The sequence below is a fragment of the Pseudomonas sp. MWU318 genome (assembly GCF_016756945.1).
GTDB classification, from domain to species: Bacteria; Pseudomonadota; Gammaproteobacteria; order Pseudomonadales; family Pseudomonadaceae; genus Aquipseudomonas; species Aquipseudomonas putida_A.
Genome location: NZ_JAESJL010000004.1, coordinates 225,664 through 282,128 on the forward strand (window position 1 = coordinate 225,664; position 56,465 = coordinate 282,128).

53 protein-coding genes (2 of these 53 only partly in view) are annotated in these 56,465 nt (G+C 60.7%); 27 read left to right on the plus strand and 26 right to left on the minus strand.

Going from position 1 to position 56,465, the window contains the following annotated elements:
• The 5 genes from pcaF to pcaR all read right to left on the minus strand — a co-directional run.
• Positions 1–182 carry the start of a 3-oxoadipyl-CoA thiolase gene (gene pcaF, locus JN524_RS12050; protein WP_202369478.1) on the minus strand. The gene continues 1,024 nt to the left of window position 1, outside the view, so only the first 182 of its 1,206 coding nucleotides appear in the window; its start codon is at positions 180–182; the stop codon falls past the left edge of the window.
• A complete protein-coding gene (locus JN524_RS12055; RefSeq protein WP_027614392.1) occupies positions 179–958 on the minus strand; it encodes a CoA-transferase subunit beta in 780 nt (259 codons plus the stop codon). Before JN524_RS12055 ends, pcaF begins: the two co-directional genes overlap by 4 nt.
• The gene (locus JN524_RS12060) at positions 958–1,815 is read right to left on the minus strand and encodes a CoA transferase subunit A (protein WP_003222404.1); all 858 of its coding nucleotides are present in this window, start codon (positions 1,813–1,815) and stop codon (positions 958–960) included. Before JN524_RS12060 ends, JN524_RS12055 begins: the two co-directional genes overlap by 1 nt.
• A gap of 262 nt (positions 1,816–2,077) precedes the next feature.
• Entirely contained in the window at positions 2,078–3,424 is a 1,347-nt protein-coding gene (locus JN524_RS12065) for an MFS transporter (protein ID WP_202369479.1), read from the minus strand.
• A 294-nt stretch (positions 3,425–3,718) separates the two neighbouring features.
• Positions 3,719–4,561, minus strand: coding sequence for a pca regulon transcriptional regulator PcaR (gene pcaR / locus JN524_RS12070; protein ID WP_098967581.1), 843 nt, complete (start codon positions 4,559–4,561; stop codon positions 3,719–3,721).
• Between the two features lie 654 nt (positions 4,562–5,215).
• Between pcaR and JN524_RS12075 the strand changes: the two genes are divergently transcribed.
• Together JN524_RS12075 and JN524_RS12080 are read left to right on the plus strand one after the other, a co-directional pair.
• Complete coding sequence (locus JN524_RS12075) at positions 5,216–5,416, plus strand: hypothetical protein (RefSeq protein ID WP_003222398.1); 201 nt, start codon at positions 5,216–5,218, stop codon at positions 5,414–5,416.
• Between the two features lie 376 nt (positions 5,417–5,792).
• Positions 5,793–7,268: an inorganic phosphate transporter gene (locus JN524_RS12080; protein WP_003222397.1), complete on the plus strand. Its 1,476-nt coding sequence runs from the start codon at positions 5,793–5,795 to the stop codon at positions 7,266–7,268.
• Between the two features lie 1,035 nt (positions 7,269–8,303).
• Here JN524_RS12080 and ccoM read toward each other — a convergent pair.
• The 3 genes from ccoM to JN524_RS12090 form a co-directional block, all read right to left on the minus strand.
• Positions 8,304–8,417 (minus strand): cytochrome c oxidase subunit CcoM, encoded by a 114-nt coding sequence (gene ccoM, locus JN524_RS27380; protein ID WP_003222396.1) that lies wholly within the window; start codon positions 8,415–8,417, stop codon positions 8,304–8,306.
• 148 nt (positions 8,418–8,565) lie between these two features.
• Positions 8,566–8,727, minus strand: coding sequence for a hypothetical protein (locus JN524_RS12085; RefSeq protein WP_096797040.1), 162 nt, complete (start codon positions 8,725–8,727; stop codon positions 8,566–8,568).
• Positions 8,728–8,839: 112 nt separating this feature from the next.
• The gene (locus JN524_RS12090) at positions 8,840–9,181 is read right to left on the minus strand and encodes a hypothetical protein (RefSeq protein ID WP_003222394.1); all 342 of its coding nucleotides are present in this window, start codon (positions 9,179–9,181) and stop codon (positions 8,840–8,842) included.
• Between the two features lie 254 nt (positions 9,182–9,435).
• Between JN524_RS12090 and rapA the strand changes: the two genes are divergently transcribed.
• The gene (rapA, locus tag JN524_RS12095; protein WP_202369480.1) at positions 9,436–12,282 is read left to right on the plus strand and encodes an RNA polymerase-associated protein RapA; all 2,847 of its coding nucleotides are present in this window, start codon (positions 9,436–9,438) and stop codon (positions 12,280–12,282) included.
• Positions 12,283–12,433: 151 nt separating this feature from the next.
• On the opposite strand, the gene JN524_RS12100 is transcribed toward rapA, so the two are convergent.
• Positions 12,434–13,783 (minus strand): spinster family MFS transporter, encoded by a 1,350-nt coding sequence (locus tag JN524_RS12100; RefSeq protein ID WP_202369481.1) that lies wholly within the window; start codon positions 13,781–13,783, stop codon positions 12,434–12,436.
• Between the two features lie 301 nt (positions 13,784–14,084).
• Here JN524_RS12100 and JN524_RS12105 point away from each other — a divergent pair, with 301 nt between their 5' ends.
• Complete coding sequence (locus JN524_RS12105; protein WP_202369482.1) at positions 14,085–14,453, plus strand: YkgJ family cysteine cluster protein; 369 nt, start codon at positions 14,085–14,087, stop codon at positions 14,451–14,453.
• A 147-nt stretch (positions 14,454–14,600) separates the two neighbouring features.
• Complete coding sequence (locus JN524_RS12110) at positions 14,601–16,883, plus strand: putative bifunctional diguanylate cyclase/phosphodiesterase (protein WP_202369483.1); 2,283 nt, start codon at positions 14,601–14,603, stop codon at positions 16,881–16,883.
• Here JN524_RS12110 and JN524_RS12115 read toward each other — a convergent pair.
• A complete protein-coding gene (locus JN524_RS12115) occupies positions 16,774–17,670 on the minus strand; it encodes an NAD(P)-dependent oxidoreductase (RefSeq protein WP_202369484.1) in 897 nt (298 codons plus the stop codon). The two genes, JN524_RS12110 and JN524_RS12115, sit on opposite strands and share 110 nt — an antisense overlap.
• Before the next feature lie 196 nt (positions 17,671–17,866).
• Between JN524_RS12115 and JN524_RS12120 the strand changes: the two genes are divergently transcribed.
• Entirely contained in the window at positions 17,867–20,065 is a 2,199-nt protein-coding gene (locus tag JN524_RS12120; RefSeq protein WP_202369485.1) for a hypothetical protein, read from the plus strand.
• Between the two features lie 279 nt (positions 20,066–20,344).
• On the opposite strand, the gene JN524_RS12125 is transcribed toward JN524_RS12120, so the two are convergent.
• Positions 20,345–20,665, minus strand: coding sequence for a DUF2288 domain-containing protein (locus JN524_RS12125; protein WP_202369486.1), 321 nt, complete (start codon positions 20,663–20,665; stop codon positions 20,345–20,347).
• Between the two features lie 351 nt (positions 20,666–21,016).
• On the opposite strand from JN524_RS12125, the gene JN524_RS12130 reads away from it, so the two are divergent.
• From JN524_RS12130 to JN524_RS12150, 5 genes are all read left to right on the plus strand, one after another.
• Positions 21,017–22,144, plus strand: coding sequence for a branched-chain amino acid ABC transporter substrate-binding protein (locus tag JN524_RS12130; protein WP_202369487.1), 1,128 nt, complete (start codon positions 21,017–21,019; stop codon positions 22,142–22,144).
• 230 nt (positions 22,145–22,374) lie between these two features.
• Positions 22,375–23,298 carry a high-affinity branched-chain amino acid ABC transporter permease LivH gene (livH, locus tag JN524_RS12135; protein WP_027614381.1) on the plus strand — a complete coding sequence of 308 codons (924 nt, stop codon included), beginning with the start codon at positions 22,375–22,377 and terminating at the stop codon, positions 23,296–23,298.
• Positions 23,295–24,551 carry a high-affinity branched-chain amino acid ABC transporter permease LivM gene (locus JN524_RS12140; RefSeq protein WP_096797533.1) on the plus strand — a complete coding sequence of 419 codons (1,257 nt, stop codon included), beginning with the start codon at positions 23,295–23,297 and terminating at the stop codon, positions 24,549–24,551. The genes livH and JN524_RS12140 overlap by 4 nt, the downstream gene beginning before the upstream one ends.
• Positions 24,548–25,315 (plus strand): high-affinity branched-chain amino acid ABC transporter ATP-binding protein LivG, encoded by a 768-nt coding sequence (gene livG, locus JN524_RS12145; RefSeq protein ID WP_007969480.1) that lies wholly within the window; start codon positions 24,548–24,550, stop codon positions 25,313–25,315. Before JN524_RS12140 ends, livG begins: the two co-directional genes overlap by 4 nt.
• Positions 25,316–26,017 carry an ABC transporter ATP-binding protein gene (locus tag JN524_RS12150; RefSeq protein ID WP_003222380.1) on the plus strand — a complete coding sequence of 234 codons (702 nt, stop codon included), beginning with the start codon at positions 25,316–25,318 and terminating at the stop codon, positions 26,015–26,017.
• Positions 26,018–26,204: 187 nt separating this feature from the next.
• Here JN524_RS12150 and JN524_RS12155 read toward each other — a convergent pair whose 3' ends face one another.
• Together JN524_RS12155 and JN524_RS12160 are read right to left on the minus strand one after the other, a co-directional pair.
• The gene (locus tag JN524_RS12155; protein ID WP_202369488.1) at positions 26,205–27,443 is read right to left on the minus strand and encodes a DUF2599 domain-containing protein; all 1,239 of its coding nucleotides are present in this window, start codon (positions 27,441–27,443) and stop codon (positions 26,205–26,207) included.
• 30 nt (positions 27,444–27,473) lie between these two features.
• Positions 27,474–28,847, minus strand: a complete 1,374-nt coding sequence (locus tag JN524_RS12160; RefSeq protein ID WP_202369489.1) for a DUF2599 domain-containing protein — start codon at positions 28,845–28,847, stop codon at positions 27,474–27,476.
• A gap of 290 nt (positions 28,848–29,137) precedes the next feature.
• Between JN524_RS12160 and JN524_RS12165 the strand changes: the two genes are divergently transcribed.
• From JN524_RS12165 to JN524_RS12180, 4 genes are read left to right on the plus strand one after another with little or no spacing between them, the layout of a single operon-like run.
• Entirely contained in the window at positions 29,138–29,446 is a 309-nt protein-coding gene (locus JN524_RS12165; RefSeq protein ID WP_027614378.1) for a BufA1 family periplasmic bufferin-type metallophore, read from the plus strand.
• Between the two features lie 25 nt (positions 29,447–29,471).
• Positions 29,472–30,359, plus strand: coding sequence for an MNIO family bufferin maturase (gene bufB, locus JN524_RS12170; protein WP_202369490.1), 888 nt, complete (start codon positions 29,472–29,474; stop codon positions 30,357–30,359).
• Positions 30,356–31,114: an HvfC/BufC N-terminal domain-containing protein gene (locus JN524_RS12175; protein WP_202369491.1), complete on the plus strand. Its 759-nt coding sequence runs from the start codon at positions 30,356–30,358 to the stop codon at positions 31,112–31,114. Before bufB ends, JN524_RS12175 begins: the two co-directional genes overlap by 4 nt.
• The gene (locus JN524_RS12180) at positions 31,111–31,587 is read left to right on the plus strand and encodes a DoxX family protein (protein ID WP_202369492.1); all 477 of its coding nucleotides are present in this window, start codon (positions 31,111–31,113) and stop codon (positions 31,585–31,587) included. Before JN524_RS12175 ends, JN524_RS12180 begins: the two co-directional genes overlap by 4 nt.
• A 208-nt stretch (positions 31,588–31,795) precedes the next feature.
• Here the strand turns inward: JN524_RS12180 and JN524_RS12185 are convergent, their stop codons facing one another.
• On the minus strand, positions 31,796–32,710 hold the full coding sequence (locus JN524_RS12185; protein ID WP_202369493.1) for a LysR family transcriptional regulator: 915 nt from the start codon (positions 32,708–32,710) through the stop codon (positions 31,796–31,798).
• 103 nt (positions 32,711–32,813) lie between these two features.
• On the opposite strand from JN524_RS12185, the gene JN524_RS12190 reads away from it, so the two are divergent.
• From JN524_RS12190 to JN524_RS12200, 3 genes are all read left to right on the plus strand, one after another.
• On the plus strand, positions 32,814–33,413 hold the full coding sequence (locus JN524_RS12190; RefSeq protein ID WP_202369494.1) for a short chain dehydrogenase: 600 nt from the start codon (positions 32,814–32,816) through the stop codon (positions 33,411–33,413).
• A gap of 136 nt (positions 33,414–33,549) precedes the next feature.
• Positions 33,550–34,203: a COG3650 family protein gene (locus JN524_RS12195; RefSeq protein ID WP_202369495.1), complete on the plus strand. Its 654-nt coding sequence runs from the start codon at positions 33,550–33,552 to the stop codon at positions 34,201–34,203.
• Between the two features lie 97 nt (positions 34,204–34,300).
• Positions 34,301–35,914 (plus strand): NAD(P)/FAD-dependent oxidoreductase, encoded by a 1,614-nt coding sequence (locus JN524_RS12200; protein WP_202369496.1) that lies wholly within the window; start codon positions 34,301–34,303, stop codon positions 35,912–35,914.
• A 90-nt stretch (positions 35,915–36,004) separates the two neighbouring features.
• On the opposite strand, the gene JN524_RS12205 is transcribed toward JN524_RS12200, so the two are convergent.
• On the minus strand, positions 36,005–37,099 hold the full coding sequence (locus tag JN524_RS12205; RefSeq protein WP_414889350.1) for a PLP-dependent cysteine synthase family protein: 1,095 nt from the start codon (positions 37,097–37,099) through the stop codon (positions 36,005–36,007).
• A 336-nt stretch (positions 37,100–37,435) separates the two neighbouring features.
• On the opposite strand from JN524_RS12205, the gene JN524_RS12210 reads away from it, so the two are divergent.
• Both JN524_RS12210 and JN524_RS12215 read left to right on the plus strand, forming a co-directional pair.
• On the plus strand, positions 37,436–38,620 hold the full coding sequence (locus JN524_RS12210; protein ID WP_202369498.1) for a colicin E3/pyocin S6 family cytotoxin: 1,185 nt from the start codon (positions 37,436–37,438) through the stop codon (positions 38,618–38,620).
• 13 nt (positions 38,621–38,633) lie between these two features.
• Positions 38,634–38,873 carry a pyocin S6 family toxin immunity protein gene (locus JN524_RS12215; RefSeq protein WP_202369499.1) on the plus strand — a complete coding sequence of 80 codons (240 nt, stop codon included), beginning with the start codon at positions 38,634–38,636 and terminating at the stop codon, positions 38,871–38,873.
• A gap of 75 nt (positions 38,874–38,948) precedes the next feature.
• Here JN524_RS12215 and JN524_RS12220 read toward each other — a convergent pair whose 3' ends face one another.
• The gene (locus JN524_RS12220) at positions 38,949–39,413 is read right to left on the minus strand and encodes a glycine zipper 2TM domain-containing protein (RefSeq protein ID WP_007969461.1); all 465 of its coding nucleotides are present in this window, start codon (positions 39,411–39,413) and stop codon (positions 38,949–38,951) included.
• Positions 39,414–39,580: 167 nt separating this feature from the next.
• On the opposite strand from JN524_RS12220, the gene JN524_RS12225 reads away from it, so the two are divergent.
• Positions 39,581–39,817, plus strand: coding sequence for a hypothetical protein (locus JN524_RS12225; RefSeq protein ID WP_202369500.1), 237 nt, complete (start codon positions 39,581–39,583; stop codon positions 39,815–39,817).
• 5 nt (positions 39,818–39,822) lie between these two features.
• On the opposite strand, the gene pdxH is transcribed toward JN524_RS12225, so the two are convergent.
• From pdxH to dinG, 5 genes are all read right to left on the minus strand, one after another.
• Positions 39,823–40,470, minus strand: coding sequence for a pyridoxamine 5'-phosphate oxidase (pdxH, locus tag JN524_RS12230; RefSeq protein WP_202369501.1), 648 nt, complete (start codon positions 40,468–40,470; stop codon positions 39,823–39,825).
• A 24-nt stretch (positions 40,471–40,494) separates the two neighbouring features.
• A complete protein-coding gene (locus tag JN524_RS12235) occupies positions 40,495–41,631 on the minus strand; it encodes an OmpA family protein (protein ID WP_202369502.1) in 1,137 nt (378 codons plus the stop codon).
• Between the two features lie 113 nt (positions 41,632–41,744).
• Positions 41,745–42,890 (minus strand): serine hydrolase, encoded by a 1,146-nt coding sequence (locus JN524_RS12240; protein ID WP_202369503.1) that lies wholly within the window; start codon positions 42,888–42,890, stop codon positions 41,745–41,747.
• Between the two features lie 192 nt (positions 42,891–43,082).
• The gene (locus tag JN524_RS12245) at positions 43,083–45,422 is read right to left on the minus strand and encodes a beta-galactosidase (RefSeq protein ID WP_202369504.1); all 2,340 of its coding nucleotides are present in this window, start codon (positions 45,420–45,422) and stop codon (positions 43,083–43,085) included.
• Positions 45,423–45,515: 93 nt separating this feature from the next.
• Positions 45,516–47,660 carry an ATP-dependent DNA helicase DinG gene (dinG, locus tag JN524_RS12250; RefSeq protein ID WP_007968875.1) on the minus strand — a complete coding sequence of 715 codons (2,145 nt, stop codon included), beginning with the start codon at positions 47,658–47,660 and terminating at the stop codon, positions 45,516–45,518.
• A gap of 98 nt (positions 47,661–47,758) precedes the next feature.
• On the opposite strand from dinG, the gene JN524_RS12255 reads away from it, so the two are divergent.
• Positions 47,759–48,223: a DUF2269 family protein gene (locus JN524_RS12255; RefSeq protein ID WP_095138445.1), complete on the plus strand. Its 465-nt coding sequence runs from the start codon at positions 47,759–47,761 to the stop codon at positions 48,221–48,223.
• A 179-nt stretch (positions 48,224–48,402) separates the two neighbouring features.
• On the opposite strand, the gene JN524_RS12260 is transcribed toward JN524_RS12255, so the two are convergent.
• The 4 genes from JN524_RS12260 to JN524_RS12275 all read right to left on the minus strand — a co-directional run bounded on the left by JN524_RS12260 (position 48,403) and on the right by JN524_RS12275 (position 51,100).
• A complete protein-coding gene (locus JN524_RS12260; protein WP_202369505.1) occupies positions 48,403–49,161 on the minus strand; it encodes a collagen-like protein in 759 nt (252 codons plus the stop codon).
• Entirely contained in the window at positions 49,154–49,429 is a 276-nt protein-coding gene (locus JN524_RS12265) for a DUF1145 domain-containing protein (protein WP_202369506.1), read from the minus strand. Before JN524_RS12265 ends, JN524_RS12260 begins: the two co-directional genes overlap by 8 nt.
• 162 nt (positions 49,430–49,591) lie before the next feature.
• Complete coding sequence (locus JN524_RS12270; RefSeq protein ID WP_108590261.1) at positions 49,592–50,314, minus strand: OmpA family protein; 723 nt, start codon at positions 50,312–50,314, stop codon at positions 49,592–49,594.
• 90 nt (positions 50,315–50,404) lie between these two features.
• On the minus strand, positions 50,405–51,100 hold the full coding sequence (locus JN524_RS12275; protein WP_041070618.1) for an OmpA family protein: 696 nt from the start codon (positions 51,098–51,100) through the stop codon (positions 50,405–50,407).
• A gap of 197 nt (positions 51,101–51,297) precedes the next feature.
• On the opposite strand from JN524_RS12275, the gene JN524_RS12280 reads away from it, so the two are divergent.
• The 4 genes from JN524_RS12280 (at position 51,298) to JN524_RS12295 (ending at position 53,083) form a co-directional block, all read left to right on the plus strand.
• Positions 51,298–51,795: a DUF6231 family protein gene (locus JN524_RS12280; RefSeq protein WP_183781495.1), complete on the plus strand. Its 498-nt coding sequence runs from the start codon at positions 51,298–51,300 to the stop codon at positions 51,793–51,795.
• A gap of 4 nt (positions 51,796–51,799) precedes the next feature.
• On the plus strand, positions 51,800–52,276 hold the full coding sequence (locus JN524_RS12285) for a YchJ family protein (RefSeq protein WP_202369507.1): 477 nt from the start codon (positions 51,800–51,802) through the stop codon (positions 52,274–52,276).
• Positions 52,277–52,388: 112 nt separating this feature from the next.
• Positions 52,389–52,883, plus strand: coding sequence for an LEA type 2 family protein (locus JN524_RS12290; RefSeq protein WP_202369508.1), 495 nt, complete (start codon positions 52,389–52,391; stop codon positions 52,881–52,883).
• Positions 52,880–53,083, plus strand: coding sequence for an SEC-C metal-binding domain-containing protein (locus JN524_RS12295; protein WP_003198420.1), 204 nt, complete (start codon positions 52,880–52,882; stop codon positions 53,081–53,083). The genes JN524_RS12290 and JN524_RS12295 overlap by 4 nt, the downstream gene beginning before the upstream one ends.
• Before the next feature lie 192 nt (positions 53,084–53,275).
• Here the strand turns inward: JN524_RS12295 and JN524_RS12300 are convergent, their stop codons facing one another.
• Complete coding sequence (locus JN524_RS12300; protein WP_202369509.1) at positions 53,276–53,833, minus strand: cysteine hydrolase family protein; 558 nt, start codon at positions 53,831–53,833, stop codon at positions 53,276–53,278.
• Between the two features lie 344 nt (positions 53,834–54,177).
• On the opposite strand from JN524_RS12300, the gene JN524_RS12305 reads away from it, so the two are divergent.
• On the plus strand, positions 54,178–56,465 hold the 5' portion of the coding sequence (locus tag JN524_RS12305; RefSeq protein WP_202369510.1) for a penicillin acylase family protein. 160 nt of this gene lie beyond the right edge of the window; 2,288 of the gene's 2,448 nt are visible here — the first part of the coding sequence; it begins with the start codon at positions 54,178–54,180; its stop codon lies off the right edge, out of view.

The following is a 56,465-nucleotide window of genomic DNA, read 5'->3' on the forward strand; positions in this document are numbered from 1 at the left end:
GCCTGGTTGGCGCAGCCGAGGAACACTTCGTCGATCGCGTTCCAGTCCACTGAGGGATTGCGTTCCATCAGCGCCTTGATCGGCACGGCGGCCAGATCGTCGGCGCGCACGGCGGACAAACCGCCGCCAAAACGGCCGATGGGGGTGCGAATCGCGTCGCAGATATACACGTCACGCATCATGCTTCTCCCGGTGCCTGGCCGTGGGCGGCGGCGGTGCGCGCTTCGAGATCGCGCAGTGCAGTGAGTTCCACCTCGGTCGGCGCCGCCGTGGTTTCAACGTTGTCGGCAAAGCGAATCGCCCAACCGGTGGCGGCGACCACTTGCTCGCGGGTCACGCCCGGATGCAGTGCGGTGACCACAAATTCGTGGGTGCCCTGCTCCGGTTCCATGATGCACAGGTCGGTGATGATCCCGACCGGGCCGGCACCCGGCAGGCCCAGACGCTTGCGCGAATCGCCGCCCTCGCCGTGACCGACCGAGGTAATGAAGTCGAGCTTGTCGACGAACGAACGCGCCGACTGCTTGAGGATGATCAACACGCTCTTCGCCGAACCGGCGATTTCCGGCGCGCCACCGGCACCCGGCAGGCGCACTTTCGGCGCGTGATAGTCGCCGACCACAGTGGTGTTGATGTTGCCGAAACGGTCGACCTGCGCGGCGCCGAGAAAACCGACGTCGATGCGCCCGCCTTGCAGCCAGTAGCGAAAAATCTCACCGGTCGGCACGACAGTGTCGGCGGTCTCCGCCAATTCGCCGTCACCGATCGACAGCGGCAGCACGCTTGGTTTGGCGCCAATCGGACCCGATTCGTAGATCAGCACCACGTCCGGCGACGAAGTCAGGCGCGCGAGGTTGGCGGCTTTCGACGGCAGGCCGATGCCGACGAAGCACACCGAGCCGTTCTTCAGCCGACGGGCCGCAGCGACGGTCATCATTTCATTGGTGGTGTAAGTCATTACTTGGCCTCCGAAGCAGCGGCCAACTTGGCCTGGAACTCGCTGAAGTCAGCGCAGCCATGGATGTATTCGTTGATCCACGCGGTAAACGTCTCACGGTCGCGGGCGATCGGATCCCACGCCTGATAGAAACGATTGTCACGCTCGGTGTAACCGTGGGCGTAGGACGGATGCGCGCCGCCGGGTACGTGGCAAACCGCGCTCAAGGCCCAGGTCGGCAGCACGCAAGCGTTCATCGGGGCGTTGAGGTTGTCGACGATTTCCTCGACGGTGACGATGCAGCGCTTGGCCGCCAGTGCCGCTTCTTTCTGCACCCCGAGAATGCCCCACAGCAGCACGTTGCCCTGACGGTCGGCTTTCTGCGCGTGGATCACGGTGACGTCCGGACGCACCGAAGGCACGGCCGCCAACACTTCACCGGTGAACGGGCAGGTCACGGACTTGATCAGCGGGTTGACCTTCGGCAGGTCGGAACCGGCGTAGGCTCGCAGCACGGCGAACGGCAGGCCGGAAGCGCCGGCGACGTAGGCGTTGGCCAGGTCGGCGTGGCTGTGCTCTTCGATTTCCAGGGCATGCGGCCATTGCTTCTCGACCGCATCGCGCAGACGGTGCAGCGAACCCACACCCGGATTGCCGCCCCAGGAAAAGATCAGCTTGCGTGCACAACCGGCACCGATCAGTTGGTCGTAGATCAGGTCAGGCGTCATCCGCACCAGGGTCAGATCTTTTTTGCCCTGGCGAATGATTTCATGACCTGCCGCCGTAGGGATCAGGTGAGTGAAGCCTTCGAGCGCGACGGTGTCGCCGTCGTTGACGAATTGCTTCACCGCGTCGTGCAGCGAAAGGATCTCAGCCATGGAGCAGGCTCCCGTTTTTGTAGTGAATCGCCAGTGATAAAAAGGCGCGAGGTTCAGCGCCGGAGTCACTGCAGATTAAGCCGCTGAAAATCGCCAAACAATCCGATAATCGACTGAGTGTTCGTTTATCGAACGGATTGTTATCACCCTATCGTTCTGTGTTGTCGGCAAAAGATCGCAGCCTGCGGCAGCTCCTACAGAGGTACGCATTCCAATGTAGGAGCTGCCGAAGGCTGCGATCTTTTCGGCTTACACCGCGATATCAGGTCGCATCCGCATGACTGACCATGCCTTTGATCAGCACCGCCGTCGTCGCCAACGCCGCCGGAATCACCAACGCCGTCAGCACCTGCTCGAAGTTCCAGCCCAACCCCAGCAACGTCGCGCCCATCCACGCCCCGAGAATCGCGCCAAAGCGGCCAATCCCGAGCATCCACGAGACCCCGGTCGCGCGCCCCTGGGTCGGATAAAACCGCGCCGCCAATGAAGGCATCGCCGATTGCGCACCGTTGACGCACATCCCCGCCACCAGCACCAAGGTCGCGAGCAATGTGATATTGCCCAGGCTCTGCCCTACCGCGTAGGCAAACACCCCGGCCAGCAGGTAGAAAGTGCCGATGACCTTGTGCGGATTGAAGCGATCCATCGCCCAGCCTACAGCCACCGCGCTCAATACCCCGCCGAACTGGAACAGCGCGCCGATGAACGCCGCCTGCTCCATGCTCGCGCCGCTGTCACGCATCAGGGTCGGCAGCCAACTGGTCAGCAGATAAACGATGACCAGGCCCATGAAGTAGGTCAGCCACAGCAACAACGTGCCGACGCTGTAGGTGCCGGAGAAAATCACCGCGAACACGTTGCGCGCCTTGACGGTTTTCTGTTCCGGCACGCTAAAACTCGAGGCCTGCGCGACGGCGACCGGATCGATCGGCGACAGGGTCTTGCGTACCTTGTCGGTGCCGCGATTGCGCACCACCAGAAAACGCGCCGACTCCGGCAGCCAGAACAGCAGCACCACCGCGAGGATCAGCGGCAGAATCCCGCCGATCAGCAGCAGGCTGTGCCAGCCGAACGCCGGAATCAGCTTCGCCGAAATGAATCCGCCACCGGCCATGCCGAGGTTGAAGCCGCAGAACATGCTGGTCACCAGCAAGGATTTCTTGCGCTCCGGGGTGTATTCCGAGAGCAGCGTGGTGGCGTTGGGCATGCCGGCGCCCAGCCCGAGACCGGTGAGGAAGCGCAATACCAGCAGTTGTTCGACATTGGTGCTGTACGCCGAGGCCAGGCTGAAAGCGCCGAACAGCAGCACCGCACCAACCAGCACCACTTTGCGCCCGAAGCGGTCAGCCAGCGGGCCTGAACCCAGTGCGCCGAAGACCATGCCGATCAACGCGGCGCTCATTACCGGGCCCAGGCTGGCGCGGTCGATGCCCCAGTCCTGGGACAGTGCCGGCGCGATAAAACCCATCGCTGCGGTGTCGAGGCCATCGAGAAATACAATCAGGAAACACAGGATCACCACCCGCCACTGATAGCGCGAGATCGGTTGGGCATTGATGAAGGTCTGCACGTCGAGGCAGTTACCTACAGCGGACTGAGGCTGGTTCATTATTTTTATTCCACGCAAAAAACGCAGTCGAACGGCGGCCGGCCAGAGAGCGGCACGGTCACAAGAATAGAAGATCGGGATCAGGCGTTGCGGTGAATCCGGCAACAGGGAACGGAGCTGAGACAGTCGGGGAGCATGCGCATGGTGAGTTGCCTCTTGTCATTATTATGGGAGTCGACAATCCGGCAGGCTCATTCACATCTGCGCCGGATGACGCTGCCGCGACATTAATGATCCGGGGCTTTTAGCGTCAATTCGATAAACGCAACACTGTGCGTTTATCGAACAGCTTCCTCAGGCGAACAGCTGCGCGCTGAGGTCGCGGCTGGCGCTGAGCAGGCCTGGCAGAAAGCGTTGTTCCAGTTCAGTGCGACTGACGCGGCCGGCGTGGGTACTGACGTTGAGCGCCGCCACCACCTGACCCGACGCGTCGTAGACCGGCACGGCAATCGAACGCAGGCCTTGTTCGAGTTCCTGATCGACGATGCACCAGCCCTGCTGCCGTACTTCCTGCAGGCATTCGAGCAGACTTTCCGGGGTATGCAGCGTACGGCTGGTCTTGGCCACCAGTTCGGCATGGTCGAGGTATTCGCGCAGCGAGGTGTCGTCCAGCGCCGCCAGCAGGATCCGGCCCATCGATGTGCAATAGGCCGGCAGACGCCCACCCACCGACAGATCCACCGAGATCAGCCGTTGCGTGGTCGCCGAGCGGGCGATGTACAAAATGTCGTCACCTTCGAGCGTGGCCATGTTGCAGGCTTCGTGCAGTTGCTCGCTCATGCGGTCGAGGTACGGCTGGGCCGACACCGCCAGCGGCGTCGACGACAGATACGCGTGCCCGAGGGTCAGCACTTTGGGCAACAACGAGTACGTGCGGCCATCGGTGGTGGCGTAACCCAGTTTGATCAGAGTGTGCAGGCAACGGCGCACGGCAGCGCGGGGAATTTCCGTGCGATGGCTGATCTGGGCGATGGTCAGGTGCCGCTTGCGCTCCTGAAATGCCTGCACCACCGCCAGGCCACGGGCCAGCGAGGTCATGAAATCCGGATCGCCGGTCAGCGCCTGTATGCGTTTGGCCGGCGAAGCGACGATCGGCGGCGCCACGGAGCTGAAGGAGTTGCGCATTTGATCGTTCATTTCTTGTCCTTGTTTCCGGCACGGATCAGTGGCTATACAAGCGACTCGCCAGCGGATACACAAGAGTCGAGTCGCCAACATCGGGCGATTATCGAACCGCCGACCGATTATCGCAATCCATCAGCCTCTGTCCTTCTTGGCTTCTTCATTCATTCACCTGCCTGTTCATCCAACTTCGCATGCCTCATTAGTTGATCGACTTAATGGCGCCAGAAACTGAACGCGAGTGCTTAAAAGGTTTCGGCGAATTTCAACTAGCGATAAAACTTGTCAGTAACAAAGCGATCACACATCCCGAACCGTTTTTAACTTGGCAAAGATAGTCATTCCCGAATCGACCGCTATAATGCACCTCAGTGGCGCCGTGTTTTCATTGGCCGAGGGTGCCGCCTGCTGACCCGATGCCTATTGCCGTCAGCCCCGGCCAGCGCCTGACGCTCATTATTCATGCACCGCCAGCGCGCTTGCTGAAACAGGAAACTGATGCTGCGTCAGTTTTAATCTGGTGCCGTAGCCGCCTGCAACATGGAAGTCTTGATCGCCCTGCCGATAACGCCAATGCCGGAACCGGCATGGTCCTTCGGTGGACGTGTTCAATCGACTCGTTGCCGAGCGTTTCACCAGATATTTATCTCAACTCAAACAGGTAGCACTGTGACGAAAGACGAACTGCGCGCGGAACTTGAGCGCCAGGAACAACGTTACAAGGAAGTTTACGGCGGGGAAGTCACCACCTACGCCGCGCAACCCGAACCGGAACGCAAGGCATGGCGTAAACGCCCCACCGTTCAGGATCAGGTTTTCCAGCAAGAACTGAAAAAGATGGAAGAAGAACTCAAAACCGAAGAGCCATGAACGGGCGATCCTGAGATTTTCGAGAGTCTGCGTCGCCACCGGCTAAAAGCACGGTGATCCGACCACGCCTTGCGCGCCCGCTACCCGCGGGCAGCGGCCCACCTCCCCTGTCCTGCACGGGAAAGGAGCGTGTCTGACTCGTTTCAGAGATATTTCACACAAGCGTTTGAGGCCCTCGCGCGCTCGACAAATTGCCTGCTGCCCTAAGGTTTTTTCAAGCTAATCAACGACTTGAAAAACCCTGCGTCAGGCTAGGGCTTTGCACCTTGCAACAATTTAATTCGACATTGATTGCTACCGATGAGCAGGTAGGGGATCGATTTCCAGTCTTTTCTGGCATAATCGCGCCCCCTTATGACCGGGTCAGAAAACCTTCATGATCGATTTATTCAGCGGACTGGATGCTTGGGTGCTTGTGAGCCTCTTGCTCGCCCTGACGTTTGTCCTCGCCTTCGAGTTCATCAATGGATTTCATGACACCGCTAACGCGGTAGCCACTGTTATCTACACCAAAGCCATGCCGCCTCACCTGGCGGTGTTCTTCTCCGGTGTGTTCAACTTCCTCGGCGTGTTGCTGGGCGGCGTTGGCGTGGCGTATGCCATTGTTCACCTGCTGCCGGTGGAACTGCTGATCAATGTGAACACCGGCCATGGCCTGGCGATGGTGTTCTCGTTGCTCGCCGCGGCGATCACCTGGAACCTGGGCACCTGGTACTTCGGTATCCCGGCCTCCAGTTCCCACACCCTGATCGGCTCGATCCTCGGCGTCGGCCTGGCCAATGCCCTGATCAACAACATCCCGTTGGCCGACGGCGTGAACTGGCAGAAAGCGATCGACATCGGCGCCTCGCTGGTGTTCTCGCCAATGGCCGGTTTCCTGATCGCCGCGCTGATCCTGATCGGCCTGAAGTGGTGGCGCCCGCTGTCGAAGATGCACAAGACCCCGGAACAGCGCCGCAAAATCGACGACAAGAAACACCCGCCGTTCTGGAACCGCCTGGTCCTGGTGATCTCGGCCATGGCCGTGAGCTTCGTGCACGGTTCCAACGATGGTCAGAAAGGCATCGGCCTGATCATGCTGGTATTGATCGGTATCGTGCCTGCGCAGTTCGTCCTCGACCTGAGCAGCACCACCTACCAGATCGAGCGCACCCGCGACGCGACCCTGCACCTGAGCCAGTTCTACAAGCGCAATGCCGATTCTCTGGGCGAATTCCTGGCCCTGGGCAAAAGCGTTGAAGGCGACCTGCCGGAGAAATTCCGTTGCAACCCGCAGCAGACCGAACCGACCATCAACGCCCTGCTTGGCACCCTTAAAGGTGTAGCGGACTACCATTCGCTGTCCTCGGAAAGCCGCATCGAAGTCCGTCGCTACTTGCTCTGCCTGGACGACACCGCGAAGAAAGTCGGCAAGCTGCCAGGCCTCGAAGCGCGTGAGAAGGCTGACCTGGACAAACTGCGCAAAGACCTGACCACCACCACTGAATACGCCCCGTTCTGGGTGATTCTCGCGGTGGCTCTGGCCCTTGGCCTGGGTACCATGGTCGGCTGGAAACGCGTGGTACTGACCATCGGCGAGAAGATCGGCAAGCAGGGCATGACCTACTCTCAAGGCATGTCGGCGCAGATCACTACCGCCAGTTTGATCGGCATGGCCAACATCTTCAGCCTGCCAGTGTCCACCACTCACGTTCTGTCCTCGGGCGTGGCCGGTACCATGGTCGCCAACAAGAGCGGCCTGCAGGGTGGGACTGTTCGCACTATCCTGCTGGCGTGGGTTCTGACCTTGCCGGCGACTGTGGCGCTGTCGGCTGGGTTGTTCTGGTTGGCGTCCAAAGCGTTGGGTAGCTGATAGACCGCTGCACATGAGAAAGGCGTGATTCGTGAGGATCGCGCCTTTTTTTTGGGGTTGGTTTTGTGGGCATATCCGTTGCTGCGGGGGTTGCTGATTACGGTTCCGCCCTTACGGCGGGTCACTTTTTCCAAACGCCGGAGTGCCGGCCCAGCGAAAAAATAACCAAAAAGGCTTCCCCCGGCGTACGGCACTTCGCTGAGGCTCAGTGTTCCCTCGCTACGGTGTCCATCAGGGGGCATCGCCTACGGTTTGCTTCGCTGCACCTCCTCTCGATGTATGCGGCTCCGCCGCATGGCGCTGCACGCCTAACCCCCTGATGGACACCTTCGCTCGGCCTGCCGATGGGGCTTGAAGATCAAAAGCCACATCAAGAGCCAGAGCCAGAGCCAGGCCAGAGCCAAAGCAGATCAAAAGATCACAGCCTTCGGCAGTTCCTACAGGCGATTGGGTGTATTCAGTTTGGGATTTGGTCGGCTGTCAGGCAGCCTTCGCAAGCAAGCTCGCTCCCACAGGGGGATGGGGTGTGGTCTGTTAGAGACTGGTCGGCTCGCAGGCCGCCATCGCCGACAGGTACAGTTCAGATTTCGTGCACCCCATGCGGCGAAGCCGCCCCACTCAACACAATGAGCGTTAGCTCGAGTACCGCTTTTGATCTGAGGGCCCGTCGGCAGGCTGAGCGGAGGGATTTATCCGGGGGTGGGAGCGCAGCGACCGTTTGGCGCAGCCAAACACAGCGAGAGGAGGTGCAGCGAAGCAAACCGTAGGCGCTGCCCCCGGGATGAATCCCGCAGCGAAGGAACCCGAGCCTAAGCGAGGGCCGAACGTCAGGGTAAAGCCTTTTGGGTTACCTTTTCGGCGTTTGGAAAAGGTGACCCGCCGTAAGGGCGGAACCGTAATAAGCAACACCCGCAGCAACGGATATACACCCAAAACCCCAAGAACACGGTCGGCCCAGCGGCCGCCAAAAACACAAAAAAAAGGGCAACCGAAGTCGCCCAAAATGCCTTGCGTGCTCATCAAACCCGGAAAGACCTACTTCTTGCGCTTATTCGCATCCTTCCAGATAAAAAATCCAAACCCTGCAAAAAACAGAACCATGAGACCTACGGTCAGAACCCCGGCAAACACCACGTTATCGAAAAACATGACTGTGGCCTCCTGGCCCCTGCTTTGCTGCGATGGAGCTAAGTTAACCAATCGCGCAGGCGCAGAAATTGACCAGGATCAAGTCCGGTCAACACAGAAGGCAAAGGCGGGAAAATAACTGACCTGCATCAAAGGATGCAGGGGAAGATCAACGCTTTTTCGGTTTCTTTTTCGGCTTTTTCTGGGCTTTTCCCAACGGCATGGCTTGCTCGAAGGCCTTGCGCACTTCGTTCAGCCGCTTTTCGTTGAGATCATGCACACGCTTGGCGCGCTCGGTGCCGAGGTCGATCAGTTTTTCATCTTGGCTCATGACGTTCAGCGCATCACTTGAAGAAAACACAACTGCCGCATCAGAGGCAGGACTGCGCCAATCATGCAGCCTGAAGCCAGCGCTCGACAACAATTGATGTAAATAAGCAGACTCAGATCTCGATATCGACCCACAAGCCCTGACGCGGCTGATCTTCCATCAGCGGCACCACCGGTACGGTGTTGTCGGCATTCAGCTCGGTGCCCGGCACGGCCAGATGCTCTTCCGGGTCTTCGTCGGCTTCGCGACGGCGACGATCACGCTCCTGCTGACGGCGCTGTTCTTCGCGCGCCAGCAGGCGATCCTCTTCCGGGTCGCGTTTTTGCAGGTCGATCGTGCTTTCGTTGGAGCTTTCCTGCACCGGCACCACCGGAGGAATGTCCGGCCGCTGGCGAATCGGATCCTGCTGGGAAGTGATCGGCACAGCGCTCAGGGGGAGCATCGGTGGCAGCATATAAAGGGTCTCCTGTCAGCAGGCTATCGGCTGCGGCAAAGGCGCCTTGAGCCATCCGTCGCAAATCTGTGACGCACTTGGCACCTGTAGGAGCTGCCGCAGGCTGCGATCTTTAATGGAACACCGTAGAACGCAAGCGTTCCCGAAGATCAAAAGATCGCAGCCTTCGGCAGCTCCTACACTCGTAAACCTTTGGTCTGGAGGCCGGCATTCCGTTAAGATAGCCCGCTTTTTCAAGGTGGGAGTCAGGCAGCATGGCGCAGCAGTATCAACCGGGGCAACGCTGGATCAGTGACAGCGAAGCAGAGCTTGGTTTAGGCACCGTTCTGGCACAGGACGGCCGCTTGTTGACCGTGCTTTACCCGGCCACTGGCGAAACCCGCCAGTACGCGCTACGGAATGCGCCCCTCACCCGCGTACGGTTCTCGCCGGGTGACACCATTACTCACTTCGAAGGCTGGAAGATGACCGTGCGCGAAGTCGACGACGTCGACGGGCTGATGGTCTATCACGGTCTCAACGGGCAGAACGAAGCCGTCACCCTGCCGGAAACCCAGCTGTCGAACTTCATTCAGTTCCGTCTGGCCAGCGACCGTCTGTTCGCCGGGCAGATCGACCCGCTGTCGTGGTTCTCCCTGCGCTACAACACCCTGGAACACACCAGCCGCCAGTTGCAGTCCTCGCTCTGGGGCCTGGGCGGCGTGCGTGCGCAACCGATCGCGCACCAGCTGCACATTGCCCGTGAAGTCGCCGACCGTATCGCGCCGCGGGTTCTGCTGGCGGACGAAGTGGGTCTGGGGAAAACCATCGAAGCCGGTCTGGTGATCCATCGCCAACTGCTCTCGGGCCGCGCCAACCGAGTGCTGATCCTGGTGCCGGAAAACCTGCAGCACCAGTGGCTGGTGGAAATGCGCCGCCGCTTCAACCTGCAGGTGGCGCTGTTCGACGAAGAACGCTTCATCGAAAGCGATGCCACCAACCCGTTCGAAGACACCCAGCTGGCATTGGTTGCCCTGGAGTGGCTGGTCGAAGACGAGAAGGCGCAGGACGCCTTGTTCGCCGCCGGCTGGGATCTGATGGTGGTCGACGAAGCCCACCACCTGGTGTGGCACGAAGACAAGGCCAGCCCCGAGTACTCGCTGGTCGAACAATTGGCTGAAGTGATTCCCGGCGTGCTGCTGCTCACCGCGACCCCGGAACAACTCGGTCAGGACAGCCACTTCGCCCGTCTGCGCCTGCTCGACCCGAACCGTTTCCATGACCTGGCCGCGTTCCGCGCCGAGAGCGAGAACTATCGCCCGGTGGCCGAAGCCGTTCAGGAACTGCTCGACAAGGGGCGCCTGTCGCCGGAAGCGCACAAGACCATCCACGGTTTCCTCGGCAACGAAGGCGAAGCCTTGCTGACCGCGGTCAACGATGGCGATACCGAAGCCAGCGCCCGTCTGGTGCGCGAGTTGCTCGACCGCCACGGCACCGGCCGCGTGCTGTTCCGTAACACCCGCGCCGCCGTGCAGGGTTTCCCCGAGCGCAAACTGCACCCGTACCCGCTGCCATGCCCGGACGAATACCTCGAACTGCCGCTGGGCGATCACGCCGAGCTGTACCCGGAAGTCAGCTTCCAGGCCCAGCCGGACGCCAGCGAAGAAGAGCGCTGGTGGAAATTCGACCCGCGCGTCGAGTGGCTGATCGATCAGCTGAAAATGCTCAAGCGCACCAAAGTGCTGGTGATCTGCGCCCACGCCGAAACCGCGATGGACCTGGAAGACGCCCTGCGCGTGCGTTCCGGCATCCCGGCCACGGTGTTCCACGAAGGCATGAACATCCTTGAGCGTGACCGCGCCGCCGCCTACTTTGCCGACGAAGAGTTCGGCGCGCAGGTGCTGATCTGCTCGGAAATCGGCAGTGAAGGTCGCAACTTCCAGTTCGCCCATCACTTGGTGCTGTTCGATCTGCCGTCGCACCCGGACCTGCTTGAACAGCGTATCGGTCGTCTCGACCGGATCGGCCAGAAGCACATCATCGAACTGCACGTGCCGTACCTGGAAACCAGCCCGCAAGAGCGCCTGTTCCAGTGGTACCACGAAGCGCTGAACGCGTTCCTCAACACTTGCCCGACCGGCAACGCCTTGCAGCATCAGTTCGGCCCGCGCCTGCTGCCGCTGCTTGAAGAAGCCGACGACGGTGAGTGGCAAGCGCTGATCGACGAAGCGCGCACCGAGCGCGAGCGTCTGGAAGCCGAGCTGCACACCGGCCGCGACCGTCTGCTGGAACTCAACTCCGGCGGTTCGGGCGAAGGCGATCAGTTGGTCGAGGACATCCTTGAGCAAGACGATCAGTTCGCCCTGCCGATCTATATGGAAACCCTGTTCGACGCGTTCGGCATCGACAGCGAAGACCATTCGGAAAACGCCCTGATCCTCAAGCCGAGCGAGAAGATGCTCGACGCCAGCTTCCCGCTGGGCGATGACGAAGGCGTGACCATCACCTACGACCGCAACCAGGCGCTGTCGCGCGAAGACATGCAGTTCATCACCTGGGAACACCCGATGGTGCAGGGCGGCATGGACCTGGTGCTGTCCGGTTCGATGGGCAACACCGCCGTCGCGCTGATCAAGAACAAGGCACTGAAACCGGGCACGGTGTTGCTGGAACTGCTCTACGTCAGCGAAGTGGTTGCACCGCGCTCGCTGCAACTGGGCCGCTACCTGCCGCCGGCCGCCCTGCGCTGCCTGCTCGACGCCAACGGCAACGATCTGTCGGCCCGCGTCTCGTTCGAAACCTTGAACGATCAACTGGAAAGCGTGCCACGCGCCAGCGCCAACAAGTTCATCCAGGCCCAGCGCGATCAGCTGACGCCACGGATCAACGCCGGTGAAGACAAAATCACCCCGCGTCACGCCGAGCGCGTGGCCGAGGCCCGTCGTCGCCTGGCGGCGGACACCGAGGAAGAACTGGCGCGCCTGACCGCGCTGCAAGCGGTCAACCCGACTGTACGCGACAGCGAACTGGATGCGTTGCGCAAGCAGCGTGAACTGGGTCTGGCGATGCTGGATAAAGCGGCATTGCGCCTGGAAGCGATCCGGGTGTTGGTGGCGGGTTAAACCGCCCTGCTCCAGCGCTGAAAATAAGAAGGCCCGCAGCGATGCGGGCCTTTTTTTGTTCAGGGGCAAAAACAAAGATCGCAGCCTTCGGCAGCTCCTACAGGGAAGCGCATTCCAATGTAGGAGCTGCCGAAGGCTGCGATCTTTTGATTTACGCAGTCGCCACCGCACCATCTGGTTCAGTCACCGCCACCAACCCCTCCCTCATCCGCTGCGAATCGCGCACAAAACACCGCGCTGCCAGAAACAGAAACACCATGGTGAAAAACAGCGCCACCGGTATCAGATACATCGCATCATGCAGCCCCACAGCCTTGAACGCCTCAGTCATCTGCTCGGCCCCCGCCGAGAGCATCGCCGATTTGGCGAAATGATCGGACAAGGCCCCCACCACCACTGGCCCCAAACCGCCGCCGAGCAGGTACAGCCCGGCAAAGAACAGCGCCATCGCCGTGGCCCGCAGGCGCGGTTCGACCACGTCCTGAATCGCCGTGTACACGCAGGTGTAGAAGTTATAGGCAAACAGCCAGCCGACGCTGAACACCGCGACGAACACGCCGATCTCGACCCGTCCGGCGTGCAGCGCCCACGCGGTGCACAGGGTCGAGATGATCAGGCTGAAGCCGGCAAACAGCAGCCGGCCGTTGGCGACTCGTTGATGAATCTTGTCAGCGATCCAGCCGCCGAGGGTCAGACCGATCAACCCGGTGACGCCGACGATCACGCCGGTCGCCACCGCCGCCTCCTGCAACGGCATCAGGAAGTAGCGCTGCAGCATCGGCACCAGAAACGAGTTGCAGGCATAGGTGGCGAAGTTGAAACACAAGCCTGCCATTACCAGCCAGAGGAACGTCGGCACCGCGAGCACCCGACGGATCGGCTTGTCGACTCTGTCCTGGGACACCTGCACGGTTTCTGCCGCACCGCGTTTGGGTTCCTTGATGAAGAACATGAACACCGCGAGGATCAGCCCCGGCACTGCGGCAATAAAGAACGGCGCCCGCCAACTGTCGAACGCCTTGACCATCGCGCCGATGGTGAAGAACGCCAGCAGCAGGCCCAACGGCAGGCCGAGCATGAAGATGCCCATGGCCCGCGCCCGACGGTGCGCCGGGAACAAATCACCGATCAGCGAGTTGGCCGCCGGTGCATAACTGGCCTCGCCAATGCCGATGCCCATGCGCACCAGTAGAAAACTCCAGAAACTGCCGACCAGACCGTTGACTGCCGTCAGCGCGCTCCAGGTCGCCAGGCCCCAGCCCATCAGTTTGCTGCGCGAACCGGTATCGGCCATGCGTCCCAACGGCAGGCCGGCGATCGCATAAACCAGGGTGAACGCGGTGCCGACGATCCCCAGTTGAAAGTCGCTGAGGTGCCATTCCATACGGATCGGCTCGATGATGATCGCCGGAATGGTGCGGTCGAAGAAATTGAACAGGTTGGCAAGGAACAACAGGAACAGAATGCGCCAGGCATTCGCCGCTTGGGTCGAGTTCTGCATGGGTCCGTCTCTTTATTGTTATGAGGGCTTCACTGCCGACGCATCCGAGCCCGGAACCTGCAATCTAGACACGCCTGCCGAGGCTGTCTGTGATCATTCGTCAGCCTGATAATGAGCCATGGCACTGTAAAGAAACGTAAGCCCTTGATAACACGGCAATCCCCCGTAAACCGGGGGTTTTGCGGCAAAACCCGGCTACAAAAAAATACTTTCGCGCCCCCCTTCCCAAGTTCATGGCGAAGCCTAGAATAGCCGCCGGATCCGTCCGGATTCGCCGATCAACCCCTTTGATGCCCTCCTAATGTCCGAAGTCAGTCCGTGTCTGAATTGCGGTGCCTGCTGTTCCCATTTTCGCGTGTCTTTTTTCTGGGGTGAATGCGCCTCCTCCGGCGGTACGGTGCCCGATGAACTGGTGACGCAGATCAGTCCCAGTCGGGTGGCGATGAACGGCACCGACTGCAAATCGCCGCGGTGTACGGCGTTGGTCGGTGAGGTGGGGAGTAACGTGCAGTGCTCGATTTATGAGCAACGCTCCAGCCCCTGCCGCGAATTCGAGTCATCCTGGGAAAACGGTGAACAGAATGTCGATTGCGACAAGGCACGCGCCCGCTTCGGCTTGCCGCCTCTCGAACCGGAATGGAATCAGATCCCTTACGACCAGAGCGCCTGAGGTTTAGCGCCAATCGCTATAAGGCTCATGCCGAAATCGTTGGCGCCAATGTGCCACTACCGCTTGCATGGCAAAAACCGCCTCTATACTCCTCTCATTCGCCTGCGTTGCTGACGCAGCAGGGACGACTTCAGAGACGGGGATGCTATGGAGTGGCTTGGTTTGCAGTTTGTTACCGAGCTGCCGGAGAGCGGGCAGGTCATTCTCGATTGCACACACAATCCCTTGCTGGTGCTGGTGGCCTATCTGGTCGCCTGCGCCGCGAGTTTTGCCACCCTCGACATGGCCGAGCGGGTTGGCCACGCCGAAGATCCGGGTTCGCAACGAGTGTGGCGCTGGATCGGCGCCACCTGCCTGGCTGGCGGCATATGGGCCATGCACTTCATCGCCATGCTGGCATTTCAGGCGCCGCTGGAAATCCATTACGAATTGGCCACCACCCTGTTTTCCCTGGTGATCGCCCTGCTCGCCTCATGGCTGGCGATGCACACCTTGAGCGTGCCTCATCCCTCGCTGATGCAATACCTGAAAACCGCCATCGTCATTGGCCTGGGCATTGCCGGCATGCATTACGTCGGCATGGCGGCGATGCACTCGGTGGCCACCGCGTATTACCAGCCGCTGCTGTTCTGCCTGTCGATCGTGATTGCCATCGGCGCCAGCTTCGCCGCACTGTGGGTCGCCGGTTATCTGCGTGAAGGCAGCGGCCGTTTTCATCAGTTGCTCAAATACACCGCCGCAGTGATCCTCGGCGCCGGTATCATCAGCATGCACTTCACCGGCATGGCCGCTTTGCATCTGGTGGTGCCCGAGGGCGCAGTGCCGCCCCTGAGTGGCGAAACCAATTACCTGCAACTGGGCCTGACGGTCGCATTGATCATCCTGCTGATTCTCGGCAGCGCGATAAGCGCGGCACTCGCCGACAAGAAACTGCAGAACAAGGAGCAGGATCTGCGCCGGGTCAACGCCCTGCTCGGCCAGCTCGATCAGGCGCGGATGTCATTGCAACAAGTGGCCAATTACGACGCGCTGACCAACCTGATCAACCGCCGCGGTTTCAACCAGCTTTTCGCCGAGAAACTCAGCCAGAAAACCAGCGAGGGCGGCATGCTCGCGGTGATGTTTCTCGACATCGACCACTTCAAGCGAATCAACGACAGCCTCGGCCATGACGCCGGCGACGCCCTGCTCAAAGTCATCGCCAATCACATCAAAGGCTCGGTGCGCAGCCATGAAGACGTGGTCGCCCGCTTCGGCGGTGACGAGTTCTGCATCCTGATCAGCCTGCGTGAACGAGAGGAAGCGCGCAACATGGCGCAACGGATCATGCTGAAAATGAAAGAGCCGATCGAGCTGGCCGGCCGCCGTATGGTGATGACCACCAGCATCGGCATCAGCCTGTTCCCCGACGACGGCACCACCTGCGAAGAACTGCTCAAGCACGCGGATCTGGCGCTGTATCAATCCAAGGGCGCGGGGCGCAACGGCCTGCATTTTTTCAGTGCCAACATGAAGACCCGCGCCAGCCTCGAACTGCAACTGGAAGAAGAACTGCGCCACGCCCTGCGCGAAGAAAACGGGCTGATGCTCTACTACCAGCCGATCTTCGAACTGAAAACCGGTCGGGTGACCAAACTCGAAGCACTGATTCGCTGGCAGCATCCGGTACATGGCTTGCTGGCCCCGGATCGTTTCATTGCGATTGCCGAAACCAACGGCTTGATCGCCGAGCTGGATAACTGGGTGTTACGCCGGGCCTGCACCGACCTCGGCGAACTGACGCGCCACGGCTGCGACGAACTGAAAATCGCCTGGAACTGCTCGCCACTCAATCTTGCCCGGGAAGAACTCGCCGATGAAATCGAAAGTGCGCTGCGCACCGCAGGTGTCGCGCCGGAACGACTGGAACTGGAAGTCACCGAAAACGCGCTGATGGGCAACATCGCCAATACTTTGGTGTTGCTGCGGCAGATCCGCGCCCTCGGGGTGTCGCTGTCGATCGATGACTTCGGCACCGGCTATTCATCGCTGGCCTACCTCAAGCGCCTGCCGCTCAACACATTGAAGATCGACCGTTCCTTCATCCTCGACATCCCCAAGGCGACCGCCGACATGGAGATCGTCCAGGCGATCATCGTCATGGCCCACACCCTGCATCTGCAGGTGGTGACCGAAGGCGTGGAAAGCCTAGAGCAATACGAATTTCTTGAGCGCTCGGGCTGCGATTTCATTCAGGGCTACCTGCTGAGCCGCCCGGTGCCGCTGAACGAATTACGCCCGGTGCTGGAAGAAATCAATCAGCGCAAACACTCGCACGCGGTCAATCCGTTGAGTCTGGCGCGCGGTACATTTGTACCAGTGTCGCTGGATCCTTCTGCAAAAAGCCCTGCGCCCCATGCAGGCGCATCAATTGTGCGGCCAATCCGCTGATCGGCGTGGCCGAGCCTTGTTCGCGAGAGAATTTCACCGCGGTATCGAGATCCTTGAGCAGCGTGCGCACGTGCCATTTCACCGGTTCGAAACGGCTCTCGGCCATTTGCGGGGCGAGGATCTGCAACGGTTTCGAATCGGCAAAACCACCAGCCAGCGCCTCGGCAATCAGGCTCGCATCGACTCCGGCCTGTTCGGCCAGCGCCACTACTTCGGCGATCACCAGCGCATTGCAGGCGACGATCATCTGGTTGCAGGCCTTGGTCACTTGCCCGGCGCCGACACCGCCCATGTGCGTGACCCGTTGACCAAGGCTGAGCAGCACAGGGCGCACCCGATCCAGATCCGCTGCTGCACCGCCGACCATGATCGCCAGACTGCCGGCCTCGGCACCGACCACACCGCCGGACACCGGTGAATCGAGCCAGCTCATCCCGGTCTTGTCGGCCAATTCGGTTGCCATCTCGCGGGTAGCGGTCGGTTCGAGGCTGGAAAAGTCCACCAGCAACTGGCCGTTTTTCGCACTTTCAGCAATGCCTCCGGCGCCAAACACCACCTCGCGCACCACCGCCGTATCGGCCAGGCAGAGCATCACCACGTCGGCGTAATCGCACAGTTCGGCCGGGGTCGCTACTTGCCGGGCGCCGGCTTCGACCAGTGGCGCGCATTTGGCCGGGTTGCGGTTCCACACGGTCAGCGGGTGGCCCGCCGCCAGCAGACGACGGCACATCGGCAGGCCCATCAGGCCGATTCCGGCAAAGCCCAACGTAGGTAGCGTTGACATCATTTTGCCTCTTTTCGATTAAAGATCACTGAATAATGGCCGATTCATGAACGATCAGGAAAGGATTCCCCCGCGCGACGATCAGGCCAAGCCCCTGACGCCCGGGTCAAATACGCGCAATTAAAAGACGCGAGATCTTATTCCGTGAGGCTCGCTGACACTGGTCAGCGGACCAACCAGTCCAGGTATATGGCGCACAATGACTTCTAAAAACAATCCCGCCACTGCGGTATCCGATCTGACCCTGAGCCCTGCCGCAAACAGCCCGTCACCTTCGAAGCCATTGCCTCCCTCGCGCCCGCTGGGCACTCAGCAATATCTGTACTACACCGAAACCAACACCGATCGCATCCTCGACAACCTCGACGGTCTGCGTGATCTGGTGTTCCCGCGCCCACCGCACCTGGAAGGCGACAACGAACAGCACAACGATCAGGAATTCCCCTCGGTGTGCCTGATCGGCCTCGGTCGCTGCGGCTCGAACATCGCCCTCGACGTCGCGGAGCTGGTGTACAACGCGCGCAAGTTCTACCTCAACGAATTCAACAACGAAGACCGCGCTGCTGACCGCCGTCTGGCCGACAAGGGCTACAGCCCGGCGCAGTGGATCAAAAACAACCTGCGCATCGGCCCGAACAAGTCGAGCAAACCGGTGTTCCTCGTCGAACCGCTGGTGATGCTCGGCGACCTCGACAAGGACATCGCCGGGCGCATCCGTTTCTCGCGCAAGGGCGAGAAAAGCGGCTTCCTGCGCGACTACAGCAAAATGAAGATCATGGACTTGTCCGAAGTCCACGCCGGCGGCGCCGGTAACGCGCCGATCCTCGGCCAGTATCTGGCCAAGATCATCCTCAACAAGGACACCCAACGCTTCTCCAGCCCTGACTGGAAAATGATCCACTCGTACCTGATCGACAGCTGCGGCATCAAGGCCAACCAGTCGCGCCTGTACTTCTCGATCTTCAGTGCCGGCGGCGGTACCGGTTCGGGCATGGCTTCGGAGTTCGGCCTGGCCCAGCAGCACTCGTACATGAACAAGACGTTCGACACCAAGCCGATGGACGAGCATGACGGCAAGAGCGGGCATTCGTTCGTGTTCGAGCCGATCTTCACCAGCGGCATCTGCGTGCTGCCGAACATTTCCGACCACCGCAGTGAAATGTCCGAGGCGCTGCACATCAACGCCGGCCGCCTGCTGTGCAAATACCTGTCGGAAGAATGGGATTTCTCCTACAACTTCGCCAATGAAGACAGCAGCGAAGCCAGCGTCATGGGCCGTATCCGCCCATGGAACGCGATGATGCTGATCTCCAACGACATCATGCGTTACGCCGAAGAGAGCGATGACGGCAACATCCAGAACATTGATGTCAATGCGATGGAGAAGCACGCCAACCAGTACATCTCGCAGCAGATCTTCAACATTCTGACGGCGCAGGCGGTGACCACCGACTACGACCAGAACTACTTCCGTCGCGCCGGCATCGACATTGGCGAAACCATTCGCCTGGACGCCAACGACCTGTTCATGAGTCTGGCCGGCCCGGTGGCGATTGCCTACGCAGAATCGGTGGTGCCGGAGACCCCGCCACCGAGCAGCGACAAGTTCAAGGTGTTCGACAAAGAGCCACAGCGCCTGAACATCGACGACCTGTTCTTCCGTTCGATCGACCTGCCGCACTTCAACAAGGTCACCCAGGCCATCGAAGGCATCAGCCTGCTGCCGATCGAATCCAAGCGCTATCGCGCCTCGCTCGAGCAGTACAAGAATTCCGGCTACGACGCCGCGGCGCTGCACGACCTGCACTTCTTCAAGAACTGCTCGTCGGTGGTGTCGATCGTCTCGTTGCCCAAAGACTACAAGCTGTCGTACATGGACCTGAACCGGTTGAAGACGCACCTCAACAGCCTGTTCCCCAACACCACGCTCAAGCGTTATGCGCTGGTGATCGGTGCCTCGGCCAACCTGTCGCTGACCACCCTGATCGCCAAGAGCCCGTGCCTGTCGGACGACTTCCTGACCCTGATCGTGGCGTTCATCAAGCGCTGCTTCGCCAAGACCCCGTACCGTTTCGACGAGACTCTGGACAACTCGATCCTCGACTTCATCATTAATGAAGAGTTCGACGAAGACCGCATCGACGATCTGCTCAACGAGTTCGAGAACCCGGCGAAGATCCTCGACACCAACTGGTATGCGATCAAACCGATGTACGAGAAGAAGTACCGCGAGCTGATCAACGACAAGGACAAGTTCGTCTCGATTAACGACATTCGCCTGTCGCGCGATTGCGTGAAGAAAGCGATCAAGTACCTGCGCGAGATCTACCGTCACCGGATCGGCAAGACCAAGGTTATTTCCCTGAATAACCATACCGGGAAGACTTACTCGGTCTGATCGGAGACCGAGTCGCCCCATTCGCGAGCAGGCTCGCTCCCACAGGGAAATGCATTCCAAATGTGGGAGCGAGCCTGCTCGCGAAGAGGCCGCTCCAAACACCGCAAAACCTTCATTGCCAATATCCAGAAACAATTAAGCAGCCCTCAGGCTGCTCAATAAACTGTTCCCGTTACGTTTACGTCACCGTGAGGCCACCCACGCTTGTGGCCTTTCTCTACGGCAACATGCCATCACGCTACTCGGCTACACACTTTTTGCTGATGACTGACTGCACCATCAAGGTGCAACATCAGAAGCAACCGCCCTTTCCTGGATCAGAATCCACGGACTCACCACCACCGCCCACAGCTGCGGATCACGCTCGAAAATATCCAGCGCCCGCGTTTCAGACAGCTTGGCGACCTTGTCTTCGGTCAGCCAGGCGGCGACTTTCTGGCCATCATCCGAGGCCACGGCCTCGGCGGCGGCGATCAAATCCAGGGCCGGGTCGACCCACAATAGGGCACCCTTGGCGAAGAACGGCTCCAGCTCTTTCCAGGTAATAGATGCGGTTTCACCAAGCAGCTTGGCATAGAGGGTGCTAGGTTCTTGATTCATGGGACTGTCCGGAAAAGAAATCGACGCGAATGATAACGTCGGTGGACCGGCAGAAAAACCCGGTTGCAAATGGCTTCACCGAACGAAAAGAGCAGGAACGCCAAGGAATGCTGGTGTTTGGGATATATGCCCGCGAAAGCCCCGCCGCAATTCTGTCTTTTTCATTCAAAAATGCGACACCCCCAAGTTTTGTCCCTCGGCGCCTGCTTCCCAGGCCAACAACCGGCGCTCTACACTGTACCGGTACAGTTGCCGGGGGCATTTCCGGAGGGTATCGCAAAGATATCTGACCCGGTTCTGCTGCTACGGCGCCAGAACTCAAAAAAATTACAACAGTAAGAGTGGAGCACTATGACTAAGGCTACTAAGCAGATTTCCAAACTGTTTGCCGCTATGGTTCTGGCCGGGGTTGCCAGCCATTCGTTCGCCGCTGACACCATCAAGATCGGTATCGCCGGCCCTAAAACCGGTCCTGTAGCCCAATACGGCGACATGCAGTTCAGTGGCGCGAAAATGGCCATCGAGCAGATCAACGCCAAGGGCGGCGTCGACGGCAAGAAACTCGAAGCCGTTGAATACGATGACGCGTGCGATCCGAAACAAGCGGTAGCGGTCGCGAACAAGGTCGTCAACGACGGCGTCAAGTTCGTGGTCGGTCACCTGTGCTCCAGCTCCACTCAGCCTGCTTCGGACATCTACGAAGACGAAGGCGTCGTGATGATCACTCCGGCTGCCACCAGCCCGGACATCACCGCCCGTGGTTACAAAATGGTCTTCCGCACCATCGGTCTGGACAGCGCCCAGGGCCCTGCCGCCGGTAACTACATCGCCGACCACGTGAAGCCGAAAATCGTTGCCGTACTGCACGACAAGCAGCAATACGGTGAAGGCATCGCCACTGCAGTCAAAGCGACCCTGGAGAAGAAAGGCGTGAAAGTCGCCGTGTTCGAAGGCGTCAACGCCGGCGACAAGGACTTCTCCTCGATCATCTCCAAGCTCAAGCAAGCCAACGTCGACTTCGTCTACTACGGCGGCTACCACCCGGAGCTGGGTCTGATCTTGCGTCAATCTCAGGAAAAAGGCCTGAAAGCCAAGTTCATGGGTCCGGAAGGCGTGGGTAACGACTCCATTTCGCAGATCGCCAAGGACGCCTCCGAAGGCCTGCTGGTGACCCTGCCGAAATCCTTCGACCAGGATCCGGCCAACGTTGCCCTGGCTGATGCCTTCAAGGCGAAGAAAGAAGACCCGAGCGGCCCGTTCGTGTTCCCTTCCTACTCGGCGGTTGAAGTGATTGCCGGCGGTATCACCGCAGCCAAATCCGAAGACCCTGCCAAAGTGGCCGAAGCTATCCACGCCGGCACCTTCAAGACCCCTACCGGCGACCTGAGCTTCGACGCCAAGGGCGACCTGAAGGACTTCAAATTTGTGGTTTACGAGTGGCACTTCGGCAAACCGAAAACTGAAGTTTCGCCTCAGTAAGGCGCGCCCTGACTGACTGCCAATAAAGCCCACGGCGTGCCGTGGGCTTTGTTTTACGAATGTATGGGCCGCGCTGGCGTGATCCGCCAGTCTCCCCACCTGAAAATCTCAAAACCGTCATCAGCGGTTCGCTGGCAAAACCCGGATTCGAAGTGGATAAAGATCCACGGGGCCGGGCGGGAAAATGACTCCACCAGTGAAATGCGTATCAGGTTTTTAGGAGCGTTGTAATGCCTGACATCTATCACTTCTTCCAACAGCTGGTTAATGGCCTGACCATTGGCAGCACGTATGCCCTGATCGCCATCGGCTATACGATGGTTTACGGCATCATTGGAATGATCAACTTCGCCCACGGCGAGGTGTACATGATCGGTTCCTACGTGGCGTTCATCGCCATCGCCGGGCTGGCCATGATGGGAATCGACAACGTCCCGCTGTTGATGACCGCCGCGTTCATCGCGAGCATCGTCGTCACCAGTTCCTACGGTTACAGCATCGAACGGATCGCCTACCGCCCCCTGCGCGGCAGCAACCGTCTGATCCCGCTGATTTCCGCGATCGGTATGTCGATCTTCCTGCAGAACACGGTTCTGCTCGCGCAAGACTCCAAGGACAAATCCATCCCCAACCTGATCCCCGGCAACTTCTCCATCGGGCCAGGTGGCGCACATGAAGTGCTGATTTCCTACATGCAAATCGTGGTGTTCGTGGTGACCCTGGTCGCCATGCTCGGCCTCACGCTGTTCATCTCCCGCTCTCGCCTGGGTCGCGCCTGCCGTGCCTGCGCCGAAGACATCAAGATGGCCAACCTGCTGGGCATCAACACCAACAACATCATCGCCCTGACCTTCGTCATCGGTGCCGCGCTGGCAGCCGTTGCGGCTGTGCTGCTGAGCATGCAGTACGGCGTGATCAACCCCAACGCCGGTTTCCTCGTCGGCCTCAAGGCCTTCACCGCTGCGGTACTCGGCGGGATCGGCAGCATCCCCGGCGCCATGCTCGGCGGGCTGGTGCTTGGGGTGGCGGAAGCCTTTGGCGCCGATATCTTCGGCGACCAGTACAAGGACGTCGTGGCTTTCGGCTTGTTGGTTCTGGTGCTGTTGTTCCGTCCGACCGGCATTCTGGGCCGTCCGGAGGTTGAGAAGGTATGACTAAAAATCTTAAGCAAGCACTCTTCAGTGCGCTCTTAGTTTGGGCGGTTGCGTATCCGGTACTCGGTCTGAAACTGACCATCGTCGGCATCAACCTCGAAGTGCACGGCACCAGCCCGGCCATTCTGGCGACCATCGCCGTGTGCTCGGTGCTGATGTTCCTGCGCGTGCTGTTCAACCAGCAGATCAGCAAGGCGTGGAAATCCTCGCCGGGCCTGCCGTTGATCCCGGCCAAGGCCAGCAACTTCCTGACCCTGCCGACCACGCAACGCTACATCATCATTGCGCTGATCCTCGGTGCACTGGTGTGGCCGTTCTTCGGCTCCCGCGGAGCGGTGGACATCGCCACGCTGATCCTGATCTACGTGATGCTCGGCCTCGGTCTGAACATCGTCGTCGGTCTGGCCGGTCTGCTCGACCTGGGTTACGTCGGCTTCTACGCCGTCGGCGCCTACAGCTACGCGCTGCTGTCGCACTACTACGGCCTGAGCTTCTGGATCTGCCTGCCGATTGCCGGTCTGATGGCGGCGACGTTCGGCTTCCTGCTGGGCTTCCCGGTGTTGCGTCTGCGCGGTGACTATCTGGCGATCGTGACCCTCGGTTTCGGCGAAATCATTCGTCTGTTCCTGCGTAACCTGACCGACATCACTGGTGGCCCGAACGGCATCAGCAACATCGAGAAACCGACGTTCTTCGGCCTGACCTTCGAACGTAAAGCGGCGGAAGGCATGCAAACCTTCCACGAGTATTTCGGCCTCGAATACAACTCGATCAACAAGGTGATCTTCCTCTACCTGGTTGCCCTGTTGCTGGCGCTGGCAGCGCTGTTCATCATCAACCGCCTGCTGCGCATGCCGATCGGCCGTGCGTGGGAAGCGCTGCGTGAAGATGAAATCGCCTGCCGTGCACTGGGTCTGAATCCGACGATCATCAAGCTGTCGGCGTTCACCCTGGGTGCGAGCTTCGCCGGTTTCGCCGGTAGCTTCTTCGCTGCCCGTCAGGGTCTGGTGACGCCGGAATCGTTCACCTTCATCGAGTCGGCGATCATCCTCGCCATCGTCGTGCTGGGTGGCATGGGCTCGCAGCTGGGCGTGATTCTCGCGGCCGTGGTGATGATCCTGTTGCCGGAAATGATGCGTGAGTTCAGCGAATACCGGATGTTGATGTTCGGTGCGCTGATGGTGTTGATGATGATCTGGCGTCCACAAGGTCTGCTGCCGATGCAACGCCCACACATGGAGTTGCGAAAATGAGCCGCGAGATCCTGAAGGTTGAAAATCTGAGCATGCGCTTCGGCGGCTTGCTGGCGGTCAATGGCGTGGCCCTGACCGTCAAGGAAAAACAAGTGGTGGCGCTGATCGGGCCGAACGGCGCGGGCAAGACCACCGTGTTCAACTGCCTGACCGGTTTCTACCAGCCATCGGGCGGCAGCATCCTGCTGGACGGCGAGCCGATCCAGGGCCTGCCGGGGCACAAGATTGCCCTCAAGGGCGTGGTGCGCACCTTCCAGAACGTGCGGCTGTTCAAGGACATGACGGCGGTCGAGAACCTGTTGATCGCCCAGCACCGTCACCTGAACACCAACTTCCTGTCCGGCCTGTTCAAGACCCCGGCGTTCCGCAAGAGCGAACGCGAGGCCATGGAATACGCCGAATACTGGCTGGAAAAGGTCAATCTGAAAGAGTTCGCCAACCGTACCGCCGGCACCCTGGCCTACGGTCAGCAACGGCGTCTGGAAATCGCCCGCTGCATGATGACCCGTCCGCGGATCCTCATGCTCGACGAACCGGCCGCCGGTCTGAACCCGAAAGAGACCGAAGATCTCAAGGCGCTGATCAGCGTGCTGCGTGAAGAGCACAATGTCACCGTGCTGCTGATCGAACACGACATGAAACTGGTCATGAGCATTTCCGACCACATTGTCGTGATCAACCAGGGCACACCTCTGGCTGACGGCACGCCGGAACAGATCCGCGACAATCCTGAAGTGATCAAAGCCTACCTGGGGGAAGCGTAAATGCTGCAGTTCGAAAACGTTTCCACCTTCTACGGCAAGATCCAGGCCCTGCACAGCGTCAACGTCGAAGTCCGTCAGGGCGAGATCGTGACCCTGATCGGCGCCAACGGTGCCGGCAAGTCCACGCTGCTGATGACGCTCTGCGGTTCGCCGCAGGCGCACAGCGGCAGCATCCGCTACATGGGTGAGGAACTGGTCGGCCAGGACTCGTCGCAGATCATGCGCAAGAGCATCGCCGTGGTGCCGGAAGGTCGTCGGGTATTCGCCCGGCTGACCGTTGAAGAGAACCTGTCCATGGGCGGCTTCTTCACCGACAAGGGCGACTATCAGGAGCAGATGGACAAGGTCCTCGGCCTGTTCCCGCGCCTGAAAGAACGCTTCAACCAGCGCGGCGGCACCATGTCCGGCGGCGAACAGCAGATGCTCGCCATCGGCCGGGCGCTGATGAGCAAGCCAAAACTGCTGCTGCTCGACGAGCCGTCGCTGGGCCTGGCACCGATCATCATCCAGCAGATCTTCGACATCATCGAACAGCTGCGCAAGGACGGTGTAACGGTGTTCCTGGTCGAGCAGAACGCCAACCAGGCGCTGAAAATCGCTGACCGTGCGTACGTTCTGGAGAACGGCCGCGTGGTCATGCAAGGCACCGGCGAAGCGCTGCTGACCGACCCGAAAGTGCGCGAGGCGTACCTCGGCGGTTGAGGCTTTTCGCCCAATAAAAAACGGCCTTCGGGCCGTTTTTTTATACCTCAACACATCCCTCCTGTAGGAGCTGCCGCAGGCTCGGGCCGCGATCGGACGATCTTTTGACTTTGCCTTTTAGAAGCAAGATCAAAAGATCGTCCGATCGCGGCCCGAGCCTGCGGCAGCTCCTATAAGGACAGTGCCGTCAGTACGGGTTGCAGTACTGCGCCACAGCGGTGGCCTGATCGACATAAGGCCGGGCCGGCTCAAGGTTCCACTCAGGCTTGTTCCTCACAGGCTTGCCGTCGTAGACCGCCGCCAGATGGCAAACCATCTGCCGCCGCAACGATCCGCCATTGACGCTGTATTCGCGCCACTGCGGATCGTCCTTGTGCTTGTTGTACAGCTCGGCAAACATCCGGTCGGTCTGGTCGTCCTTGATCGCCCGACCACACGCAGTCGGTACTACCGAGAGCGACCAGGTCTTCGGTCCCAGTTTCGGATCGGGACGTTGTACCCAGGTGCTGGACTCGATGTACTTGTCGCAGAATTTCGGTTCTGTCGGCGTCGAGGTCTGGATGCACGAGAAAGAGGCCTTGCCCACCGGGGTTTTCGGGAAGTCGATCTTGATGATGTTGCGATCCTTGCCGGTCTTGGCCTTGTAATCCTTCTGATTGGCCAACGCGTCGTTCAGACCGCGCTGATCGCTGTAGAAGAACGCCAGAATCGGCAGTTCATCGGTTTTCGGGTTGCCCAGGCGTAGCTCGGTCTGGGTCTGAAACTCACGGCTATTGATGACTTTGCGCGCGCCCATGAAGTTGCGGAAGGCGTCGACCCGCTCCTTGCTGCTCATCGGATTGCGCATGTTGAAACCGCACTGCAACTGGTCCTGCTGGCGATTGTTGTTGTACTGGGTGAAATGCGCGACCCAGGCATTGGGACTGGCAATCGGCGGTTTCATGGCCTGGCAGACCGCCTCGGTCGGGGCGGTGTTCTTGTTGTCGCCACAGCCACGATCGTTGCGAAAGTCGGTCCAGGCATCGTTGGGAAACGCGCAATAGACATGCACCGGCGTCTCGGGGTCTTTCACCAGATCCCGGGGCGTAATCAGGTAGCCGTTCTGCGTGCTCATGCCAGGGTCTTCATAACTGATGCCGTCGGCCCGCATGTATGAGGCAGCAAACGTGCCCAGCTCCACGGCTTTCGGGCTGGGATTCCACACGTCCCACTTTTGCCCCTTGGCCGGATCGGCCCGGTGCGTGCCGCGCACCAGCAGCCCTGAGCAGTCAGACGCCGGGTCCTGACCGCAACTGTCGACGGTGTTGTTGTAGAGCTTTTCAACCTTCCTCAGCGTCTCGTCACATGACTCGGCGCTGGCCCATGCCGCATGCACCAACAGCGGCAACACGAGCAACGGGGCGATCCTGTTCAGACGTTTCTTCATGGCTTGCATCTCCTTGATTAGCCAACACACTCAACGCGGGACCGGGTTGCAACCCGCGGCGCGAGTCTCGCTGTCCGACAACGCCGGCCTGAACGGTTCCAGATTCCATGGCGTCTTGTTGCGGTAATTGACCAGCACGCAGCGCAGTTGCTGACGCATGCTGCCAGCGGACTTTTCGTTGTCGCGCCAGTTGCTGTCCGGCCCCTTGAGGACGAACAACTGATCGTACAGAGCGCCGACTTGCTCACCGGGCAAGGCGCGCCCCGCCGCGGTGGGCACGATGCTCAGGCTCCATTCATCCTTGCGGGTGCCGGGGTCGTAACGTTTGATCCAGTCGGCGGAGGCAATGTATTGCGGCACCGGGGCGCCACCCACCACCATTTCGTCGATCGCCTGATCGGCGGCGACGTAGCTGAAGCGCTGCTCTGCAGGCTTGGTGAAATCCAGGCGCAGGATCGGCACGCTGTAGCCCTGAGCCTGAAGTTTTTTCTGGAAATTGCGCGCGCTGTTCAGGCCGTTCTCCGGTTTCGGCGGCGCCTGATCACCGCGGGTCGCAAAATTCTGCGTGCTGTTGACGTTGTAGATGAAGGCATCGATGTACTTCATGTTTTCGCTGCCATCGTTGGTCGCGGTGGCGTTCTTCAACATGAACTCGTTGACCTGGGCACTGAAGGCAAAAGGATCCTTGTTAGTAGTGTTCGGGCGCGACTCGTGCACGCGGATCATCGCGTGCCAGTCGCTGGTTTTTTCCGCGTTCCACGAACATTGGCTGTACTGGATCGGCCCCTTCATCAGCCCGGTGTATTTCTGCGTCCACTGCTCGGCGGTGGTGACACCGGCCTCGGCACAGGTGCCGTATGCCAGCGCGGCATTGCGATTGTTCAGCGTGCCTTGCGCCGCGCGCGGCGGTTCGCGGCTGTCGAAGAAACCGCAGCCATACCATTTGCGCTCCGGCCCGGTACCGCCATCAAACGCATAGATGCAGGTGAAACCCTGCTCTTTGACCGGCAGCTTCAACGCCGCCGCATCGGTGGGTGTGCGCAGGATGAAACCGGCCGGATGAATCAGAATCCGCGTGCTCAGATCCTTGCGGATCCACGAGTAGGACGTCGCGCCGATCTTGATCGCATAGGGGCTGTAATCCCACGGATTGAACGGCCCGTCATTGACCATGCGCAAGGTCACGCCACTGCAGTAATACAGCCCGCGCGCAGCACCGGTATCGGGTTCCTGGCAAGCGTCCTTGAGGGTGTTGTAGTTGCTGTTGATGCGCTTGAGCGTGTCCAGCGGATCAACCTGCGTCTGCGCGTAAGCCGTGCCGAACAGCAAGGGCAGCGTGCAGGCGAGCGTAAAAGATGAAGTCGTGCGCAATAGCGCAGCGCGGACTGATCGATCCTTCGTCATGAGATACCGTCCTGGTAAATCGGCCTGTGACAGAGGCCGTTGCAAATGACTATAGACGCGGAACCGAAGAAATCCTGTGTAGGAGCTGCCGCAGGCTGCGATCTTTTGATCTGGCTTTTGAATATAAAATCAAAGTCAAAAGATCACAGCCTGCGGCAGCTCCTACAGGGTTTTGCATTTTTTTCTGAAAAATTTCAGCCGCGCTGTAACGCATCGCCATGAGCGTTCTCTAGTGGGGTAAGCAAGCGCACTTCGCTTGTAAAACCCAAGCTCAAATCTGGAGAAACATCATGACTGCTACCACTCGCACCCTGTCCGCCGCTGCACTGGTTCTGGCTCTTGGTTCCGCCCTGAGCATGACTGCCGTTTCCAGCGCCAATGCCGCCGACAACAGCAACATGGAAAAATGCTTCGGTGTGGCCATGAAGGGTCACAACGATTGCGCGGCAGGCGCGGGCACTACCTGTGCCGGCACAGCGAAGATGGACTACCAGGCCAACTCGTGGAAATTCGTGCCAAAAGGCACCTGCACCACTACCGAGAGCAAGACCTCGCCGACCGGTTTCGGTCAGATGGAAGCCTATAAAGCCAAGTCCTGATCCATTGCCTGCCCGAGTGACGCTCATGTTCACCACCAACGAACCTGTCCCACCGCGCACTCGGGCAGCCCTCTGCGGGCTCCCGCCCCGCGCGGGGCTGGGGCTCAAGACCGGGCACTTGCGTGAAGTGCTCGGCACCCGACCAGACATCGGTTTCTTTGAAGTCCACGCCGAAAACTACATGGTCGACGGCGGTCCGTTTCATCATTTTCTCGGCTTGATCCGCGAGCAGTATCCGCTGTCGCTGCACGGCGTCGGGCTGTCGATCGGGGCCGAAGGGCCATTGAACATTCAGCACCTGCAACGCCTGCAAACACTGATCGAGCGTTATCAACCGCAAGCCTTTTCCGAACACCTGGCCTGGTCGAGCCACGGCCCGGTGTTCCTCAATGACCTGCTGCCGCTGGCGTATGACACGCCGACGCTGAACCGCGTCTGCGAACACATCGATCAAGTGCAGAACAGCCTCAAGCGGCCGATGCTGCTGGAGAATCCAGCGACCTATCTCGGTTTCGAGCGCTCGACCATCGACGAGCCGGCGTTCATCACCGAGGTCATCCGTCGCAGCGGCTGCGGTCTGCTGCTCGACGTCAACAACGTCTACGTCTCGTGCATCAATCATCAACGCGATCCACTGACCTACCTCGAGGCGCTGCCGTTGCACGCGGTTGGCGAGATTCATCTGGCCGGGTTCGCCGAGGATGCCGACAGCCTCGGCGACCGCTTGCTGATCGATGATCACGGCGCGCCGATTGATGACGCGGTCTGGGCGCTATACCGACAGGCGCTCGAACGCGTTGGCCCGGTGGCAACCTTGATCGAACGGGACAATCAGGTTCCGGCGTTCAATGTGCTGCTGGCCGAGGCGCAGCAGGCCGAAGCGTTGTTGCTGCACGCTGGGAGTCGGCCATGAGCACGCAAGCCGACTTCAGCGCCGCCCTGCTCGACACTCGCCTGCCCTGCCCCGCCGGCCTGTGCAGCGCCAACGGTGCCGATCCTGCCAGCCGATTCCTGATGTATCGCAATAACGTGCAAGGTTCGTTGATCAACGCGCTGGCCGACAGTTATCCGGTGGTGCAGCAATTGGTCGGCGAGGAATTCTTCCGTGGCATGGCCGGCATATTCATCCAGCAGCAGCCGCCGCACAGTCCGTTGATGAGCCGTTACGGCGACGGTCTGGCGGACTTCATTGACGCATTCGAACCGGCGGCCGAGGTGCCGTATCTGGCCGATGTCGCACGGCTCGAACGCTTGCGCACCCGCGCTTATCACGCCGCCGATGCCGCGACGGTCAGTGCGCAACAGATCAGCGCTGCACTGGCCGATCCGCAAACACTCGCCGAACTGGACATCACCCTGCATCCCTCGCTGCACCTGCTCGATTCGGCTTACGCGGTGGTTTCGATCTGGGCGGCGCATCAAGGAGACGCGACGCTCGCGGGCATCGACATCCATCAAGGGCAACACGCACTGGTGCTGCGCAACGGTCTGGAGGTCGAGGTGTTTGCCCTCGATCACGGCGCCAGCGTATTCATCCGCCATCTGCTCCATCACCGACCGCTGCTGCAAGCCGCGCAAGACAGTCCACCTTTCGATCTGCCGCAGACGCTCGCCCTGCTGATCGGCCACAACGCCATCATCGACCTGAACACCAAGGTATCGCCATGAACAACCTCATCATTCGCGCCATCGGATTAATGGAAAAAATCCCCCACAGCCTGATCGCCTTCATCGCGCGATTCTCGATTGCCGCGGTGTTCTGGAAGTCCGGGCAGACCAAGGTCGAGGGGCTGGCCATCGATTTGATCGACGGCACCTTGCAACTCGGCTGGCCACGCTTGGCGGACTCGACGATTCCGTTGTTCCAGAGCGAATACCACGTACCGCTGCTGTCACCGGAAATCGCCGCGCACATGGCGGCGTTTGCCGAACACTTCTTTCCGGTGCTGATATTGATCGGCTTCGCCACGAGGTTTTCAGCGCTGGCGCTACTGGGCATGACGCTGGTCATCGAGGTGTTTGTCTACCCCGATGCCTACCCGACCCATGGCACCTGGGCGGCAGTGTTGCTGTACCTGATGGCGACCGGGCCGGGCAGATTGTCGATTGATCACCTGATCGCCAGGTACTGCAAACGCTGATGTCTCTGGTGTCCCTGATGTCTCTGACGTCTCTGATATCTCTGTAGGAGCTGCCGAAGGCTGCGATCTTTTGATTTTCAAGATCAAAAGATCGCAGCCTTCGGCAGCTCCTACACGGGTATCACAGGTATCACAGGTTTCACGGACATCACGGACATCACGGACATCACGGACATCACGGACATCAGGGATATCACAGGCATCGTTGTCAATGCGCCAGGCGATCCAACGCCTCGCCGCTGCGTTTGAACCAGCCAATCAGATAATCCGCCAGCACTTGCGTGCGCTTGGGCAAACCGCCCTGGTACGGGTGCACCAGATACATCGGCATCCGCCGCGTCTGAAAATCGCGCAGCAGCCAGCGCAACCGGCCATCAGCCAACTCCGTTTGCAGCAGATACGACGGCAACCGTGCGATGCCGGCGCCGGCCAGTGCGGCTTTCTTCAGCAGGTTGTAATGGTTGCTGGCGAACGGCCCCGACACCCGCACCCGCAGCAATTCGTGCTGCTGGTGATACAGCCATTCCTCGCGGCCACTGTAGTGGCTGTTGAGCAGGCAGCGGTGTTCGGCCAGCTCCTGCGGTGTCAGCGGTTCGCCGAACTGCTCTAGATACGCCGGGCTGGCGCAAGTCATTTCCTGCCACGCCAGCAATGGTTTGGCCACCAGCCGTTCACCATTGGCCACTTCGGTGCGAATCGCCAGATCGAAGCCATCCCGCGACAGGTCGCGATAGTGGTTGTTCAGCTCCAACTCGATCTGCACCTCGGGGTATTGCTGCGAGAACTCCAACAGCAAGCCGTCGAAAAACGTCTCTCCCAGCGACACCGGAACGGTCATCCGCACCGGGCCGGCCATGTCGTCCTTCAAGCGCGCCAATGCCTGCCGCGCGCGCTCCACCTGGACGACCAGCGCTTGCGCCTGGGGCAGCAAAGCGGCGCCGGCGGCAGTCAGGCTCAGACGGCGCGTCGTGCGCTGCAGCAGCACCACGGAAAACTGCGCTTCCAACTGACTGATGCGCTTGGACAACTGGCCCTTGCTGCAACCCAGTTGCTGCGCCGCCAAGGTAAAGCTGCCGGCCTCGATCAACACCGCGAACGCCGCCAGATCATCCATTTCGCTCATGGATTGTTTCCATTTGAAAACCAAAGGTTGCCTATTAGTGCGCTTATCCGCAGAAAAAACCACTCTAGACTGAAACCTCGTTCAACCCATTGAGGAACAGCCCATGAAGATTCTGTTGATCGGTGCCGCCGGCACCATCGGTTCGGCCGTGGATAAAGAGCTGAGCCAGCGTCACGAAGTGATTCGCATCGGTCGCAGCAGCGGCGACTTCCAGGTCGACATCAGCGACAGCGCCTCGATTCGCAAACTGTTCGAGCAGACCGGCAAGTTCGACGCGCTGATCTGCGCCGCCGGCAACGTGACCTTTGCTCCGCTCGGCGAGATGAACGCTGACAGCTTCGCCCTGGGCCTGAAAGACAAACTGATGGGCCAGGTCAACCTGTTGCTGATCGGTCGCGAATACGCCAACGACGGCGCCTCGTTCACCTTCACCACCGGCGTGCTCAGCCACGACCCGATCCGCTCCGGCGCCTCGGCGGCACTGGTCAACGGCGCCCTGGACAGCTTCGTCAAAGCCGCCGCCATCGAATTGCCGCGTGGCCTGCGCGTCAACTCGATCAGCCCGACCGTGCTGCTGGAAGCGATGGGCAGCTATGCCCCGTACTTCCGTGGCTACAAGCCGGTTCCGGCAGCCGATGTGGCATTGGCCTACGCCAAAAGTGTCGAAGGCCTGCAAACCGGTCAGACCTTTCACGTCGGTTAAAAGCAAAAAGATCGCAGCCTGCGGCAGCTCCTACACAGGAGCGTGCGTCTCCATGTAGGAGCTGCCGCAGGCTGCGATCTTTTGCATTTGATGGTCAGCCTGCGTAACGTGGCGGCACTTGTCTGGAGAGCCGAAGATGCGTGTTGCCCGTTCGTTGATCGTTGTTGCCCTGCTACCGTTGTTCGCCGCCTGCCAATTGCTCGACGGCTCGCGTGAAAGCGCGTCCCACGTCGGGCAATCCCGAATGCAGGGGCAGTTGACGGCAGCCGACGGCAAACTGGTGTTCCAGCCGTGTGGCGAACAGCGTCAGTACGTGGTCAACGACATCGGCGGCACCAGCGTGCTGCAAGAAGCCGCGACCCTCGCCGATCAGCAGGGCAAGCTGTTTGCCGATGTGCGCGGGAGGATCGCCGGCGACCGCCTCGATCTCGGTCAGTTGTATCGCGTCGAGCGTTCCGGCACCGCGTGCGATGACCCGAACTTCAAGCTGTTGATCCTGCGTGCTGCCGGCCACGGGCCCGAGTGGAACGTCAAAGTCAGCGGCAAGGGCATGGTCATCGACCGTGAAGGCCAGCCGGCGCTGGCGGTGCCTTATGTCGAGGAGCAACTGGGCGACGGCCGCTTCAACCTGAGCAGCGAAGCCAACAACCAGCGCATCGAGTTGTGGGTGGCGCCGCAGCGCTGCGTCGACAGCAGCACCGGCAGCGTGCAGCACATGAGCGCCGAGCTGCGCATCGACGGCAAGGTCGAGCGTGGTTGCGGGTATTTCGGCGGATCGCGCAACGACTGAGCGTTTTAGCCTCACCGGATCCGGCCTTTGCGGCTTATAATCGCGGCCTTCAAACGCCCTGGCGCAGTTGTGCGCCCCGCGAATCCGGATCCTCGCCATGTTACGAATCACCGAACTCAAGCTGCCAATCGACCATCCCGAAGAAGACCTGCGCGCGGCCATCGTGCAGCGCCTGGGCATCGCCAGCGATGATTTGCTCGATTTCACCTTGTTCAAGCGCAGCTACGACGCGCGCAAAAAGTCCTCCGAGCTGTGCTTCATCTACACCATCGACCTCACCGTGCGCGACGAGGCCAAGGTACTGGGCAAGTTCGCCGACGACCGTAACGTCAACGTGGCGCCGGATGTCAGCTACAAATTCGTCGGTCAGGCGCCAAGCGACCTGAGCCAGCGCCCGATCGTGGTCGGTTTCGGCCCGTGCGGGATCTTCGCCGGCCTGTTGCTGGCCCAGATGGGCTTCAAGCCGATCATCCTCGAGCGCGGTACCGAAGTGCGTCAGCGCACCAAGGACACCTGGGGCCTGTGGCGTAAAAGCGTGCTCAACCCCGAGTCCAACGTGCAGTTCGGCGAAGGCGGCGCGGGCACGTTCTCCGACGGCAAGCTGTACAGCCAGATCAAGGATCCGAAGTTCCTCGGTCGCAAAGTCCTGCACGAATTCGTCAAGGCCGGCGCGCCTGAAGAAATCCTCTACGTCAGCAAACCGCACATCGGTACGTTCCGTCTGACCGGCATGGTCGAGACCATGCGTGAAGAGATCCGCGCCCTCGGCGGCGAAGTACGCTTCCAGGAGCGCGTCACCGACGTGCTGATCGAAGACGGTCAACTGGTCGGCGTCGAACTGGCGAGCGGCGAAACCCTGCATTCGAAACACGTGGTCCTGGCCCTCGGCCACAGTGCCCGCGACACCTTCCGCATGCTTCACAGCCGTGGCGTGTTCATGGAAGCCAAGCCGTTCTCGGTGGGCTTCCGCATCGAACACCCGCAGTCGCTGATCGACCGCGCGCGCTTGGGCAAGTACGCCGGCCACCCGAAACTCGGTGCCGCCGACTACAAACTGGTGCACCACGCCAAGAACGGCCGTTCGGTCTACAGCTTCTGCATGTGCCCGGGCGGCACCGTGGTTGCAGCGACTTCCGAGCCGAATCGCGTGGTCACCAACGGCATGAGCCAGTACTCGCGTAACGAGCGCAACGCCAACTCCGGGATCGTCGTCGGCATCACCCCGGAAGTCGATTACCCGGGCGGCCCGCTGGCCGGTATCGAGTTGCAGGAGCGTCTGGAATCCCACGCGTTCATCCTCGGCGGCAGCGACTACAAAGCCCCCGCGCAACTCGTCGGCGACTTCATCAACGGCACCCCGTCCACCGAACTGGGCGAAGTCGAGCCGTCGTACAAACCGGGCGTGTCCCTGGGCGACCTGGCCCTGGCGCTGCCGGACTTCGCCATCGAAGCGATTCGTGAAGCCTTGCCGGCGTTCGAGAAGCAGATTCGCGGCTACTCGCTGCACGATGCGGTCTTGACCGGGATCGAAACCCGCACCTCGTCGCCGCTGCGCATCACGCGTAACGAGTCGCTGCAGAGCATGAACGTCAAAGGTCTGTTCCCGGCCGGTGAAGGCGCGGGTTATGCGGGCGGGATTCTGTCGGCAGGTGTCGACGGGATTCGGATTGCGGAAGCTGTGGCGCGGGATATTCTGGGGATTGAGGCTTAATTCTCAAGATCAAAAGATCGCAGCCTGCGGCAGCTCCTACAGGGGAGTACAGTCCTGTAGGAGCTGCCGCAGGCTGCGATCTTTTTGCTTTCAGATATTGGCGCGCAGCACTGTGGTTGGCAGCGGCTCACCCCGTTCGGCACTCGCCGCCACCGCCGCAATCAATCCCTCCAGCTCATAGCCCTGCGCCTTCAGCCAGGCCTGATCATAATAGGTGTCGGCATAACGCTCGCCGCCATCGCAAAGAATCGCCACGATCGACCCCGATTCCCCCGCCGCTTTCATCTGTTGCGCCGCCATCAGCGCGCCGATCAGGTTGGTGCCGCTCGACCCGCCGACATGCCGTCCCAGACGCTGCGCCAGATAATGCATGGCCGCCAGCGACAAGGCGTCGGGCACCTTGACCATCGCATCGATGACCTTCGGCAGGAACGACGCCTCGACCCGTGGCCGGCCAATGCCTTCGATCCGCGAACCGCAGTCCAGACGCAGGCTCGCGTCGCCGGTCTGGTAGTAATCGAAAAACACCGAGCGCTCGGCGTCGGCGCACAATACCCGGGTGCAATGCTGGCGATAACGCACATAACGCCCCAGGGTCGCGGTGGTGCCGCCGGTGCCGGGGCTGGAAATCAGCCAGCTCGGTTCCGGGTGTTTCTCGAAACGCATCTGCTGGAAGATCGATTCGGCGATGTTGTTGTTCGCCCGCCAGTCGGTGGCCCGCTCGGCATAGGTGAACTGGTCGATGAAGTGGCCGCCATGCTCGCGGGCCAGACGTTCGGATTCGGCGTAAATCTGCGTCGGATCTTTCACCAGATGGCTCTGGCCACCGTAGAAAGCGATCTGCGCGATCTTCTCTTTCGAGGTGGTTGCCGGCATCACCGCAATGAATGGCAAACCGAGCATGCGCGCGAAATACGCTTCGGAAATCGCCGTCGAGCCGCTGGACGCCTCGATCACCGGCGCGCCGGGTTTGAGCCAGCCGTTACACAACGCATACAAGAACAACGACCGCGCCAGACGGTGCTTGAGGCTGCCGGTGGGATGGCTCGACTCGTCCTTGAAATACAACTCGATGCCTGCAAACCCCGGCAGCGGCAAGGGGATCAGATGGGTGTCGGCGCTGCGCTGGAAGTCCGCTTCGATGATGCGGATGGCTTCGCGGGCCCACTGGCGGTTGTCGCTCATGGTCATGCTCTCGTTGAGTCGGGCAGGAGTAGCCTTGTCACAGGCTCAGTCCCCAGCATAGGAAAAAACCGGCAAGGCTCACAGATACAGCTGAGGCTCAATTCATCCACCAACTGCCAGGTTCTGGGCAAATGGGTATCAGGCTTTTGCAGTAATTGCGCAGAACCTATCCCCCCGTTCTTTGAACTGAAGCGGCCTGCTCGCCCCCCCTGCCTGACAAATAGCGAACAATTCGCACTTAATCAAAGATCCGTCCTACAGCCAGCATTTGTCCGCTTCGTTAACGTCGCACAGCCCTTTCGAAGGGTTGTCGATGGATGAACGAAAGGACGCTCAGTGGCTCGCAACAAGGACATTCCCCGGGTTCCCAACCCGCCGGCGGGCGACGGTCATCACGTCACCTGGCGCTACATGACGGCCACTGAACTGGCCGAGCGCGACGCCCGACAAAACGCTTACGACGCCATGCTGGCGCGGCAGGAGGCTTTCGAGCGCAGTCGAGAGGTTGCGGCGAAAAAGCCTGATCCCGTACGCGCCGGGTGCGTGTTCGCCAAGTCCTGCAAGTTGCCGGACGCGATCATCGATTACTCGAATTCTTCGGGGATGGTGCCGACCGACAGCCTCAAGGATTACGGCGAGCTGATCCTGCTGGGTGCACGCGAAAGCGATGACAACGGCGGCGTTGCCCTGAAGAAAATCGGCGCCACAGCGATCCCTGCCGGGCTGGGCAGTTTCGCCCTGGCCGGCGCCGCGTTCGAAGCGCTACCCGCTGTCGCCGCCGGAACCGCTGCTGCCACTCTGGCTGGACTGGTGGCGCTGCTCATGCCTTCCAGCCTCGGCGACAGCGCGCTGTACAGCGATGAGCAACTGCGCAGCCTCAAACAGGCCCGCACCCGCGTGCGCCTGCGCGTCGAACAACAGGCCGACGGCAGCCTCAGGGGGTACGGCTTCTACACCGGCAGGAATCGCGATTGGGAAATGGTCGATGTCGTGCAGTTCACCGCGCGCGGTAACCGTTTCGTCGCCGACCTGGGTGAAGGCATCGAACTGATCTGGACGCCGGCGGTGGATGGCTCGGACGTTCTCGGTATTCCGGCGCTGGAGGCTGCACCGCAGGCACCGCACATCTGGGTGTATCCACCGACGAAAGCGGCGGACGGAATTCTGGTGAATCCGGTTTATCCGCCGGAATATAGGGATTTCATTCTGGTGTTTCCGGCGGATTCGGGGGTTCGGCCGGTTTACATTGTTCTAAGCACAGGCGACCACAACTACCATAAAGCCCCTGAAGGTCTGACAGCATTTCCTGAAGCTGTGAAAGACAAACCAAAAAGCAGCGTACAAGGTGGCGGCGCTCGTCGTAAGCGCTGGAAAGATCTCAAAGGACGCATTTTTGAGTGGGATAGCCAACACGGAACGGTAGAAATGTACGACAAACAGGGGAAACACCTTGGAGAGTTCAATCCTCAAACTGGCGAACAGACAAAACCTGCCAAACCCGGGCGAACCACTCCCAAGTAATCAAGAGGCGCTTATGTACTTGTGCATCACAGGGTTCTTACCCGACAGTTTCGACGATAGCTCACTCAAGTATGAACTGGTCGTTGATCCTGCTTTTAACGACCGGATCGTGAAGCTCCTAGGCCACAAAAGCCTCAACGCCATGGCAGAAGGAGAATGGCTGTTGACTGCAGAGCAGGCGCAACAGATTGCGATGCTGACTGATGAGTTCATTCCAACCAACCTGGAATTGTTTATTGGTATTGAGATGTAAGCATCGCACCGAGAAACAAACAAAAAACCCCGACCAGTCACCTGATCGGGGTTTTTCTTTACCGCTCGTTGCCGCTTAGTGCGAAACGCGGCTGGTGCCACCGACGGTGGAGATGCGTACGCGCTCACCAACTCGGAACACTTCGTTTTCCTGAACCTGTTGCACGTAGGCGCGCATGCTGCCGTCGTCTTCGCGCACGGTGATTTCCACGCCCTGGGTGCGGGTCAGGCCTTCTTCAGTCGCGGAACCGATCAGACCACCGGCCACAGCACCGATGACCGCCGCGACGATGCTGCCTTTGCCGCCACCGATGGCGCTGCCGCCTACACCGCCGACCACTGCGCCTGCAGCGCCGCCGATCGGGGTCTTAGTGCCTTCGATTTTCACCGGACGCAGGGATTCGATGGTGCCCATGCGAATCGTCTGCACACGACGCGCTTCGTCACGGGAGTAGGAGTCACCGGTCAGGCTCGACTGGCAGCCGGTCAGCAACATCGCCATCGTGGAAAAGGAAGCAACCAGCAGAACAGACTTACGCATAGCATCAACTCCAAAAGAACATGTGTTCATTAAACCCCGCTGCTTGACGCCTGTCACGACGCAGCCCGGATAAACTTGATTTTATTCAGGCCCGGTACAGGCACCTGCAAACTCACCCAACAGTAGCGCCAAATCGCTCAATCCGCCCTGCCGACCCAAGGACTTTCATGGATTACCTGATCATTTTCGTCACCACCGTCGCCGGTCTGTACTTCCATTGGTGGCTGTACGTGCGGATCAAACGCTGGATGGATCGTGATCTGGCCCTGTCGCTGGCGGGCAAGGATGAAGACAAACGCGCCTTCATGCTGGAACGACTGGCCGATGCCCGCTTGCAGAAGATCAAGCGTCGGGACCTGCCGAAGTGGCTTGAGGCCGCTGCGGCAGGCTATCCCGCTCGGTAGACTGCTCAGGGCGCCAGACGTTCAAGAATCCAGTTGGCGCCCTGCTGACGGTAGTTCAGGCGATCGTGCAGACGACTTGGACGGCCCTGCCAGAACTCGATGCGCTCAGGCAGCAGGCGGTAACCGCCCCAATGTTCCGGGCAGTCGGGCTGAGTATCGCTGAAGCGCTGCTCGGTGGCCTTGAGCAGATCTTCCAGCTCGCCGCGCCCGTTGATCACCCGGCTCTGCGGTGAGGCCCAGGCGCCGAGGCGGCTGCCCAGCGGTCGCACCTGATAATACGCGTCGGACTCTTGCGGCGTGACCTTGACCACCCGCCCTTCGATGCGCACCTGGCGTTCCAGGGTTGGCCAGAAAAACGTCATGGCCGCGAAAGGATTCGCCGCCAGATGCTGGCCCTTGGCGCTGTCGTAGTTGGTGAAAAAGGTAAAGCCCTGCGCGTCCAGGCCCTTGAGCAGCAGAATGCGGCAATGCGGCCGCCCGTCCGAGTCCACCGTGGCCAGGGTCATGGCGTTGGCCTCCACCGGCGCCTGTTCGGTTTTCACCGCGTCGGCAAACCATTGGTGGAACAGCGCAAACGGCTCGCCCGGGGCTTGCGCCTCGGTCAGTCCGTCCCGGGTGTAATCACGACGCATATCTGCCAGAGCCTGGGTCATGGCGCATTCCTTTTCGTTAGCGGATCACTGCTTGGCAGTATCGGTGGCGGCGACTTTCTTGTCAGTCGCTGCGGCTTTGGCCGGAGCGGTTTTCTTGGCCGGCGTTTTTGCCGGTGCCTTGGTCGCCGCTTTTTTCGCGGGCGCCTTGGCGGCGGCTTTCTTCGCTGGAGCCTTTTTGCTCGCTGGTACGGCGGCCTTCGAAGCAGCTGGCGCCGGGGTTACCGGTTTGGCTGCAGGCTTGACGTCCTGTGCCGCAATCATCGTGGTCGGTGCCGGCGCTGGCATGTTGTACTTGCTCAGCAGCGCAACCATGGTGTTTTGCGGGGTCACCAGCAGTTCGACGCGACGGTTCAGGGCACGGCCTTCGGCGCTGTCGTTGGCGGCACGCGGGGCATCGCCACCCATCCCACGCAGCATCAGGCGATCACGCTGCAAGCCGCTCAGGCGGAAGATCGCCGCTACGGATTGGGCGCGCTCCTGGCTGAGTTTGACGTTGGCCGGAGCGGCACCGGTGTTGTCGCTGTGACCGAGTACCAGGACAGCGGTTTTCGGGTCAGCTTCAAGGATTTTCGCGACATTGGTAAACGGGCTGAGGGTCACCGGCAGCAGCATCGCTGGACGCTTCGGGTTGAACGAGCCTTCAACCGGCGCGATCACCACCAGCACGTTGTCACGGCGTTCGAGTTGCAGATTGCTGTCCTTGATCGCCGCACGCAGGCGTGGCTCGTAGTCATCCAGCCAGGCCTGGGTAACTTTCGGATCAGGCATCGGCACCACTTTGGCAGTCGATTGATCCTTGCCGCCGAACGGCCACCACCACTTTGTGCCGGTGTCGGCATCGGCCTTGGCCACTGCTGCCGGTTTGGCTTCGGGTTTTACCTCGGGTTTCACATCGGCCTTGGCCGCCGCATCATCGGAACCGCCGAACGGCCAGTACCAGTGGCTGCTGCTTTCAGTCTTGGCCACAGGTGCGGTCGCGGCAGGTTTGAGCGGCGCCGGGGCTGCGACAGGAGCCGGGGCTGGGGCCGGCTCTTTGGCCGCCACTTTGTCGGAAGATCCGAACGGCCACCAGCTACCGCCGTCCGCATCGTTTTTAGGAGTCTGTGCACAACCGGTGATCGCAACACACAGGGCCAGGGCGAGAGTTTTTTTGGATGACATTGAAAATCCACAAAGTGAAGTAATGAAAAATCAGAGCTCTTTTGCCCGGATAAACTGACGCTTTGAATCGAAAAACCGGATCTGGTTCCAACCCTGGAACCTCATGTAAAGCTTTACAGACAAGTGGCAAGTACCCGCGCCAGTTGCTGCGCGCGCGGATCCATCAAGACGTACGGCCCAAGGGTATTTGTCACAAAACCGAACGCGACATCGTGCTCGGGATCAGCAAAACCCACCGAACCGCCCGCCCCCGGGTGACCAAAGGCACGTGGGCCGAGGCCGTAGGTGGCGTTCGCCATGTCCGGTTGGTCGAGCATGCAGCCCAGACCGAAACGGGTACGGGTCAGCAAAGTCTTGTCCTCGCCGTAGCTGTGTTCGCGGGTCAGCTCTTCGAGCATTTCGCTTTCAAGCAGGCTGCCGTCGAGCAAACCGGCGTAGAAACCGGCCAGGCTGCGCGCGTTGCCATGACCATTGGCGGCCGGCTGCTGCATGCGGCGCCATTCCGGTTTGTTGGTGCTGGTGAGCACCGACGGCGGATTGGTGAAGGCACGAGTGGTCATGGCGGTCGGTTCGCGCATGGTCACTTGCAACAGGCGCTGAGCTGCGGCATCGCCGACATTGCCCTTGCCCCGTGCGATATGCGCCACGCGGTGAAACTCTTCGTCAGCCAGACCGACGTGGAAATCCAGCCCCAGCGGCCTGGAGACACGGGCGACTATCGACTCGCCCGGCCCGCGACCGTCAGCGCGACGCAGCAACTCCCCGACCAGCCAGCCATAGGTGATGGCTGCATAGCCGTGGCCGGTGCCCGGCGTCCACCACGGCGCTTCGGCCGCAAGGGCGTCGACCATGGTCTGCCATTCGTAGAGGGCGGCAGGCGCCAGCAACTCGCGCAGGGCCGGCAGACCGGCCCGATGGCAGAGCAGTTGGCGCAGGGTGACGGATTCTTTACCGGCGGCAGCGAATTCCGGCCAGTAGCGAGCAACCGGTGCATCCAGTTGCAGTTTGCCTTCGGCGACCAATTGCAGCGCGGTGACTGCGGTGAAGGTTTTGGTGCAGGAGAACAGGTTGGCGATGGTATCGCTGTGCCAGGCTTCGGTGCCGTCCTTGTCGGCCGTACCGGACCAGAGGTCGAGGACGGTTTCGCCGCCGACCTTGATGCACAAGGCTGCGCCGCGTTCCTGGGGATCGTCGAACAGTGCCGCGAATGCCTCGCGCACCGCTTCGAATTGAAGCTCGTAATGTCCCTGAATCTGCACCCGCAACTCCCCCGCGAAAACGCTCTACAAAGTGGCCCGCATTGTTCCAGCCCTTGAGGGATTTGGGAACAGCTGCGGGCCGGGTGGTCATTTCAAGGCAAAATCAAAAGATCGCAGCCTGCGGCAGCTCCTACAAAATTACGCATTCCCTGTAGGAGCTGCCGAAGGCTGCGATCTTTAAGGCATCAAACCTCAGTGACCATTCCCCGAATGCCCACCCGCATGCCCGGCCCCCGGGCCTTTGCCGGCCTCGCCTTTTCTGCCGCCTTCAGCTTCATGACCGGCAGCGGCGACGGCCTTCTCAGCCTCTTTGCCCAACTGATCAACTGCCTGCAGGTTGCTCTTGCGTACCGCCTCGACAAAGCCCTGATACGGCAGATCGGTAATCCCCACCAGACCAAAGTGCCCGTTCTCGCCATCGAGCAGACGCCCGGTCACCGGTTGATCCAGATACTGGAACCAGTGCACGCCGACAATCGACGGTTCACTCAGCGCCTGTTTGAGGAAATTGGCATACGCCGGGCCACGGTCTTCTTCCTTGGCCAGTTGCGTCACGCCACCCCAGAACGGGCCACGATCACTGGAGCCGAAGTTGAATTCGGTGATCAGTACCGGTTTGTCGAGCGCGCGCAGAGCGGCGAAGTCATAGCCGTCCTGCGGTTTCAACGTGTACATATTGAAACTCAACACGTCGCAATACTGCGCGCAGGACGCCACCGCTTCCGGAGTGCTGGTGGCGAAACGGCCACCGAGCAGCAACTGATTCGGCGCGTGCCACTTCAGCGAATCGGAGATGGTCTTGAAGTAGGTGTCGGCGAACACTTTCTGGAAGTATTTGAAGTCGTTTTCGATTTCCGGGTGCTCCGGATTCGGCATCGGCGGCACGAAACCCGGGTCTTCCATCAATTCCCACGCCGGCAGATCAATGCCCCACGCTTTCGACAGGCCCGCCTGATTGCGGTACTTGTCGCGCAGTTGCTTGAGGAATGCGCGCTTGGCCGGCACGTCGGTGGTCATTTTCAATGTGCCGTAGGCCAGGGCGTAGCGCGACTGCGGGTCGTCGCCGGGGCCGGCCCAGGCCAGTTCGTTGTCGGCGTAGTAGCCGATCAGCCACGGATCATCACGATGATCGCGAGCGGCGATGGCCACGGCGCGTTCGGTGGCCATGGCGAAACGCGGGTCGAACGGGTCAGGCATGCCGCCCCACCAGTCGCTGCCGGTGCTGATGCTGGTGTAGTCGCCGACGATCGACAGCGGCAAGGTGTACGGCACCCGCTCGGCGTCGGCAAGCGAGTCGGCACTCCAGTTGCCGACGGTGTTGAAACCCCAGGCCTGCAGGCGGTCGAGGGTATGCGTGGCCCACTTCTGCTGATCGACCGTGGCCTTGCACGGCGCGGCTGCCGGTTCGGCTTGCGCCGGTGCTGCGCAAGGTTCGCCGTACAGGCGTTGCAGGTTGGCACCATAGAAATCGTACCAGCGCCCGTTGCCATAGCCACGGCCCTGATCGGCACCGTTGCCGCCACGGTTGTCGCCCTCGCCGAAATGGCTGGCGAGCGGCTCGTCGGCCTTGGGCAGGGATTCGAACATCCACTCACGCCCGGCGACGTAGGTCTGGTTGACCTGCGGGCTAACGGTGTTGACCCCCAGCGAATAGAACGGATGCCCTTCCGGCGTCACCAGATACCAGCGCCCGTCACGTTTTTCAGTGCGGAAAAAGCCGCTGGCCTTGAACGCCGGGCCTTTGTTCCAGCCACCGAATTTGTCCAGCGAAGACTTTTCGCGCTCAGCCAGCCAGGTTTTCAGCTGTTGCTGTTCCTTGGCGGCGGCGGATTTCAGTTGTTCGTCGTTGCTGATTTTTTCCGGCCATTTGCTGCGGGTCGATTGACCGTAGGCATCCACCAGATTGCCGTAGACGGCCTGGGTCACAGCATCGCCGTCCTGCACGCCGAAACGTTCGAGCAGCAGGCTCTGCGCGGCTTTCGGCTGATCCATCCACAGGCTCACTGACACCACTTGGCTACGATCCAGTTCACCGCTGCTGCTGGCCAGCAGAATCCGCTGGCCATCGACGGTCATCGGCATCGGCGGCCCGGCCTTCATGCCCTGGCTCAGCGGCGAAGTCGCCACCAATGGCACCAGCAGGGTTTGCGCGGGTCCCGCCGGCAAGTCGACGCGGCTGGTCAGGGTCTGGCCGTTGTTGCTCTGGATTTGCACATAGACCGTCACGGCCCAGTTCATTGCACTCTGCAGACGCAGGCTCATCATGCCCGACTGCGACCAGTCCCAGGCGCCGGTCTGCGGAGTCAGGCGCAGGGTCGGACGGGCTACCGGGTTGAATGTCACCCGGCGCAGCACTTCACCTTCCGGAGTTTGCTCGGCGTTGGCTTGTGGCAGGTCAGTGTTTTCGGTGACGACTTTCACCACGTCGGCAGGACGGACGAAGTTGAACAGGGTCTGCTGACCGGCAGGCGCCGCCAGCAACGGGGCGGCGAAGATCAAGGCAAACACGGCAGGCAACGAGCGGCGAATCATAAGAACGGAGTTCTCCCTAACGACCAAAAGGCCAATGGAAAAGCAATGGCGGAGAGATAGACAACGCGGCGGGCAAAACTGCCCACCGTTGTCTCAGGATATTTCACGACGGAATGGCGGCAACGCATTGAGGATCGCCTTGCCGTAGCGCTGGGTGACCAGGCGCCGATCGAGCAAAGTGATGGTGCCGCGGTCTTCTTCGGTACGCAGCAGACGCCCGCAGGCCTGGACCAGCTTGAGCGAAGCGTCGGGCACCGAGATCTCCATGAACGGATTGCCGCCACGGGCCTCAATCCACTCCGACAGCGCCGCCTCGACCGGATCGTCCGGCACCGAGAACGGGATCTTGGCGATCACCACGTGCTCGCAGTACGCACCCGGCAAGTCCACCCCTTCGGCGAAACTGGCGAGGCCGAAGAGCACGCTGGAATCGCCGCCATCGACCCGCGCCTTGTGCTTGTTCAGGGTTTCCTGTTTCGACAGGTTGCCTTGAATGAACACCTGCTTGCGCCAGTCACGGTCGAGACCGTCGAACACGTCCTGCATCTGTTTGCGCGAAGAGAACAGCACCAGCGTGCCGCGCGAACCTTCGACCAGATCCGGCAACTCGCGGATGATCGCCGCGGTGTGAGCGGCGGCGTCGCGTGGGTCGGCCTTCAGGTCCGGGACCCGCAGCACACCGGCATCGGCGTGATGGAACGGGCTCGGCACCACGGCGGTGACGGCTTTTTTCGGCAGGCCGGCGCGCATGCGGAACCGGTCGAAGGTGCCCAGCGCGGTCAGCGTTGCCGACGTAACCAGACAGCCGTACGCCACGTTCCACAGGCTGCGACGCAGGGTTTCGGCGGCGAGAATCGGGCTGGCGTTGACCTCGATGTCGAACAGCGAACCGCTCTCCGCCAGCGTCAGCCAGCGGGCCATCGGCGGGCTGTCTTCCGGGTCTTCGGCGGTGAACGCGGTCCACAACTCCCAGTTGCCCGACGCCCGCGACAACAGGCTGCCGAACAGCGGATACCACTCCTCGGCCTGATTGCTGGCGATGCCGATGTTGACCTCGCCGTCCATGCCTTCCTTGAGCAGGTCGGTCAGGCGGGTGAACAGATCATTGAGCCGCGAGTAGCCCTTTTTCAGCTCGATGCCCATTTCGCGCATGTGCTCGGGAATCACCCCGCCGACGAAACGATGGCGTGGCCGCTCGCGACCCTCGACGTCTTCGCCGGGCTTGAAATCGGCAATCTGCTCGCACGCGGTGAACATGAATTGCTGCTGGGTCTTGATCTCCCGCGCCAGCTCGGGCACTTGTTCGATCAGCTTGCCGAGATCGCCCGGCAGCGGATGTTGGGCCAACAGTTTGGTGAGGTTCTTCGCGGTGGTTTCCAGCCAGTCGGCGGTGGAACGCAGGCGCGTGTAGTGGGCGAAGTGGCCGATGGCCTTGTCCGGCAAATGGTGACCTTCGTCGAATACGTAAATGGTGTCGCGCGGATCCGGCAGTACCGCGCCGCCGCCGAGGGCGAGGTCAGCCAGCACCATGTCGTGGTTGGTAACGATCACATCGACCTTGCCCATGCCTTCGCGCGCCTTGTAGAAGGCGCACTGGCCGAAGTTCGGGCAATGACGGTTGGTGCACTGGCTGTGATCGGTGGTCAGGCGCGCCCAGTCGGCGTCTTCCAGCGCGTTGGGCCAGCTGTCGCGGTCGCCGTCCCATTTATTGCCGGCGAGCTTCTCGATCATGCTGGTGAACAGCTTCTGACTGGCCTCGTCGACCTCGATCTTGAAGCCTTCCTCTTCGAACAGCTGCGCGGTGGCGGTTTGCGCGTGGCCTTCCTGCAGCAGCATGTCGAGCTTGGACAGGCACATGTAGCGGCCACGGCCCTTGGCCAGCGCGAAGCTGAAGTTCAGGCCGCTGTTGCGCATCAGGTCGGGCAAGTCCTTGTAGACGATCTGCTCTTGCAGGGCCACGGTGGCGGTGGCGATCACCAGGCGTTTGCCGGCCAGCTTCGCCGTCGGAATCGCGGCCAGGCTGTAGGCCACGGTCTTGCCGGTACCGGTGCCGGCTTCCACCGCGACAATCGCGGGGTCGCCACTGCGCCGGCCTTCGTCGTCGGTGTCGATATCCCCGAGGACTTTGGCGACTTCGGCGATCATCAGGCGCTGGCCATAACGCGGTTTGAGGCTCTTGGCTTCAAGAAAACGCGAATAGGCGCCCTGGATCGTGGTTTTGAGTTCAGTGCTGATCATTGAATGTCGGGCGTAAAAACGCTGGATAAATTTTCAGTAGTTCGGATCGGCCGCTATCATACCCCGCTAATCAGTCCCGCGCAGAACGGAGTACCCCAATGACACCTTTTAGCCTCGTTTATCCGCTGCATGTCCTTTCCGCCCTGGTCTGGGTCGGCGGCATGTTTTTCGCCTGGATGGTCCTGCGCCCCGCGGCGGTGAAGGCGCTCGACGGCCCTGCCCGCCTGACCTTGTGGGTAGAAGTGTTTCAAGGTTTTTTCCGCTGGGTCTGGGTCGCGGTGATCCTGTTGCCGATCAGCGGCGTGGGCATGTTGCATTTACAGCAGGTCGGTTTCGAGACCGCGCCGAAGTACGTGCAGGTGATGATCGGGCTGTACGTGGTGATGACGGCGCTGTTTATCCGGATTCAGGGTTTGATGCTGCCGGAATTGCGTAAAGCGGTGGAAGCCAAGGACTGGCCGGCGGGCGCGGCAGTGCTGGGGCGGATTCGCCGGGTGGTGGGGATCAACTTGATCGTCGGGTTGGTGCTGGTGGCGATTGCGGCGGCGCGGCCGATGTTCTGACCCACCCCATTTTTTGCGCTGTGAACACTGTTGTGGTGAGGGGATTTATCCCCGATGGCGCGCGAAGCGGCCCCAAATCAGCTGACGCGTTCAATCTGAAGAAACGCGGTATCTGGAGTGGGCTGCTTCGCAGCCCATCGGGGATAAATCCCCTCACCACAATTAAGAAATACGGTGTTTTAGAGGCGTTGCACGGTCACCGCCCCCGGCGCACCCACCGGCCCAGGCTGACCATCCGCCCCGGCCTTGCCGTTCTTGCCACCATCGGCGCGATACACCAGGCAGCCCTTGGACTGGCCGCCCTTGCCCGCCTTGCCGCCAACACCCGCTGGACCACCGGCGCCGCCAGCAACGTTGACCTTGATCAGCTCGGCCGGAAACTCGCGCGGCACTTCAAGACGCACCAACGCACCCGGTGCACCCGGCTGACCGTCGCTACCATTGCTGCCGTCAAAACCATGACCGGCCGCGCCCCAGGTGCAGCCCGGTTCTTCGCCGTTGCCGCCATCCAGGCCGACGAAACCCGGTGCACCGGTCCCGCCACGGGCATCGACAAACAGTTTTGGCGCGTTCAGCGCCTTGAACTGCAAATTCAGATTGCGCCCGGCACGGGCAGCTTTTTCATAGGTGCCCGGCGCGCCACGTGCGGTGATCAGGCTGCCTTCGGACAGTTCGGCACGAATGACTTTCATGTCCAGCGCCTGTTCGCTCGGAACAATCGCGATGCGTGCTTCATGGCCCAGACGCAATTCACCGACAGTCAGCTCGGTCACATTGGCAGGAATCAGCAAGGTGCCGTAGTCCGCCACTTCCAGGCGTTCCAGCTGCAGGGTGCTGGCGGTGTTGGGCAAACGCATCAGGGAGTTGGTTTCGACGCTGACCACCTGGGCGCTGGCCAGAGGACTGATGAATGCAGCGAGCAGGCAAAGTTTACGCATGGGAAGAAGCCTCCGGAGCGGCCGGGGCCGGGATGGTTTGCAGGTGAAAAACGCCGAACAGCAGGATGCGCAGACGGTCGCGCCACGGGTTGGGACGCCCTTTGAGGCGCGAGAAAAGCAACTCCAGCACATGCAGCACCAGCAGCGAGGCACCGGCCAGATTGACCAGCGCATGCAGCGGATGCACAAACGGCAGCAGCAGATTGACCACCACCACGCACCAGAACAGCAGGGTCAGCAAACGCCCCAGCCCCCAGAAAACCTTCATACGCTCCCCCGTGTCGGAATTATTCTTTGGGCGCACAGTAACGGCTTACGCGGGGGATAAGCCAGAGGGGCAAAAGAAAAAACATTTGTCAGTCGTCGGATCGCTGCCGGTTCGACGACGATCGTCGACCGGCAGCTCTAGCCTGCGGACTACAGACAAGTCCTAGCGATTGATATGCAACTCCACCCGACGGTTTTTCGCCCGTCCCTCGTCCGTTGCGTTATCGGCCACCGGCTCGCTCTCGCCGCGCCCTTCACTGGTCAGTTTGTCCGGCGCCAGGCCCTGACTCAGCAGGTACGCCGCCACGCTGCTGGCGCGTCGTTCCGACAGTGCCTGGTTATAGGCGTCCGAACCTTTACTGTCGGTATGACCGATGACCTTGATGCTGACCACGTCGGCGTTGCGCAACTTGTCCATCAGCGTGTCGAGCTGGGCCTTGGCGGCCGGGGTAAGGTCCGACTTGTCGAAATCGAACAGTACATTACCGGCATCGCTGAGGGTGATGACTTCCGTTTGCGGCGCAGGCTCGGGGGCTTTTGCAGTGACCGGGTATTGCGGCAGCGGACAGCCACGATGATCGACCGGGGTATTGGCCGGGGTGTCAGGGCAACGGTCGCGACGGTCGAACACGCCATCGCCGTCTTCATCGCCATCCTGGGCATAACAGATCAGCCCGCCAGTCAGAATCCCCAGCGCCGCACCGCCACCGGCCCAGCCGCCACTTTCAATGGCACCAAGACCGCCACCGACCAGCCCGCCGATCAGGCTGCAGATCGGCCACGTACGTTGATTGAGGGGTGCATCGCCATCGCTATGAGTGGCGCAACCGGTGAGCAGGCTGCCCAGCAGCAGCACCGGCAAGACGGACCTTGAGAAAACAGTCATTGTGAAAGCTCCTGTGTCACCGGCCCATACCGGTTACACAGGAGTAAAGACCCGCATCCGCGACTGCACAAGCCGCGGATGCGAGAGGGGCTAGCGGACGATTTTGATTTCGGTACGACGGTTCTGTGCGCGACCGTCAGCGGTTTTGTTATCCGCCACTGGCTGGCTTTCACCCATGCCCGAGACCGAAACGAAGCTGGCACGCGGCACACCTTGCTGGATCAGGTATTCCACCACCGAGTGCGCACGGCGATCCGACAGTTTCTTGTTGTAGGCATCGCTGCCGACGCTGTCGGTGTGGCCGGTCACGGTCAGTTGCGCCGTGGACGACTCTTGTTTCAGGCGCGTGGCAACTTTATCCAGCACCTGTTTGTCGGAGCCGGTCAGGGTGGCTTTGTCGAACTGGAAGTGCACATCGCGAATGACGATGGTTTCTTCCTTGACCACAACCGCCTCCTCTACCACTGGCGCAGGGGCAGGTGGTGGGCAGCCGTCAGCATCGACCTGCACGCCTTTAGGGGTGTGCGGGCACTTGTCGCGACTGTCCGGCACACCATCGCCGTCTTCGTCGCCATCGCCGTGCACCCAGCAATAGGCTGCTGCCGTACCGCCGACCAACAGGGCGCCGTAGCCGGCCCACGCCGAACTCTCCGTCGCACCGAGGCCCGCACCGACCACACCACCGACCGCCGCACAGGTCGGCCAATCGGTTTTCTGCAAACCTGCGCAACCAGTCAACACACTGGTTAGCAGAATCAAAGGTAATGCTGTCCGAACTATGCTCATCTGGTTTTCTCCTGAGGGATCGGCTTAGAACCGATTCACGGAGTAAAGACCGGAGTTTTAATCTCCGCCAGCAATAGGCCACTGGCATTTGGGAGCGTGTTCACAGGGATTTGGCACTTTTGCCAGGCGCGACAAATCGGGGTCTAGGCCGGATCCGTCTGGCGCGCTAGTCTTGGCGATCTGATTGAGGAGCTTTGATGAACGTCGCCATTTCTCCGCGCACGCCGCAACAGGCGCTGGCCGCATTACTGGATCGCTATGCCCCGGCGCGTCTGCTGCTGATCGGCGCCAGCGAATTTCCGGCGCTCGCCGCTTTCAAGCAGGCACATCCGGACACCTGCGTGGCCCACGCCGCACCCGGTGCATTGCCCGCCGAACTCGCGGCGCGGCGCTTCGACCTGGCGCTGGTGGTCGATTGCCTTGAGCACCTGCCCAAGCGTGACGGCTTGAATCTGCTGGGCGGGATTCGCAACCTCAACGCCAGTCGCATTGCAGTGCTGGCGGATCTGCCGGCCAGCGGCTGGCAGGAAACCGATTTCTACTCGCTGGCGCTGCAGGCCAGTGAACGCTTCCAGCGTGACGATCAGGTACTGACCCTGTTCACCTACGATCTGCTTGACTACAAACAAGTCCCCGACTGGCTCAACTCGCGGTTCTGGGCCAATCCGGAAAACTTCGGCAAATACTGGTGGTAATGCAATGAGTACAGCCATTTGCCCGTGCGGCAGCGGCAACCTGCTGGAGGCCTGCTGCGGCCACTATCACGAAGGCCACCCGGCGCCGTGCGCCGAAGCGCTGATGCGTTCACGCTACAGCGCCTACGTACTGGGACTGATCGATTATCTGGTGGCCACCACCCTGCCCGCCCAGCAGGCCGGTCTGGATCGCCAGTCGATCAGCGCCTGGAGCGCGCAGAGCACCTGGCTCGGCCTTGAGGTCGAAAGCTCGGAAGTGCTCGGCGGCCAGCCCGAGCACGCCTTCGTCACCTTCACCGCACGCTGGCACGACAGCCAGGGCGAACACAGCCACCGCGAGCGTTCATCGTTCGTGCAGAACAGCGGCCGCTGGTACTTCATCGACCCGACCGTGCAGTTGAAGCTGGGGCGCAACGATGCGTGCCCGTGTGCGAGCGGACAGAAGTTCAAGAAGTGCTGTGCGGGGTATTTCGGCGCATAGGATCAAAAGATCTCAGCCTGCGGCAGCTCCTACAGGGGACGCAACTCATGTAGGAGCTGCCGCAGGCTGCGATCTTTTTAGCGTCTAGACTGCCAGCAAAGGGAGTTAACTCATGCTCGGACTATGGCGCACACTCAACATTCTTCCCCTGCTGCTGATCCTGAACCTCGGCGGTTGCGCCTCATGGTTCGGCGACGACAGCATCGACCCCGCCGTGCACCTGGTGAAAGTCGAGGTGGTGCGGGCCAAATTGCTCGAACAGAAATTCATCCTGCACTTTCGCATCGACAACCCCAACGACAGCGACCTGACCGTGCGCGGCATGGAATATCGCATTCATCTGGCGGATATGCTGCTGGCCGAAGGCGAGCATGAACACTGGATTACCGTGGCGCCGAAAAGCAGCGGGTTCTACCGGATACCGATCCGCACCAACCTGTGGCCTCGGGTAAAAGACGTGGTGAAAATGCTGAAAAATCCCAACCAGCAGATCCCCTATCGATTGCAGGGCGAAATGGAAACCGGTTTATTCATCGCCCACTACGTGCACCTGGAGCGCAATGGCGTGATAATCCCCGCCGATTTAATTCCGGAGCACAACCGATGACTCAGCAACCTCATGTCCATGGCCCTGACTGCAACCACGATCATGACCATCATCACGATCACGACCATGGTCATGTCCACGGCCCGAACTGCGGCCACGCCCACCAGGAACCGGTGCGCAACGCCCTGAAAGACGTCGGCCGCAACGACCCTTGCCCATGCGGCAACGGCAAGAAATTCAAGAAGTGCCACGGCGCTTGATGCTTCAGGTGAAGATATTCTTCGCCTGAAAGAACGCCATCGCGAGCAGGCTCACTCCTACCTTCGAGCGCATTACTCCATCTGGAATGCAATCACTGTGGGAGCTGGCTTGCCAGCGATGCGGTCGGCACGTCCAGCATTGATGCAGCCTGACGCTCCGCTATCGCTGGCGAGCCAGCTCCCACAGGTTTCTCAGGCGACTGCCAGAATCTGCGCAGCACTGACCACCGTCGCATACTCGCCGTGCAAGTTCCCCAGCGACATCCCGTGCACCTCTTCGGCTGAACGCGGTGTGCCAAAATAATCGGCCTTGTCGAAGGTGAAACACGCGTCCTCCGCCACCCACGCCTCAAACCCCAGATTGCCCGCCGTGCGCGCTGTGGATTCCACCGAGTTGTTGGTCGCTACACCAACAATGATCAATTGCCCGATCCCCGCCTCATGCAGCTGCGCTTCCAGCCCCGTGGCACAAAACGCATCCGGCACCTGTTTCTGGATCAGCCATTCGCCGTCCTGCGGCAAAAACCGTTGCTGAAATTCCACCCCTGACTGCCCGGGCCAGAACACCGAACCGGGTTCGCGCGACAAGTGCTGCACATGAATCACCGGCCGCCCGCTGCTGCGCCACGCCCTCAGTAAATCGAGCATGCGTTCTTCGGCCTGTGGATTATTCCGCCTGCCAAGGCGCGGCTGCAGAATGCCTTGTTGCTGGTCGATGATGATCAGTGCCGCGTTGGCCTTGAGCTCCATGGCGTTTTTTTCTCATGCGGGGTCAGTGAATTTCCCGCACTTCAGCATCACCGCCACTTATTAAGCAAGCTATCGAACACGGCAGATTGAAGCGCTTTGTGGTGAGGGGATTTATCCCCGATGGGCAGCGAAGCGGCCCTAATTCCTGCAACCGAGACAGAGCTGACCCACCGAGATGGCAGGTTTGGGGCTGCTGCGCTGCCCATCGGGGATAAATCCCCTCACCACAGGTTCTGTCACACCTCACAAATAAGTTTGTCCCCCGCTTGCGCGGCCACCTCCTGCTCACTAACGTAGCGGCTTTATTGCGCCCCCAGCCTCTACACCCCCGCAGGAGCTTTGCCATGGCCTCGCCAGCCCTTACACATTTTCTTCCCCGGTTCGGCGTTGCCGCAGCACTGACCGGTGTCTTGAGCCTGTCCGGTTGCCAGACCTGGAACGCGCAGGACACCCTCCCGCCCACCTCCGGCGTGCAACCGCTCAAGGGCCTGGCGCAGAACGTTTCGGTACGACGCAATGCCATGGGCATGCCGTTGATCGAAAGCAACAGCTTCCACGACGCACTGTTCACCCTCGGTTACGTGCATGCCAGCGACCGCATCAACCAGATGGTCACCCTGCGCCTGTTGGCCCAGGGCCGTCTGGCGGAAATGTCCGGTGCATCGATGCTCGACGCCGACCGCTACATGCGCGCGGTCAACCTGAAGAAAAGCGCCGACGAGCTGTACAAGGCCTCGTCGCCACGCCTCAAGCGTTTCTTCGAAGTCTATGCGCGGGGCGTCAACGCCTACCTGTTCCGCTACGCCGACAAACTGCCGGGCGACCTCGCGTCCAGCGGCTACAAGCCGGAATACTGGAAACCGGAAGATTCGGCGCTGATGTTCGCGCTACTGAACTTCAGTCAATCGGCCAACCTGCCGGAAGAGATTTCCTCGCTGGTGCTGGCGCAAACCGTGAGCAGCGACAAACTCGCCTGGCTGACCCCGTCCGCACCGGACGAGAACTTGCCAATGGCCGAGGCCGACAAGCTGCAAGGCCTCAAGCTCAACGGGCAGATCCCCGGCCTGACGGAGCTGAGCAACGCCAGCCAACAATTGGCGGCGGTGAATCTGCTGGGCGCCAGCACCTCGAACAACTGGGCCATCGCCCCGCAACGCAGCCGCAGCGGCAAGAGCATTCTCGCCAGCGACAGCCATGGCCCGCTGGCGGCACCGTCGCTGTGGACCTTCGTGCAGATCCGCGCGCCGAAATATCAGGCTGCCGGCGTCACTGTCGCCGGTCTGCCGATGGTGCTCGGTGGCTTCAACGGCAAAGTCGCGTGGAGCGCCACCAGTGTGCTCGGCGACAACCAGGACCTGTTCCTGGAAAAAATCCGCCGTCAGGGCAACAGCCTGACCTATGAGGTCAATGGCAAATGGCAGCCGCTGGGCGTGCGCAACGAAACCTATTTCGTCAAAGGCCAGCGGCCGATTCGCGAAGCGGTGTACGAAACCCGCCACGGCGCGCTGCTCAACAGTGCTCAGGCCGTACAGGGCAACGGTTTTGGCCTGGCCCTGCAAACCCCGAGCTTCACCGACGACAAATCGCTGGACGCATTTTTCGACCTGACCCGTGCGCAGAACGTTGAACGCGCGTCAGACGCCAGCCGCGAGATCCGCGCCATCGCCCTGAACATGGTGTTCGCCGACGCCAGCAATATTGGCTGGCAAGTCACCGGACGTTTCCCCAACCGTCGCGAAGGCGAAGGCCTGCTGCCATCGCCGGGCTGGGAGGGTCGCTACGACTGGGACGGTTATGCCGACCCGATGTTGCACCCGTACGATCAGGATCCGACCCAGGGCTGGCTCGGCACCGCCAACCAGCGGGTCATTCCTCACGGCTACGGCATGCAGTTGTCTAACTCCTGGGCAGCGCCAGAACGTGGCGAGCGCCTGGCAGAGCTGGCCGGCAGCGGCAAGCAGGACGGTCGCAGCGTGATCGCCATGCAGTACGACCAGACCACCACCTTCGCTGCCAAGCTGAAGAAAATGTTTGAAGCGCCGGGCATGAAGCAGCCGCTGAAACAGGCGATCGAAGCCCTGCCGGAAGCCGATCGCAGCAAGGCGCGCGAGGCGTTCACCCGATTGATGGCGTTTGACGGCAAGCTCAGCCCGACCTCGGCGGATGCGGCGATCTATGAACTGTTTCTGCAAGAAAGCATGAAGCAGATCTTCCTCGATGAGCTCGGCCCCGAGTCGAGTCCGGCGTGGAAAGCCTTTGTTGCCAATGGCGACTTGTCCTACGCGGCGCAGGCCGATCACCTGCTGGGGCGCGAAGACAGCCCGTTCTGGGATGACTTGCGTACCCCGCAGAAAGAAGACAAAGCCGTGATTCTGGCGCGCAGTCTGGCCGCCGCGATCAACGCTGGCGACAGTCAGTTGGGTGGCGATCACAAGGCCTGGCAGTGGGGAAAACTGCACAGCTACACGTGGAAAAACGCCAACGGCCAGACCGTTCGCGGCCCGCTGGCAGCCGGTGGCGATCACACCACGCTCAATACCTCGGCGTTTACCTGGGGCAAGGACTTCAACACCACGCGGGCGCCGTCGATGCGTTTCATCGTCGATTTCAGCCAGGCTGAGCCGCTGATGGG

What these genes read in the sequence shown, in the direction of transcription:
- JN524_RS12105 (WP_202369482.1), top strand. Translation starts at nt 14,085, where the DNA reads ATGTCCGAAGTCAGTCCGTGTCTGAATTGCGGTGCCTGCTGTTCCCAT.
- JN524_RS12100 (WP_202369481.1), bottom strand. Translation starts at nt 13,783, where the DNA reads ATGCAGAACTCGACCCAAGCGGCGAATGCCTGGCGCATTCTGTTCCTG.
- JN524_RS12180 (WP_202369492.1), top strand. Translation starts at nt 31,111, where the DNA reads ATGAACAACCTCATCATTCGCGCCATCGGATTAATGGAAAAAATCCCC.
- livH (WP_027614381.1), top strand. Translation starts at nt 22,375, where the DNA reads ATGCCTGACATCTATCACTTCTTCCAACAGCTGGTTAATGGCCTGACC.
- JN524_RS12160 (WP_202369489.1), bottom strand. Translation starts at nt 28,847, where the DNA reads ATGACGAAGGATCGATCAGTCCGCGCTGCGCTATTGCGCACGACTTCA.
- JN524_RS12165 (WP_027614378.1), top strand. Translation starts at nt 29,138, where the DNA reads ATGACTGCTACCACTCGCACCCTGTCCGCCGCTGCACTGGTTCTGGCT.
- JN524_RS12300 (WP_202369509.1), bottom strand. Translation starts at nt 53,833, where the DNA reads ATGGAGCTCAAGGCCAACGCGGCACTGATCATCATCGACCAGCAACAA.
- JN524_RS12275 (WP_041070618.1), bottom strand. Translation starts at nt 51,100, where the DNA reads ATGAGCATAGTTCGGACAGCATTACCTTTGATTCTGCTAACCAGTGTG.
- JN524_RS12130 (WP_202369487.1), top strand. Translation starts at nt 21,017, where the DNA reads ATGACTAAGGCTACTAAGCAGATTTCCAAACTGTTTGCCGCTATGGTT.
- rapA (WP_202369480.1), top strand. Translation starts at nt 9,436, where the DNA reads ATGGCGCAGCAGTATCAACCGGGGCAACGCTGGATCAGTGACAGCGAA.
- JN524_RS12120 (WP_202369485.1), top strand. Translation starts at nt 17,867, where the DNA reads ATGACTTCTAAAAACAATCCCGCCACTGCGGTATCCGATCTGACCCTG.
- pdxH (WP_202369501.1), bottom strand. Translation starts at nt 40,470, where the DNA reads ATGACCCAGGCTCTGGCAGATATGCGTCGTGATTACACCCGGGACGGA.
- JN524_RS12190 (WP_202369494.1), top strand. Translation starts at nt 32,814, where the DNA reads ATGAAGATTCTGTTGATCGGTGCCGCCGGCACCATCGGTTCGGCCGTG.
- JN524_RS12225 (WP_202369500.1), top strand. Translation starts at nt 39,581, where the DNA reads ATGGATTACCTGATCATTTTCGTCACCACCGTCGCCGGTCTGTACTTC.
- JN524_RS12140 (WP_096797533.1), top strand. Translation starts at nt 23,295, where the DNA reads ATGACTAAAAATCTTAAGCAAGCACTCTTCAGTGCGCTCTTAGTTTGG.
- JN524_RS12270 (WP_108590261.1), bottom strand. Translation starts at nt 50,314, where the DNA reads ATGACTGTTTTCTCAAGGTCCGTCTTGCCGGTGCTGCTGCTGGGCAGC.
- JN524_RS12080 (WP_003222397.1), top strand. Translation starts at nt 5,793, where the DNA reads ATGATCGATTTATTCAGCGGACTGGATGCTTGGGTGCTTGTGAGCCTC.
- JN524_RS12215 (WP_202369499.1), top strand. Translation starts at nt 38,634, where the DNA reads ATGTACTTGTGCATCACAGGGTTCTTACCCGACAGTTTCGACGATAGC.
- JN524_RS12150 (WP_003222380.1), top strand. Translation starts at nt 25,316, where the DNA reads ATGCTGCAGTTCGAAAACGTTTCCACCTTCTACGGCAAGATCCAGGCC.
- JN524_RS12260 (WP_202369505.1), bottom strand. Translation starts at nt 49,161, where the DNA reads ATGCGTAAACTTTGCCTGCTCGCTGCATTCATCAGTCCTCTGGCCAGC.
- JN524_RS12290 (WP_202369508.1), top strand. Translation starts at nt 52,389, where the DNA reads ATGCTCGGACTATGGCGCACACTCAACATTCTTCCCCTGCTGCTGATC.
- JN524_RS12235 (WP_202369502.1), bottom strand. Translation starts at nt 41,631, where the DNA reads ATGTCATCCAAAAAAACTCTCGCCCTGGCCCTGTGTGTTGCGATCACC.
- JN524_RS12245 (WP_202369504.1), bottom strand. Translation starts at nt 45,422, where the DNA reads ATGATTCGCCGCTCGTTGCCTGCCGTGTTTGCCTTGATCTTCGCCGCC.
- JN524_RS12220 (WP_007969461.1), bottom strand. Translation starts at nt 39,413, where the DNA reads ATGCGTAAGTCTGTTCTGCTGGTTGCTTCCTTTTCCACGATGGCGATG.
- JN524_RS12065 (WP_202369479.1), bottom strand. Translation starts at nt 3,424, where the DNA reads ATGAACCAGCCTCAGTCCGCTGTAGGTAACTGCCTCGACGTGCAGACC.
- JN524_RS12060 (WP_003222404.1), bottom strand. Translation starts at nt 1,815, where the DNA reads ATGGCTGAGATCCTTTCGCTGCACGACGCGGTGAAGCAATTCGTCAAC.
- JN524_RS12125 (WP_202369486.1), bottom strand. Translation starts at nt 20,665, where the DNA reads ATGAATCAAGAACCTAGCACCCTCTATGCCAAGCTGCTTGGTGAAACC.
- JN524_RS12055 (WP_027614392.1), bottom strand. Translation starts at nt 958, where the DNA reads ATGACTTACACCACCAATGAAATGATGACCGTCGCTGCGGCCCGTCGG.
- JN524_RS12205 (WP_414889350.1), bottom strand. Translation starts at nt 37,099, where the DNA reads ATGAGCGACAACCGCCAGTGGGCCCGCGAAGCCATCCGCATCATCGAA.
- dinG (WP_007968875.1), bottom strand. Translation starts at nt 47,660, where the DNA reads ATGATCAGCACTGAACTCAAAACCACGATCCAGGGCGCCTATTCGCGT.
- ccoM (WP_003222396.1), bottom strand. Translation starts at nt 8,417, where the DNA reads ATGTTTTTCGATAACGTGGTGTTTGCCGGGGTTCTGACCGTAGGTCTC.
- JN524_RS12295 (WP_003198420.1), top strand. Translation starts at nt 52,880, where the DNA reads ATGACTCAGCAACCTCATGTCCATGGCCCTGACTGCAACCACGATCAT.
- bufB (WP_202369490.1), top strand. Translation starts at nt 29,472, where the DNA reads ATGTTCACCACCAACGAACCTGTCCCACCGCGCACTCGGGCAGCCCTC.
- JN524_RS12155 (WP_202369488.1), bottom strand. Translation starts at nt 27,443, where the DNA reads ATGAAGAAACGTCTGAACAGGATCGCCCCGTTGCTCGTGTTGCCGCTG.
- JN524_RS12280 (WP_183781495.1), top strand. Translation starts at nt 51,298, where the DNA reads ATGAACGTCGCCATTTCTCCGCGCACGCCGCAACAGGCGCTGGCCGCA.
- JN524_RS12115 (WP_202369484.1), bottom strand. Translation starts at nt 17,670, where the DNA reads ATGATGTCAACGCTACCTACGTTGGGCTTTGCCGGAATCGGCCTGATG.
- JN524_RS12285 (WP_202369507.1), top strand. Translation starts at nt 51,800, where the DNA reads ATGAGTACAGCCATTTGCCCGTGCGGCAGCGGCAACCTGCTGGAGGCC.
- JN524_RS12175 (WP_202369491.1), top strand. Translation starts at nt 30,356, where the DNA reads ATGAGCACGCAAGCCGACTTCAGCGCCGCCCTGCTCGACACTCGCCTG.
- livG (WP_007969480.1), top strand. Translation starts at nt 24,548, where the DNA reads ATGAGCCGCGAGATCCTGAAGGTTGAAAATCTGAGCATGCGCTTCGGC.
- JN524_RS12265 (WP_202369506.1), bottom strand. Translation starts at nt 49,429, where the DNA reads ATGAAGGTTTTCTGGGGGCTGGGGCGTTTGCTGACCCTGCTGTTCTGG.
- JN524_RS12200 (WP_202369496.1), top strand. Translation starts at nt 34,301, where the DNA reads ATGTTACGAATCACCGAACTCAAGCTGCCAATCGACCATCCCGAAGAA.
- JN524_RS12090 (WP_003222394.1), bottom strand. Translation starts at nt 9,181, where the DNA reads ATGCTGCCACCGATGCTCCCCCTGAGCGCTGTGCCGATCACTTCCCAG.
- JN524_RS12110 (WP_202369483.1), top strand. Translation starts at nt 14,601, where the DNA reads ATGGAGTGGCTTGGTTTGCAGTTTGTTACCGAGCTGCCGGAGAGCGGG.
- JN524_RS12195 (WP_202369495.1), top strand. Translation starts at nt 33,550, where the DNA reads ATGCGTGTTGCCCGTTCGTTGATCGTTGTTGCCCTGCTACCGTTGTTC.
- JN524_RS12255 (WP_095138445.1), top strand. Translation starts at nt 47,759, where the DNA reads ATGACACCTTTTAGCCTCGTTTATCCGCTGCATGTCCTTTCCGCCCTG.
- pcaR (WP_098967581.1), bottom strand. Translation starts at nt 4,561, where the DNA reads ATGAACGATCAAATGCGCAACTCCTTCAGCTCCGTGGCGCCGCCGATC.
- JN524_RS12085 (WP_096797040.1), bottom strand. Translation starts at nt 8,727, where the DNA reads ATGAGCCAAGATGAAAAACTGATCGACCTCGGCACCGAGCGCGCCAAG.
- JN524_RS12185 (WP_202369493.1), bottom strand. Translation starts at nt 32,710, where the DNA reads ATGAGCGAAATGGATGATCTGGCGGCGTTCGCGGTGTTGATCGAGGCC.